At 45.2% G+C, this 57,671-nt stretch carries 46 protein-coding genes and 1 riboswitch (2 of these 47 only partly in view); of the genes, 32 read left to right on the top strand and 14 right to left on the bottom strand.

The annotated features are described in order from the left end of the window. From epmA to ACXAGK_RS01300, 6 genes are all read left to right on the top strand, one after another. Window positions 1–505 carry the 3' portion of an elongation factor P--(R)-beta-lysine ligase gene (gene epmA / locus ACXAGK_RS01275; protein WP_474853577.1) on the top strand. The gene continues 464 nt to the left of window position 1, outside the view, so the window shows 505 of its 969 coding nt (coding positions 465–969); its start codon lies beyond the left edge, outside the window; the stop codon is at window positions 503–505. A 179-nt stretch (window positions 506–684) separates the two neighbouring features. Beyond that, window positions 685–3,150, top strand: coding sequence for a TonB-dependent receptor (locus ACXAGK_RS01280; protein ID WP_474853579.1), 2,466 nt, complete (start codon window positions 685–687; stop codon window positions 3,148–3,150). A 189-nt stretch (window positions 3,151–3,339) separates the two neighbouring features. After that, window positions 3,340–3,963, top strand: coding sequence for a gamma-glutamylcyclotransferase (locus tag ACXAGK_RS01285; protein ID WP_474853581.1), 624 nt, complete (start codon window positions 3,340–3,342; stop codon window positions 3,961–3,963). Between the two features lie 39 nt (window positions 3,964–4,002). Beyond that, entirely contained in the window at window positions 4,003–4,515 is a 513-nt protein-coding gene (locus ACXAGK_RS01290; protein WP_474853583.1) for a GNAT family N-acetyltransferase, read from the top strand. Window positions 4,516–4,850: 335 nt separating this feature from the next. After that, window positions 4,851–7,196, top strand: coding sequence for a TonB-dependent receptor (locus ACXAGK_RS01295; protein WP_474853585.1), 2,346 nt, complete (start codon window positions 4,851–4,853; stop codon window positions 7,194–7,196). A 3-nt stretch (window positions 7,197–7,199) separates the two neighbouring features. Next, a complete protein-coding gene (locus ACXAGK_RS01300; RefSeq protein ID WP_474854457.1) occupies window positions 7,200–8,438 on the top strand; it encodes a dipeptidase in 1,239 nt (412 codons plus the stop codon). A 90-nt stretch (window positions 8,439–8,528) separates the two neighbouring features. Here the strand turns inward: ACXAGK_RS01300 and ACXAGK_RS01305 are convergent, their stop codons facing one another. Next, on the bottom strand, window positions 8,529–9,137 hold the full coding sequence (locus ACXAGK_RS01305) for a peptidylprolyl isomerase (RefSeq protein WP_474808777.1): 609 nt from the start codon (window positions 9,135–9,137) through the stop codon (window positions 8,529–8,531). A gap of 61 nt (window positions 9,138–9,198) precedes the next feature. Then, window positions 9,199–10,431, bottom strand: coding sequence for a methyltransferase (locus tag ACXAGK_RS01310; RefSeq protein ID WP_474853587.1), 1,233 nt, complete (start codon window positions 10,429–10,431; stop codon window positions 9,199–9,201). Between the two features lie 306 nt (window positions 10,432–10,737). On the opposite strand from ACXAGK_RS01310, the gene ACXAGK_RS01315 reads away from it, so the two are divergent. The 6 genes from ACXAGK_RS01315 to ACXAGK_RS01340 all read left to right on the top strand — a co-directional run bounded on the left by ACXAGK_RS01315 (window position 10,738) and on the right by ACXAGK_RS01340 (window position 14,140). Continuing rightward, window positions 10,738–11,391 (top strand): alpha-ketoglutarate-dependent dioxygenase AlkB family protein, encoded by a 654-nt coding sequence (locus tag ACXAGK_RS01315; protein WP_474854459.1) that lies wholly within the window; start codon window positions 10,738–10,740, stop codon window positions 11,389–11,391. Between the two features lie 5 nt (window positions 11,392–11,396). Continuing rightward, on the top strand, window positions 11,397–11,717 hold the full coding sequence (locus ACXAGK_RS01320; RefSeq protein ID WP_474808771.1) for a BolA family protein: 321 nt from the start codon (window positions 11,397–11,399) through the stop codon (window positions 11,715–11,717). A gap of 32 nt (window positions 11,718–11,749) precedes the next feature. Continuing rightward, complete coding sequence (locus ACXAGK_RS01325) at window positions 11,750–12,442, top strand: phosphatase PAP2 family protein (protein ID WP_474853589.1); 693 nt, start codon at window positions 11,750–11,752, stop codon at window positions 12,440–12,442. Between the two features lie 2 nt (window positions 12,443–12,444). Further along, a complete protein-coding gene (locus tag ACXAGK_RS01330) occupies window positions 12,445–13,086 on the top strand; it encodes a nucleotidyltransferase family protein (RefSeq protein WP_474853591.1) in 642 nt (213 codons plus the stop codon). A gap of 375 nt (window positions 13,087–13,461) precedes the next feature. Then, window positions 13,462–13,944 carry a hypothetical protein gene (locus ACXAGK_RS01335; RefSeq protein ID WP_474853593.1) on the top strand — a complete coding sequence of 161 codons (483 nt, stop codon included), beginning with the start codon at window positions 13,462–13,464 and terminating at the stop codon, window positions 13,942–13,944. After that, complete coding sequence (locus tag ACXAGK_RS01340; RefSeq protein ID WP_014948230.1) at window positions 13,937–14,140, top strand: helix-turn-helix transcriptional regulator; 204 nt, start codon at window positions 13,937–13,939, stop codon at window positions 14,138–14,140. Before ACXAGK_RS01335 ends, ACXAGK_RS01340 begins: the two co-directional genes overlap by 8 nt. Before the next feature lie 88 nt (window positions 14,141–14,228). Here the strand turns inward: ACXAGK_RS01340 and ACXAGK_RS01345 are convergent, their stop codons facing one another. Together ACXAGK_RS01345 and ACXAGK_RS01350 are read right to left on the bottom strand one after the other, a co-directional pair. Beyond that, window positions 14,229–15,569, bottom strand: a complete 1,341-nt coding sequence (locus ACXAGK_RS01345; RefSeq protein ID WP_474853595.1) for a nitrate- and nitrite sensing domain-containing protein — start codon at window positions 15,567–15,569, stop codon at window positions 14,229–14,231. A 307-nt stretch (window positions 15,570–15,876) separates the two neighbouring features. Then, on the bottom strand, window positions 15,877–16,164 hold the full coding sequence (locus ACXAGK_RS01350; RefSeq protein ID WP_014948232.1) for a hypothetical protein: 288 nt from the start codon (window positions 16,162–16,164) through the stop codon (window positions 15,877–15,879). Between the two features lie 445 nt (window positions 16,165–16,609). Here ACXAGK_RS01350 and ACXAGK_RS01355 point away from each other — a divergent pair, with 445 nt between their 5' ends. The 11 genes from ACXAGK_RS01355 to ACXAGK_RS01405 all read left to right on the top strand — a co-directional run bounded on the left by ACXAGK_RS01355 (window position 16,610) and on the right by ACXAGK_RS01405 (window position 33,493). Then, complete coding sequence (locus tag ACXAGK_RS01355) at window positions 16,610–18,175, top strand: SulP family inorganic anion transporter (protein WP_474853596.1); 1,566 nt, start codon at window positions 16,610–16,612, stop codon at window positions 18,173–18,175. A 311-nt stretch (window positions 18,176–18,486) separates the two neighbouring features. Then, window positions 18,487–21,036, top strand: coding sequence for a nitrite reductase large subunit NirB (nirB, locus tag ACXAGK_RS01360; RefSeq protein WP_474853598.1), 2,550 nt, complete (start codon window positions 18,487–18,489; stop codon window positions 21,034–21,036). Window positions 21,037–21,093: 57 nt separating this feature from the next. After that, window positions 21,094–21,462, top strand: a complete 369-nt coding sequence (gene nirD, locus ACXAGK_RS01365) for a nitrite reductase small subunit NirD (protein WP_474853600.1) — start codon at window positions 21,094–21,096, stop codon at window positions 21,460–21,462. A gap of 87 nt (window positions 21,463–21,549) precedes the next feature. Continuing rightward, on the top strand, window positions 21,550–24,459 hold the full coding sequence (locus ACXAGK_RS01370) for a nitrate reductase (protein ID WP_474853602.1): 2,910 nt from the start codon (window positions 21,550–21,552) through the stop codon (window positions 24,457–24,459). A gap of 12 nt (window positions 24,460–24,471) precedes the next feature. Beyond that, a complete protein-coding gene (gene cobA, locus ACXAGK_RS01375) occupies window positions 24,472–25,449 on the top strand; it encodes a uroporphyrinogen-III C-methyltransferase (protein WP_474853603.1) in 978 nt (325 codons plus the stop codon). Continuing rightward, entirely contained in the window at window positions 25,433–26,419 is a 987-nt protein-coding gene (locus ACXAGK_RS01380; protein ID WP_474853605.1) for a glycosyl transferase family protein, read from the top strand. Before cobA ends, ACXAGK_RS01380 begins: the two co-directional genes overlap by 17 nt. Window positions 26,420–26,857: 438 nt before the next feature. Further along, on the top strand, window positions 26,858–28,174 hold the full coding sequence (locus ACXAGK_RS01385) for a methyl-accepting chemotaxis protein (RefSeq protein WP_474853606.1): 1,317 nt from the start codon (window positions 26,858–26,860) through the stop codon (window positions 28,172–28,174). A 578-nt stretch (window positions 28,175–28,752) separates the two neighbouring features. After that, a complete protein-coding gene (locus ACXAGK_RS01390) occupies window positions 28,753–30,162 on the top strand; it encodes a CmpA/NrtA family ABC transporter substrate-binding protein (protein WP_474853608.1) in 1,410 nt (469 codons plus the stop codon). Window positions 30,163–30,248: 86 nt separating this feature from the next. Further along, complete coding sequence (locus ACXAGK_RS01395; protein ID WP_474853610.1) at window positions 30,249–31,244, top strand: ABC transporter permease; 996 nt, start codon at window positions 30,249–30,251, stop codon at window positions 31,242–31,244. Window positions 31,245–31,260: 16 nt separating this feature from the next. After that, window positions 31,261–32,136, top strand: coding sequence for an ABC transporter ATP-binding protein (locus tag ACXAGK_RS01400; protein ID WP_474808744.1), 876 nt, complete (start codon window positions 31,261–31,263; stop codon window positions 32,134–32,136). 136 nt (window positions 32,137–32,272) lie between these two features. Beyond that, entirely contained in the window at window positions 32,273–33,493 is a 1,221-nt protein-coding gene (locus ACXAGK_RS01405; RefSeq protein ID WP_474853612.1) for an alginate export family protein, read from the top strand. Between the two features lie 69 nt (window positions 33,494–33,562). Here the strand turns inward: ACXAGK_RS01405 and ACXAGK_RS01410 are convergent, their stop codons facing one another. The 5 genes from ACXAGK_RS01410 to ccoG all read right to left on the bottom strand — a co-directional run bounded on the left by ACXAGK_RS01410 (window position 33,563) and on the right by ccoG (window position 40,022). Next, entirely contained in the window at window positions 33,563–34,153 is a 591-nt protein-coding gene (locus ACXAGK_RS01410) for an HD domain-containing protein (protein WP_461852800.1), read from the bottom strand. 80 nt (window positions 34,154–34,233) lie between these two features. After that, window positions 34,234–34,866: a thiol:disulfide interchange protein DsbA/DsbL gene (locus ACXAGK_RS01415; RefSeq protein ID WP_474808742.1), complete on the bottom strand. Its 633-nt coding sequence runs from the start codon at window positions 34,864–34,866 to the stop codon at window positions 34,234–34,236. Window positions 34,867–35,229: 363 nt separating this feature from the next. Beyond that, on the bottom strand, window positions 35,230–37,152 hold the full coding sequence (locus ACXAGK_RS01420; protein WP_474853615.1) for a TonB-dependent receptor plug domain-containing protein: 1,923 nt from the start codon (window positions 37,150–37,152) through the stop codon (window positions 35,230–35,232). A 91-nt stretch (window positions 37,153–37,243) separates the two neighbouring features. Continuing rightward, window positions 37,244–37,507, bottom strand: a riboswitch (cobalamin riboswitch). Between the two features lie 104 nt (window positions 37,508–37,611). Beyond that, window positions 37,612–38,595 (bottom strand): serine/threonine protein kinase, encoded by a 984-nt coding sequence (locus ACXAGK_RS01425; protein ID WP_474853617.1) that lies wholly within the window; start codon window positions 38,593–38,595, stop codon window positions 37,612–37,614. Then, complete coding sequence (gene ccoG, locus ACXAGK_RS01430) at window positions 38,592–40,022, bottom strand: cytochrome c oxidase accessory protein CcoG (protein ID WP_474853618.1); 1,431 nt, start codon at window positions 40,020–40,022, stop codon at window positions 38,592–38,594. The genes ACXAGK_RS01425 and ccoG overlap by 4 nt, the downstream gene beginning before the upstream one ends. A gap of 481 nt (window positions 40,023–40,503) precedes the next feature. On the opposite strand from ccoG, the gene ACXAGK_RS01435 reads away from it, so the two are divergent. Then, a complete protein-coding gene (locus tag ACXAGK_RS01435; RefSeq protein ID WP_474808734.1) occupies window positions 40,504–40,869 on the top strand; it encodes a hypothetical protein in 366 nt (121 codons plus the stop codon). A 118-nt stretch (window positions 40,870–40,987) separates the two neighbouring features. After that, entirely contained in the window at window positions 40,988–41,533 is a 546-nt protein-coding gene (locus ACXAGK_RS01440; protein ID WP_179982362.1) for a DUF3016 domain-containing protein, read from the top strand. 95 nt (window positions 41,534–41,628) lie between these two features. Here ACXAGK_RS01440 and ACXAGK_RS01445 read toward each other — a convergent pair whose 3' ends face one another. Further along, complete coding sequence (locus ACXAGK_RS01445; protein ID WP_474853621.1) at window positions 41,629–43,389, bottom strand: acyl-CoA dehydrogenase family protein; 1,761 nt, start codon at window positions 43,387–43,389, stop codon at window positions 41,629–41,631. 276 nt (window positions 43,390–43,665) lie between these two features. Between ACXAGK_RS01445 and ACXAGK_RS01450 the strand changes: the two genes are divergently transcribed. Continuing rightward, on the top strand, window positions 43,666–44,457 hold the full coding sequence (locus ACXAGK_RS01450; RefSeq protein WP_474853623.1) for an SDR family NAD(P)-dependent oxidoreductase: 792 nt from the start codon (window positions 43,666–43,668) through the stop codon (window positions 44,455–44,457). Between the two features lie 152 nt (window positions 44,458–44,609). Continuing rightward, entirely contained in the window at window positions 44,610–45,485 is an 876-nt protein-coding gene (locus ACXAGK_RS01455) for an amidohydrolase family protein (RefSeq protein WP_474853624.1), read from the top strand. Between the two features lie 159 nt (window positions 45,486–45,644). On the opposite strand, the gene ACXAGK_RS01460 is transcribed toward ACXAGK_RS01455, so the two are convergent. The 3 genes from ACXAGK_RS01460 to ACXAGK_RS01470 all read right to left on the bottom strand — a co-directional run bounded on the left by ACXAGK_RS01460 (window position 45,645) and on the right by ACXAGK_RS01470 (window position 48,182). Beyond that, complete coding sequence (locus tag ACXAGK_RS01460; RefSeq protein ID WP_179982367.1) at window positions 45,645–46,829, bottom strand: mandelate racemase/muconate lactonizing enzyme family protein; 1,185 nt, start codon at window positions 46,827–46,829, stop codon at window positions 45,645–45,647. Window positions 46,830–46,884: 55 nt separating this feature from the next. Further along, window positions 46,885–47,652 carry a class II aldolase/adducin family protein gene (locus ACXAGK_RS01465; RefSeq protein ID WP_474853626.1) on the bottom strand — a complete coding sequence of 256 codons (768 nt, stop codon included), beginning with the start codon at window positions 47,650–47,652 and terminating at the stop codon, window positions 46,885–46,887. Window positions 47,653–47,717: 65 nt separating this feature from the next. After that, window positions 47,718–48,182 (bottom strand): NUDIX hydrolase, encoded by a 465-nt coding sequence (locus ACXAGK_RS01470; RefSeq protein ID WP_474853628.1) that lies wholly within the window; start codon window positions 48,180–48,182, stop codon window positions 47,718–47,720. Window positions 48,183–48,500: 318 nt separating this feature from the next. On the opposite strand from ACXAGK_RS01470, the gene ACXAGK_RS01475 reads away from it, so the two are divergent. The 5 genes from ACXAGK_RS01475 to ACXAGK_RS01495 all read left to right on the top strand — a co-directional run bounded on the left by ACXAGK_RS01475 (window position 48,501) and on the right by ACXAGK_RS01495 (window position 56,564). Then, window positions 48,501–49,550 (top strand): efflux RND transporter periplasmic adaptor subunit, encoded by a 1,050-nt coding sequence (locus ACXAGK_RS01475; RefSeq protein WP_474853629.1) that lies wholly within the window; start codon window positions 48,501–48,503, stop codon window positions 49,548–49,550. A gap of 13 nt (window positions 49,551–49,563) precedes the next feature. Further along, the gene (locus ACXAGK_RS01480) at window positions 49,564–52,671 is read left to right on the top strand and encodes an efflux RND transporter permease subunit (RefSeq protein ID WP_474853631.1); all 3,108 of its coding nucleotides are present in this window, start codon (window positions 49,564–49,566) and stop codon (window positions 52,669–52,671) included. A 495-nt stretch (window positions 52,672–53,166) separates the two neighbouring features. Next, window positions 53,167–53,571, top strand: coding sequence for a type 2 periplasmic-binding domain-containing protein (locus ACXAGK_RS01485; protein WP_474808720.1), 405 nt, complete (start codon window positions 53,167–53,169; stop codon window positions 53,569–53,571). A gap of 34 nt (window positions 53,572–53,605) precedes the next feature. Continuing rightward, window positions 53,606–54,787, top strand: a complete 1,182-nt coding sequence (locus ACXAGK_RS01490) for a topoisomerase IV (RefSeq protein ID WP_474853634.1) — start codon at window positions 53,606–53,608, stop codon at window positions 54,785–54,787. Window positions 54,788–54,944: 157 nt separating this feature from the next. Next, window positions 54,945–56,564 carry a methyl-accepting chemotaxis protein gene (locus ACXAGK_RS01495; RefSeq protein WP_474808717.1) on the top strand — a complete coding sequence of 540 codons (1,620 nt, stop codon included), beginning with the start codon at window positions 54,945–54,947 and terminating at the stop codon, window positions 56,562–56,564. A gap of 172 nt (window positions 56,565–56,736) precedes the next feature. Here ACXAGK_RS01495 and rpoD read toward each other — a convergent pair whose 3' ends face one another. Next, a protein-coding gene (gene rpoD / locus ACXAGK_RS01500; protein WP_474808715.1) for an RNA polymerase sigma factor RpoD crosses the window boundary here: on the bottom strand, window positions 56,737–57,671 show its 3' portion. Its footprint extends 901 nt past the window's final position; 935 of the gene's 1,836 nt are visible here — the last part of the coding sequence; the start codon falls outside the window, past its right edge; it ends in the stop codon at window positions 56,737–56,739.

A 57,671-nucleotide genomic window follows, 5' to 3' on the forward strand; every position in this document is an offset into this window, starting at 1 on the left:
TATTGACCCACTAAGCGCTGATGATGAAATTTTGCTAAGCGCAATGGCGCAGCACCATATAGATATTCATGCGCCACAAAGCCTTAGCTATGACAGCAAGTTACAACTGTTATTTAGCTATGTTATCGAACCTGAAATCGGTATTGAACGGCCTTGTTTTGTCTACAACTTTCCGGCCTCTCAGGCTGCGCTTGCACAGTTAAGTTCTGCTGATGAGCGGGTTGCTGAACGCTTTGAGGTGTATTACCAAGGTGCTGAACTGGCCAACGGTTTTCATGAGCTAAGTGCGGCGAAAGAGCAAAGGCTTCGCTTTGAGACGGACAACGAAAAGCGCAAAGAAAACGGGTTACCTACAAAGCCCATTGATGAGAATTTTTTAAGTGCCCTTGATGCTGGGTTGCCCGCATGTGCAGGCGTAGCCTTAGGTGTCGACAGGTTACTGATGTTGAAAACAGGCGCGTCACATATTAAAGAAGTCATTAACTTTAATGTAAGTAGAGCTTAAGCACTTTTTGCGTATGTTGGGGCGAAAAAAGTTAACTAAGCACCTAAATAGTCACAAAACATTAAATTACGTTAGAACAAAGGGAAGTTACGCTAGCCCGCGGTTGACATAAGCAGGTCAATGCTGAAAAATGTTATAACATCACTAGATAATGTTATAACATCCTTGAAGGAAACCTCATGAAAATGCGTTCGCTGCTAAGTTTGTCCATAGCAGGGCTTTTAAGTGCGCCTGTGTATGCCACTACAGTAACGGGAAAAGTAACCGATACTGCTGGCCAACCAGTTGCTGGTGCAGAAGTTAAAATTGAAGGTAGCCGTCGCGTGGCTTACACCGATGAAAATGGCGTTTACCGTTTTGACGATGTTAAGCAGCCACATATTCATTTACATGTTTATTCTTCTAACTACATTCATGGTGATAACGACCTAGGCGACGTAAACGCAGATCAAAACGTCGACTTTGTTTTGCAGCCAGCATCTGTTGAAAATATTGTTGTAACCGCTAATGCGCTTCAATCATCAGTACTTGAATCGGTTACACCTGTAACTGTTATCGGGGCTGATAAACTACGTAAAATAGAAGCGCCAACTCTAGGCGAGACCCTTAAAAACGCGCCGGGTGTACACAGCACGTATTTCGGTCCAGTATCAAGTAGCCCAGTTATTCGCGGCAACGATGGTCCTCGCGTAAAGATAGTTCAAAACGGCTTAGATGTTTCTGACGTATCGCGCGTTGGGCCAGACCATAACGTAGCGACTACGCTTTCAAGCGCAACCCAGGTAGAAGTGCTTCGCGGCCCAGCAACACTTCAATACGGCAGCGGTGCTATCGGTGGTGTGGTTAACGTAGTAGATAAACGCATTCCCCAGTACCAAATAGACGGCGTAGAAGGCGAAGCAGAAACTAGCTACAGCACGGTTAACAATGGTTCGTACACTCGCGCTGATGTGACTGGCGGTAGTGGCAATATTGTGTGGCATGTAGACGGTTTCTATCGCGACACAGATAATGCTGACATCCCAGGCTTCGCGTCTATCGAACCTGATGAAGATGAACCTTACGGTGAATTAGAAAGCAGCGCCATGGAGACCCGCAACGTGGTTGCAGGCCTATCTTATGTAGCAGAAGAAGGTTACTTTGGCTTCTCGGTTGAGCAGTTAGACAATGAGTATGGCGTACCGGGCCACAGCCATGAGCACGAAGAAGAACATGACGAAGACGAGCATGATGAGCTGGATGGTGACCACGACGAAGAAGATCACGATCATGAAGAAGAAGGCGTGCTACTTGATGTAGATATGACTCGCTACCAAGCAGCGGGTGAATGGCATTCTCCTTTCGAGGGACTAACTAACCTTAAATTTGCCGCGGCTTATACCGATTATGAGCACGCAGAAATTGAAGACGGCGAGCCGGGTACTGTATTCACAAACGAATCAAGCGATATTCGCCTGTCTGCTTACCATGAAGAAGTAAACGGATGGCACGGCGTATTCGGGTTACAGTTTAACCATAGCGATTATAATGCTGTCGGCGAAGAAGCTTTCACGCCAGCCAATACCACGTCAAGCTATGCACTTTATGTCGTTGAGCAGAAAAAAGTAGGTGACGTTACCTTTGAGTTAGGTGGCCGACTTGAACGCACAACCTTGGATGCTGAAGCAAGCGAAGTAGAGCTTGACGTATTACATGAAGATGAGGAGCACGAAGGCGAAGAGCATGAGGGTGAAGAGCATGAAGAGCACGCTGTTGCCTTCAACTTCCCTGATTATGACTTCACCAGCCTGTCGCTTTCAGCGGGCGCTAACTGGGAATACCAGGAAGGCCACTCAATTGCAGTGACTTTATCACGCAGCGAACGCGCGCCTAGCCAGCAAGAACTTTTCTCTGCAGGTCAGCACTTAGCAACTCAAAGCTACGAAGTGGGTCTGGTGTTCGATATGGACGAAGAGGGCCATATTGAAGAAGACTTAAGAAGCGTTAACGAAGAAGTTAGCACCAACCTAGATATTACTTTCCGTAAATTTACCGGAAGCTGGGGTTACAGCGCATCTTTCTTCTACAATCAGGCTGATGACTATATTTTCCAGTCGAGTACGGGTTTGCTTGCCCTAAGCGAACACGAACATGAGGAAGAGCACGACGAGCTTGAAGAAGAGCATGAAGACCATGAAGAGCACAGCGATGAAGAGGGCACGCCGGTTTATTATTTCCAACAAGCTGACGCTGACATCTGGGGCTTTGAAGCAGAAACTTACGTAGACTTAACAGACACGCTACGCTTGACTGTATTTGGTGACTACATTCGCGCTGAAGTAGAAGATGACAACCTTCCACGCACGCCTCCTATGCGCTTTGGTAGTGAATTAAGCTATGTGAACGATGGTTTAAGTGCTGACGTGGGCTTTACATGGTATGACGACCAAGATGAAGTGGCGTCGTTTGAAACCTCAACCGATGGCTACACACTAGTTAATGCTAGCGTTCAATACGAATTTGGTTCGCAAGGTATCGACTGGGTATTGTTTGCCCGTGGTGAGAACCTTACTGATGAAGAAGCACGCGTTCATACATCTTTCTTAAAAGACCAAGCACCGCTTCCAGGTAGAAACTTTACTATGGGTGTGCGAGCCTTGTTTTAATTAACAGCTTTACTGTAGTAAGCAAAGGCGGTGTAACGTGTTACACCGCCTTTATCATTTATGAAGCGTGAAAAAATATTTATGAAGTGTGAAAAAATGCGTAACGCCATTTTTTCTTGGGGCTATACAAAGTAAAGATAAACAGCCCTAAAATTGTGATGATGAGACAGCTATGAAGTAGAGGTGAAAATGAATGAGATAGCGAACTGGTTAAGTACGCAAACCGAAAAACACATGGTTTTAGGTTACGGAAGCTTACTCAGCAAAGATAGTCGAGAGCGCTACTCGAACATTTTCACAAAAGGGATCCCTGTAACCGTATCAGGGTTCGAACGAGCTTGGGTGACGCGCAGTCTTCACGAAGAGCAAACCTATGTAGGCGCCGTAGCCAACGCTCATAGCCAGCTGAACGCTCAGCTTATCCCCACGCAAATTAACCCCGCATTACAGGCGCGCGAGAAGGACTATCGATTTGTACAAGTAAGCCCTAAAGCGCTTAGTTTTCAACTTCACCAAGGTGAGGTAACAGATGCGTTAAATGAGCGATTGGCGCAGTTCACTTTCTGGATTTGTGAAACACTCGCGTGCGAGCCAGCAAGCGAAGCTTTTCCTGTTAGCCAAACCTATGTTGATACTTGTATGGCCGGTTGCTTAGAACACGGTGGCATTGAAGAAGCGGAGCGATTTGTAACACACACGTCGCTATGGGAACACCCAAGGATAAACGATAGAGCACAACCCAAATACCCACGTGCGGCAAAAGTAAATAATGAAACTATTGAGCATATAGACAGAATTCTAGCGAAGCGCTAGTTTTAGCAGTAACAAACGCCCTTAAGCAGAGAGTTTAGTGTGAATACTGAAGCATCAATTTTAACCTCCGAAAGAATTACCTTAAGACCGCTTACGTTTGATGATCAACACTGGGTACTAGCATTACAGCAAGATGAGCTGTGGCTTAAATACATTGGAAGTAAGAATGTTAATACACTCGATGACGCCTGCGACTACATTGGGAAAACCAATGCGCAACGAGAAGAGTGGGGTTACGGTTTACTTGCTGTTGAGTTAAATGACACTAAACAGCCGTTAGGAGTTTGCGGGTTATTTAATCGCTTTGCCTTTGAATGCCCAGACTTGGGCTTCGCCATGTTGCCTGAAGCACGAGGTAGCGGCTTATGCCACGAGGCATGCAAGAAGGTTATAGCTTGGGCTACTTCACAAGGGTATGGTTTTTTAACCGCTATGACGCACCCAGACAATAAGGCATCGCAAAAGCTATTGCAGCGACTAGGGTTTAAAAAGCAGGGCCTCTACTTCGATAAAACCTTTCCAAAACAGCATTTGTTTAGAGTTGAGCTGTAAAACTTGGCGGCGATCTAACAGAATCGGGCAGTCCACCTAAAGAGTCTTATACTTTTGTCTAATTTGGTGCATTGCCTTTTTGAAGTGCCCTTTTTGTAAATATCCCTTTTCATCTTTTTGTTATGAAAACGTTATTAATCCTCCATTGTTTCCATCTAGCTTTTCTTAAAACGTCACTTATCTCCGTTTAATGTTACTTCGTCCAATCTTTATCTTCCTAACTTCGTCTTGGTACAGCTGTTGAAAACACCTTAGTCATCACCGCACAAGGAAGCGCGTAGAATAAAAATAGGGTTGCTAATCAGACAATAAAACAGATAAAGAAGAGCGCAACTATGAACACAAGACGTACACAAAAAAGCTTTAAATACTCACTTCTAGCTGGCGTCATCGGCCAAGTATTAGTCTCACCGCACGTGCACGCGCAGCAAGCGCCAACTGCTCAGCAAACCGAAACTGAAGAGAAAATCGTCGTAACTGGGCGTCGCGTTTCACAAACCGATATCGCTATTGGTACTGATGAAGCAACTAATACACTTGCGGTAAGCCGCGAAGAATTGCTTTCAGCACCATCGGGTATATCAGGCTTGAAAATGCTAGAAAGCTTACCAGGCTTTAACGTGCAAACTGATGGTGCACTGGGCCTTTATGAGTTCGGTAACTCAGTGCAGGTAAGGGCTTTTCAACTCAGTCAGATGGGTTTTGTTCTTGATGGTGTTCCTATGGGACGTTCTGATGCCTTCGGTGGTAGTCCTATCTTTCGTTATGTTGATAACGAAAATTTAGGGGCTGTAATTGCCTCTCCAGGGGCGGGGGATGTATCTGCTCCAACCTACGCATCACTTGGACCTATTGCGCAATACAATACGGTAAGACCTTCAGATGAAATGGGCGGCATGGTAGCCGTGACCGCAGGAGACTTCGATTTACAGCGAACTTTCGTGAAACTAGAAACGGGTGACATTGACGGGTTTAAAGCTTACGTAAGCCGCTCAAAAACCGATTCAGAGTTATGGCGCGGCCCTGGCACAATTGATCGTGAACACATTGAAGCTAAAGCGCTCTACGAGTTTGGCAGCAGCTATATACAAGCTACCTATGTTGCCAATGATTTCTTTGATTACGACTCTCCTTCTGCGCCTGCGTCAGTCTTCGAAGATAACTATTACTATAGTTACTTAGACAGCATCCCTGAAGGGTGTATCGACGCGCAGCCGGAAGTATATGACTTCAATAGTGACGGGACGATAGACGATACTGATTTTACGCCTGTATTCACGGGCTCAAACTGTACAAGCTATTACGAAGACAGAATTAATATACGCGACGACAAGCTTTATTCATTAGGCTTTGGTACTTACTTAACTGACGAAGTACAGCTTGAAGTTACCGCTTACTATGAAGATAAAAATGGCTATGGAGTTTCGCCTGATAGCTACACCAACACACTAAGTATTTATACTGACCAAGCTGCCGCAGGTCTAGATGTAGTTCACCCTAGAGGAGTCCAGTACGGCCTATCGACAGTTGGTGGCGAGCGTGAAGGTCTTGTTGGAAGTGTGACCTGGTTCATGGGAGATCATAAATTAGAAGCAGGTGGTTGGATTGAAGAGGATACTTATAACCGAACACAAGCCCGCCTTAACAAAACCGGGGGGAGTGCTGATGGTGAAGTTATTTACGACGAGGTAGCGTACTATCGTCGCGACTACACTGCAGTTCGAGATACTACGCAACTCTTTATAAAAGATAACTTTAGCATGATGGATGACGACCTTTTGTTGGAGGTTGGCTTTAAGTCACTGTCTATAGATTATTCATTAGATGGCTATCGCGATTATGACGACTATGAAATTGATGGAGAGCCTGGCTATGGGCCACAGTCAGTAGACGCTGAATACACCGATAATTTCTTGCCAATGGTGGGGGCTGTATATCGTCTTAACGATACTGATCAGCTTTTTGCATCATATGCACAAAATTTCGCATTGCCTGCGGGAACCGACGACATCTTTGATAACGCGGTAGGCTTTGATGTGGAGGCACCACAAGGTGAGGAAGCAGACAACTATGAACTGGGTTTTAGAACTAATCGCGAGCATTACAACGGGGCTGTTGCGCTGTTTTACACACGTTTCGATAATCGTTTGATTGCAAGTAGCGTCATCAATCCTGCTACAGGTCAGCCAGAAACCTTTTATGTGAATGCTGGTGCATCGAAAGCTTATGGTATTGAGTTTAGTGGTGTTTTTCAGCCAGAAATGTTCGATAGAAAACTCTATTTCAATGCAAATGTTTCGTATAAAAAAGCAGAGTTAGTGGATGGTTTTGCAGGCAATCCTGCTGGTAGTCAATTACCCGATAGCCCTAAATGGCTAATGACAGGTGGCGTAACTTATGAACCTACTGAGTGGTTGGTTGCTAACTTCTCAGCGAAGTATACAGATATCCGCTATACCGACTTCAGTGAAACGTATGAGCTAGAAAGCTATTTGGTGGCGCAAGCTTACGTTGATATTGGAGGCCCGAATAATTTTGGGATGCCAGAAAATGTTCGACTGCGTTTTAATGTAGATAACGTGTTTGATAAAGAAGTGATGTCTTTCGGTTTTACGGGCTCTTCGTTTGGACGACCTTTAAGCCCCCGTACATTCCAAGCAACAGTAACGGTGGATTTTTAAATGATGAGTGTTAAAAGTATGAAGTTGAGTGCGATTGCTTTCTCTTTATCCATATCTTCAATGTGTGTTTATGCACAGTCGCCTGGTAATGAGTCTAAAACTCAAGCGTTTCATGAATCCATGGTTGTAATGGACACCCATTTAGACACGCCAGCGTTACTCGTGCAGCCGGGCTTTGACATTATGCATGCCCATACGGTGGATGGAGACTTCTCTCAGGTCGATGTGCCAAGAATGGATGCCGGAGGTCTAGATGGTGGTTTTTGGGTTATATATACGCCACAAGGGCCGGTAACTGATGAAGGATTCAAGTCTGCTCGAGATACGGCGCTGCTGCGAGCGATGGCAATTCATAAGATGGTCGAGGCCAACCCTGACACTTTTGCTCTTGCTACTAACCCGAGCGATGCAAAAGCGATTACTGATGAAGGAAAGAAAATTGTTTATATCAGTATGGAAAACGCCTACCCACTAGGAGAAGACCTAAGTCTTTTAGAAACCTTCTACAAAATGGGTTTAAGGATGGTTGGGCCGGTGCACTTTAAGAATAATCAATTTGGCGATAGCTCAACCGACCCCAATGGCCAACAATACGGAGGCTTGTCTCCCTTGGGAGAGAAGTTGGTAAAAAAGGCAAATGAGCTAGGAATTATCCTAGATGGTTCGCACGCTCATGATGAACTCTTAGAAGACATGATTCGATTGTCCGAAACACCAGTGATTCTTTCTCATTCTGGCACTAAGTCAGTCTATGACCATCCGCGTAATATTGACGACGAGCTGCTTAAAAAGTTAGTTGAAAGCGGCGGTGTTATTCATGTAAACGCTTATGGGTCTTACCTAACAGAGCTACCTAGCGACCCAGAACGCAAAAAAGCATATGGAGAGTTGTTTAAGCAAATGGGTAATATTGCCGACATGACTGCTGAAGAAGTCACGGCATTAAAGCTTAAGCGAAAACAAATTGATATGGAGCACCCAGCGGTTCGTGCCACCTTCGAAGATTATATGGCGCATTTCCTTCACATTCTGAAAATTGCGGGCCCTAAGCATACTGGTGTAGGTGCAGACTGGGATGGAGGCGGAGGTGTTGAGCGCATGATGGACGTTGCTGCACTGCCTCTTATAACAGAAAGGCTTTTGGCCGAAGGATATACCGAAGAAGACTTAGCGGATATTTGGGGAAACAACGTTCTACGCTTGCTTTCTCAAGCACAAGACTACGCCGAGTCTTTAAAATGAACCTTTCCTAAATCGTAAAAAGTGTCCTTATCTTTACAAGATAAGGACACTAATGTCTTCAAGGTTAACGCTAATTTTAGTCGGGGAGCTTTACAACGGTGGTAAAACGGTCACCTTTTTAATAATGATTGGCTCAATCGGGACGTTATTCGCGTTAAGGCGAATTGAGTATTCAGTTTCTACTTCCGACATAGCATCAACAATATCTTCGCCTTCCACAATAACGCCGAACACTGCATAGCCCCAGTCTCTGCCTGGGTTTAAGCTGCTGTTATCGTTCACATTAAAGAAAAACTGTCGGTTCGCCGTATGTGGGTCATTTTGTCTTGCCATTGCAATGGTGTGTAGGTCGTTGGTTAAACCGTTACCTGACTCATTAAAAATATCGGGGAAGTTTGATTTGCCATTGAAGTCGGCCGTATAGCCTCCACCTTGCACAACAAAGCCGGGCACGATGCGATGGAAAATCGTGTCTTCATAAGCTCGCTTGTCCACATAACGAAGAAAGTTATTCACCGTAATTGGCGCGCGTCTTCTGTCTAGTTCAACCACGATATCGCCCATGGTCGTTTCTATTTTCACCCGCGGGTAATAGTTATCGGGCTGAACCTGAGACCCATCGTCTTTCTTGGCCATAACCGACGAACTGCTGCCAATCAGCATAACAACGGTGATGAGTGATAAAAGTATTTTCTTCATAAAAATGCCTTTAAATGTATTCCTTAATTTGCGTACTTTCTTTATGCACTTTTCTTTGCGCTTAGCGTTTTGCAGTGCCTAAGATAACGAACTTTTTATCACTCGCAAGTACCTTGGTGCCACCAAACAGCTTTTTAAGTTTAATGTGGTAGTCGAGGTGTCGGTTGCCAACCACTACCAAGTGACCACTTTTAATAAGCAATTCACGAGAGTCAGTAAACATTTGCCATGCAATATGGTCTGTGATCGCGTTTTGCTGATGAAACGGAGGGTTACACAAAATCTTAGTAACAGCAGGTTTATTTTCGCGATTTAAGAGTGTTTCTAAGCAGTTACTTGCCACAAACTCGCACTGGTCGATTTTATCCGGAAAGTTGTTTAGCACGTTGAGTCGGGCACTTTCCAACGCCATGTAAGACTCATCCACGAATATTACTTTGGCGTCAGGAGCAAGAGACAGCGCGTTTACACCCAGCACACCGTTACCACAGCCCAAATCTACCACAACGTCATTGGCGCTTACCGTCATGTGCTCAAGCATAATACGCGCGCCAATATCCAGCGACTGTCGAGCAAATGTGTTGGCAAGGTTATCGATAGTAAGCTCTGCGCCCATGGTGCTTTTACACTGCCAGCGCGAAGGAAAGGGAGAGTCAGCGAGTTTTAGAGACTCACGAGGCGTTGCAAAAACAAGCCGAGATTTCTTTTTAGCAAGGGAGGTGGTGGTAGGGCCAATATATCGCTCAAACAAGTTAAGCACCGACTTCGTAATGGCTTTCACTTTGCCCGTTGCGACGATGCGAGTGCTAGGCGTAATATATTTTTGCAAATCGATAAGCTGTTGTTCTAGCAAAGCGAGGGCGCGAGGGACCTTTATGACGATAAGGCTAGGTGCAGTTTCTGGTTTAAACGTTAAGCTTTGCACACTGGTTAACGTTTTAAGCGGTGCGGTCGCTAGCTCACTTGTACTGTCATCTACTGATGCATTGAGTAACTGATTGGCTTTCAAGTTCTCAGACAGTGAACGCAATGAAATATAGGAATCGGACACCCAGTAAGGCGCTAAATGGGAAAACCAGCAACCTAACGCACCAAAGTCATCATTGAAGATCATCATTGACCCATCATTTTCACCGCTGCCAATTGAAAGCGATGTTTCACTTAATAGAGTTTCGATGTGCTCAATAACAAGCTCATCTGCGCTATCCCATGCTTGAAGGCTTACATGCTGGTGCTTTTCAGGGTAGCGAATCAGCGAGAACTGGCGGTCGGCAAATATAAATTCTGTATTCATTGGGGTCTGTTTTTAGAGAAGGCTTAAAGCATTATCTACTAGTGAATGCTCATTCAGTTTACGTGCTAATGTCTATCTTATCATATCAACCACTTGGCTCTAGCGAATAACCCGTTATTCTTCGGTATTGGATGCACCTTGTATGAAGTACGATATTTAACGATGACAGAGCAATCCGCACTGGAAAAGCATGCGTACTCATTGAAAATAAGGTGTAATTACACAAGCTCTAAAGGGGGCATTGGCACCGTCAACCGCTATCTAGATAGCGAGTATTTAATACCAAAGGAAGTCTCTCACTTACACATGCAATTTTCTCTGTTCGACACGCCTGAAGACAAGCGCACGTCTTATAAGCTCCCGTTAGTTGAAGGTGATGTCACTTACTTTTCTAACGCGCTATCGCAGGCTACTGCAGATACCTTTTTTGCAAAACTGCAAGAAGAGTTACCCTGGCGTCAGGATACGATTAGGCTGTTTGGCAAGCCGGTAAAAATTCCTCGGCTTCAAAGCTGGCACGGCGATCCCGAATGTACTTACACCTATTCAAATTTAACCATGTCACCGAACCCTTGGACGGAAAGTCTTGCAGACATTAAAGCGCGCTGTGAGCAACTGTGTGAAAAATCGTGCGCGTCACAGTACAAAGCAAGGTTCAACAGCGTGCTAGCCAACTGGTATCGCGATGGGCAAGACAGTATGAGCTTTCATTCAGATGATGAACCCGAGTTAGGAATCAACCCCGTGATTGCATCAGTTACCCTAGGTGAGGCAAGACCCTTTGTTTTTAAGCATAAAGAAACAAAGGAAAAGCATACGCAGGTACTTGAACACGGTAGCGTATTGATTATGGCAGGCGCGACACAAAGCCATTATGTGCACGGTATTGCAAAGACGGCTAAGCCTATCGGTGGTAGAATTAATCTTACATTTCGACATCTTATTCAAAGAGCAAGGTAAGCCAAATGCAAGTAAAAGCGTTTCTAGAAACTACGATTGAAGCGGCACTTAGCCCTAGTTATCTCGAGGTGGTAGATGAAAGCTTCATGCACAATGTGCCAGACGGTGCGCAGAGTCACTTTAAAGTTACCGTTGTGAGCGACGCCTTTGAAGGTAAACGTTTAATAGCAAGGCACAGGGAAATTAACGGGCTTGCGGCAGAAGCGCTTCAAGGGCCTGTTCACGCTTTGGCGCTTCACACGTATACACCGGCCGAGTGGGAAGCGAGAGGTGGAGAGGCGCTAGCATCGCCTAACTGTTTAGGCGGCAGCAAGCACGATAAGTAGTACCCTCAATCGTACTAAATGGAAGTAGAAACATGACAAGCAGTAAAAAGACAAAAAATGGCGCCATCGCCGATTATCTAAGCATGATAAAAACACCCGCTATTCAGGTTTTACTACTTGGAACAGGCTTTTTGTTAATGATGCTGTTTGTCTACATGGGCGTTTTAACGTCATTTGATAAAGCATTGTTTAACACAATTAGCGAGCTAGGCAATGTGTCGGGGTGGGAGCGTGACGTGCTTAGGGATGCCACAGCGCTAGGTAGTAATACGGTGCTAGTTTTTGTTGTGGCAGCAGTCGCTGGTGCTTTGGGTATGGCGGGAGAGAAGAAAAAGGCTGTTACCTTTATCATTGCCGTTGCGGCGGGAATTGCGATGACTTTTCTACTTAAAGCGGGGATCGACAGGCCGCGTCCATCGCTGAACATGCAACATGTTGATGTGTATACCCAAAGTTTTCCTTCGGCTCACGCCACGCTATCAACCTTGGTTTACTTTTATGTAGCTCATTTGCTTACACATTTAACGCAAAGTACGCGGGTACGAGTATGGATATACCTTGCGACTACTCTGCTGGTATTTTGCATTGGCCTTAGCCGTGTCTTACTGGGTGTACACTGGCCTAGTGATATTATCGCAGGCTGGTTTGCTGGCGGAAGCATGGCTGCATTTTGCTTTTACGTGATTAAGTGGAAGCGAAAGCTGCGTATTAAAGACAAAGGTTAAGCGTGCAAGAACCTAAACGGCTTGGTGATATTATCAAGCGTGATCCTTTCAGAATGGATTGCCTTCATGCCTTGCGGTCGCTCGATTTACCACAAGGCCACATAGGTGCAGGATTTGTGCGAAATGCTATATGGGATGATTTGCACGAAAGGGTTAAACCAACGCCGCTTAACGATATTGATGTGATTTACTTTAGTAATGAAGTCACAGCGTCTAAGAATGTTGTAATAGCCCAGACTTCAACAGAACCAGCATTTCAACAACAAGAACACTCATTAATAACTGCAGACGCTAAATCAGAAATAAAAACCCAAGAAAAGGCCATTGAACGCCAGTTAACCCAAATAATGCCCCAAGCTAATTGGCAGGTGAAAAACCAAGCACGTATGCATTTGTCTCACGGACATGCTCCCTATCAAAATTGCCACGACGCTATTTCTTATTGGATAGAACGAGAAACCTGTGTTGCGGTTCGTCTTTTAGCCAACGATGATTTAGACATACTCGCGCCATTTGGTTTGGAAGCAAACTTCGTCGGCATCATAAGTATTAACCCAAAATATCCAAGACCTGATGTTTTTAAACAGCGACTTGCTTCTAAGAATTGGCTTACTGTTTGGCCTTCGCTGACAGTTCAGAAATAACTGGAAAACAGTACGTACTTGTAAGAATCGGCACGCAATGTTTGAGACTATATTTTAGTTAATCAAAGCCATAATAAACATTCTTCTTCACAACAATTCGTTGTTCTTCTGCTTTTATACCAGCAGCAAAGCATTACTCAATAACCATTTTATCTCGGTATTTCCTTTGTACCTATCATCCATAAAGTTACGAAAGAGCGCTGTCACAGTAAACGCGTAACACTTGAGTTGCACAAAAAACTTGCACTTGTGTAACCTTTGGTTATTATTGATACCTATGGGTTACATATGATCCGTTTAGGTATCAAACGAGACACTAAAACGCAGTGAGCTTTATACGGCATCAATGCGCCGTTAATAATAAGGAATTTAAAAATGGCAACATCAATTTTAGTAACACCAGAGACGGAGCAAGAGTATTTAACAATAACTGGAAAAGTTAGTATTTGCCTTGCTCTTATTGTACTAAGTAAGGCTGCGTTGGCTGTGGTCAACGACACTGGCTCAGTGGTTAACTTACTACTAGATCTGATAGCAGCGGCAAGTGCGATTTACTGCGTTGTTTTATCAGTTAAAACGATGAAATTCACAAAAAATATATCGCGTTTGGGTTATTGGACACTGAAATTTAACGATGAGTATGTGGACTATGTCAGTTCGTTTAGCTTGCGCATTACCTGTCACATCATGTTATTTGGTGCGTTGGTTCTTGCTTTTTGGGGCGACAGCAGATGGTTTGTAGATCTCATGGCCCCCTTTGAGATCACCAATGCTCTTCAAGTCTTGCTCGGTGTAGCCGCGGCTGCGCATGGAACATCCATTTTATGGAAGCTGCGTGAGGAAGACCTAGATGAATGAAGATTTAGATAACCACATTCACAAGCTACGATTGCAACACAAAATATCTCAGCAAGAATTAGCTGACGCTATTGGTGTTTCCAGGAAGACTATTAGCACAGTAGAAACCGGACGCTTTACACCATCGGTAGTTATTGCTCTAAAAATTGCCGAATATTTTGCCATTCCAGTTGAGCAAGTATTCGCACTTAAGTAAATAGGTAGCGTTATGCTGGAATTATAGTGTAATGATTGTCATATTAGATAGCGCTGCATTATACGGTTGAATTAGTACGAGCCGGAATTTATCTTCTGGCCGAGTTTTTCGATGCAATATCAACGATTTTAGCGGAAATAGACGCTATGGTCGTATTTTCGCTCATAGCTTGTTTTTGTAGTCGGCGATACGCGTTGTTTTCGCTTAGTCCAAATTGTTCCATGACTACCAGCTTTGCTCGGCTTATCAGCTTCTGATCTTGAATTGCACGTTTAGCCTCTTCAAGCTCTCGCCCCATGTCTTCTATATGCTGGGCTTGTGAACGCAGTAAGTCGTAAAAAGAGCGGTGGGCCGATAAGGTTTTAGTCTGCTCATCGAGTGACAGCGTTTTAATCTCGTCGTCTTTTGTATCTTCTGCTAAGCCGGGCATGCTGGGGTCAAACAGTAAGGTGAGCGGCGAGCCATCATTGGCGTGCTCATCGTTAAAGCGCGTGAGCAACTGTTGATGATTGGCCATTTCATTTTTTGCATTGGCAACTTTACTGTTAGCTTGCTGTGTTAAGGCTTCGGTCAGTGCCACTTCGATATCCTGCATTGCATCTATACGACGGGTCGCAACATCAAACCAAACTTCTGATATTTCACCGGCAATAGGGCTGCCGTCACTTAGTTGTGCAATCATATTTCTAAGCTGGGTAATATCTATTGCCGCTGGGCTTTTATTTAAAGCATCCAATGCGTCCTTATGCGGCTTACAGGTAAATTCACAGAATATATTGAAGTGATGTTCTTGGGCTTGCTGAAGCGCAGCAAGCTTTTCACATAGACGCGCGTCGAAATGGGTTTCTGCAAAACCAATTGCACCCCACGCACGTTCTTGCCCAGCATACTCTTTGGCCTGCATGAAGTTGAACAAAGCAACCAGCAAACGGGTAATGGTTGGGTCGCTTGCTATGTCTGCTGCTTCAAAAATGACAGTAAGTAAACTTGCCACTAAGCGGCTGTAGGCTCGTGTTGATTCCAGTGGCGTTAACTGTTGTTTACTGACTTGTTCTCTTAAGCGAGGTAGGTAGTCAGTAGCCTGCATGGCAAGCGTGATACTGCTCAATAAACGTGGGTTGCCTGAAGTAATCTCATCAGTTAAGTAAAGAGATTTCAAATGACTCTTTAGCATTGACTCTGCTTGTTCACTAGCACTGACATACTGCATTCGCTCAGCTTTGTAGCGCTCGGCTTTAGACGCAAGAAAGATATTGCTGGCTCCGCGCTCTTTTTGCAGTTCATGTATAAGCTCACGAACCGCAATAACAATACGACAGTTACTAGAAAGCTGTTCTAACACAGTGATTTCTGCGTGTTTTGCGGCCAGCAAAAAACGTTTGGTCGCATCGCTACAAAGTGCAATGGTTTGTTCAAGTTCGTGTAGCATAAGAGGCCCTGCTAAATGTTGGTTTACGCAATTCGCTTTTTTATTGATAGTTTTTTTGCGAAGTATTGCATTAAAGCACGTTGAATTAAGCAACACTTATGCCCTGTTTATCAGAATGGAGTTAGGCAAAGCCTGGATGGGGAAGTAATGCGCCGAATGCTTAACAGGCGTGACTTTTACAGGTGTTAAGCAGAGTTAATTGCAATTTAAAGAGTTAAGAATGACAGGCAGCTTAAGGGAAATTGTAAGCGGCATTGCACATTAGTGGTGCAACCCGCCTGTAGATAGTTGTATTTAATTTTATAAGCTAGTTTCGAACCACGCGGAGAAACCAACCGACAAAGAGAGAAATCAAGAAGCCGAAGAAGGCAATCATAGTAGTAATGGTAAGCATCTGTCCTGAGAAGTCTGCATTTTCCCCGGTATGTTCGCTTACCAGCATTCCAGAAGCCTTGAAGATAAACAGAGCCGCAACAGAAAATAGTAAGATAACGGCGGTAGACATAATGGTGGCTTTCCAATAAGCCTTTGGCGACATCCAATGAATAGCGCCTGCAACTAGCACGCACAAAATGGTAAGAATATAAGGTACCACGTAAACTCCTCGTTAAATAAGACCTATGCCTTACATCATTGCCACATCATTAAGTGCAACTTAGCGCGAAGTAGCGGGCCAATAATACGAGCTAATGCTACGGGCTCCTGCTAAGAGCTAAGCGCAACGATGGGCTAGGTTAATAAAATACTGCAATACGATGCCACGTAAGATGCCTTTTGTCAGCAAAGGCCCCAAAATTTAGCGCATCTGAAACTAAACCAAGAAGCGGCGTTAACAAGAAACTAAATGGCTTTTGCTTTTGTTGTCTTGCCGCTGCCCCCTCTGAACTGTGTTCGTGCGTCAGTAACAATCTATTAAAAGATTTTAAGCTACAATGGTGGTAGAATCGCCGAAAAATCATCCTGCCTACTTGGTGTACTGCTATCACGCGGTTTACGCCACGGTGGGTTGTTGTGTTTAACATCTTAGCTTCTGAGAGAACATGTTCGATTTAATTACCAGTAAAGACAGCAACGTTAAGAACGACGTGCTATCAGGTATTACAGTGGCACTAGCCCTGGTCCCTGAAGCCGTCGCATTTGCATTTGTAGCCGGCGTAGAACCAATGATTGGTCTATACGCGGCCTTCATGATGGGCTTGATCACTTCGGCTATTGGTGGCCGTCCAGGAATGATTTCTGGTGCTACTGGCGCTATGGCCGTTGTAATGGTGGCGCTGGTTGCCCAGCACGGCGTGCAATATCTATTCGCCGCGGTTATTTTAGCCGGCTTACTGCAAATTATGTGCGGTATATTCAAGCTAGGAAAGTTTATTCGTCTAGTGCCATACCCGGTAATGCTTGGCTTTGTAAACGGTCTTGCAATCGTTATTTTCTTGGCGCAATTAGGCCAGTTTAAAGTTACTAACGCTGCTGGAGAATTGCAGTGGATGGAAGGTACGCTGCTGTACTGGATGCTAGGGCTCGTGGCGTTAACCATGGCCATTATCTATTTACTGCCTAAGCTAACCAAAGCTGTTCCTGCGTCGCTAGTAGCGATTGTTACGGTAACAGCATTAGTACACGGCCTCGACTTAGAAGCACGTACGGTAATCGACTTTGTTCGTGACCTGTTACCGGCTGACCAGCGTGATACTGCAACGCTAGCGGGTGAGCTTCCTAGCTTTGCTATTCCTATGGTGCCGTTCACCTGGGAAACCTTCATGATAGTACTACCAACCTCAGTGATTCTTTGCTTGGTCGGTCTTATTGAATCGCTTCTTACTCTTTCATTAATTGATGAAATGACCGATACCCGTGGTCGCGGTAATAAAGAGTGTGTTGGCCAAGGCGTTGCAAATACCGTTAACGGTTTCTTTGGCGGTATGGGTGGTTGTGCCATGATTGGTCAAAGTATGATCAATATAAACTCTGGCGGCCGTGGTCGCTTATCCGGTATTACTGCCGCACTTGTACTATTGGGCTTCATTCTATTTGCAGCACCGCTTATTGAAATGATCCCGCTTGCTGCTCTTGTTGGCGTAATGTTCGTCGTAGTTATCGCTACCTTCGAGTGGGCCTCATTCAGAATTATTCGCGGCGTAAACAAAGAAGATGCCTTTGTACTATTTTTAGTGACAGGCGTTACCGTTATTGCTGACCTTGCCATTGCGGTGGTTGTCGGTGTTATCGTTTCTGCCCTTGTGTTTGCATGGAAACACGCTCGTCATATTGAAGCGAAATCGCATATCGATAACGACGGTTGGAAAGTCTATGAGCTAGACGGCCCGCTTTTCTTTGGCTCGGTATCGCATTTCAAAGACCTGTTTGATATCGCTAACGACCCTAATGATGTAGTTATCGATTTTAAAGACTCTCGCATTTGGGATTCATCAGGTATCGATGCGCTAGATACCCTTGCTGACAAATACGAAGAGCAGGGTAAAAAGCTACACATTCGCCATATCAGTGATGAGTGTCGCTCACTGCTTCGCAAGGCCGATAAGTTTGTTGAAATTAATGTAGTTGAAGACCCTCGCTACCGCGTAGCGACGGATAAGCTGGCCTAAGTTATTTGAAAGCCTTAATGCACCAAGTAAACACAGTTTTGCGTTTGTTTGGTGCAGTTGTGAAGTCTGAATAATGCTTATTTTTTAGTAAATCAAATAAAAACAATTGTTTACGGTTTTGGCACTGAACTTGGATAGCTATAAACGTAAAGTGTGTTTTGGTGATTTGTGTCAATCGCTGAAAATTGTGTGATTTATAACACTCCGTAAAATGTGTTAGCCGACCTAAACCGTTGGCAAAATAGGCAACGAAGCCCGCATCAACGAAAGTTGAAGCGGGCTTTTTTTTGTCCCGAAAAAAGGGGAATACCATGACTTCATTGGACTCAAAAACGCAAATTGTCGTCGTAGGCAACGGCATGGTGGGGCATCATTTTGTTGAGCAGCTTCACCAAAGCGATGCCAATGTAGAAATAACCGTTTTATGCGGCGAGTCTCGCCTCGCATACGACCGCGTTTATCTGTCATCATTTTTTAGTGGCGCTAGTGCTGATGACCTAGCGCTTACTACACCCGCTCAGTACGCCGAATGGGGCGTAAACGTAGTCACCAATGCCTTGGTGACGGATATAGACCGTGACCATAATAAAGTGACGACTTCTGAAGGGCAGGTGTTTAGCTACGATAAGCTGGTTCTTGCCACTGGTTCTTATCCATTCGTGCCTCCCATTCCCGGGAACGACCAAGAACATTGCTTAGTGTACCGAACCATAGACGATCTACTCGCTATTGAAGCGTCAGCAGCGGTGAGCAAGGTAGGCGTTGTCGTTGGCGGCGGTCTTCTAGGTTTAGAAGCGGCGAATGCCTTAAAGCAAGCTGGGCTAGATACTCACGTGGTTGAATTCGCACCACAGCTAATGGCAGTGCAGCTAGACCAAGCCGGTGGGACAGTGCTTAAAGACAAAATTGAAGATTTAGGCGTAACCGTTCATACCCAAAAAGCAACCCAAACTATCGAAGCTGGTGATACCTGCCGCTATAAAATGGTATTTGCAGACGGCACTGCGCTAGAAACTGACATGATTTTATTTTCTGCTGGTATTCGACCTTCCGATCAGCTCGGTAGAAAATCAGCGCTAACACTAGGTGAGCGCGGCGGTATCGTCATTGATAATCACTGCGTGACCTCTGACCCTAATATTTACGCGGTGGGCGAATGTGCACTGTGGGATAACAAAATCTTTGGCCTGGTAGCACCTGGCTATACCATGGCGCGCACGGCTGTAAGTCATATCACCGGCGGCGATGCCGAGTTCGCTGGCGCAGATATGAGTACCAAACTCAAGCTAATGGGTGTGGAAGTGGGCTCAATTGGCGATGCTCATGAACGCACAGCCGGTGCGCTTAGCTACACTTATTTAAATCAGCCAGAAGGCGTGTACAAAAAGCTGGTGGTAGATAGCGAGCAAAAGTACGTGCTTGGTGCTGTACTCGTTGGCGATACCAGCGACTACGACACGCTATTACAATATGCGCTTAACAGCATCGAATTACCTGAACACCCAGAAAGCCTGATTTTGCCATCTTCTGATGCTGCACCAGCATTAGGTGCCGATGCACTTCCAGACACAGCCTCTATTTGTTCATGCCTAAACGTGACTAAGGGCGACATTGTTTCAGCTATTGAAGGTGGCTGTTGCAGCGTTGGCGATGTAAAAGGTGAAACTAAAGCCAGTACTGGTTGTGGAGGCTGTGCCGCACTACTTAAAAACGTAGTAGATAGCGAGCTTGAAAAGCGCGGTGTTGAAGTATCAAAAGCGATTTGTGAGCACTTTAATTACACCCGACAAGAACTGTTTCACATTGTTAAAGTTAACGGCATTCGCACCTTCGACGAACTACTTGAACAGCATGGTGAAGGTTTAGGTTGTGAAATTTGTAAGCCCGCTGTGGGCTCAATTTTAGCCTCGGTGTATAACGATTACATTCTTAAGGCTTCACATCTTCCTCTGCAAGACACCAACGATATCTACCTTGGCAACATGCAAAAAGATGGCACGTATTCCGTTGTACCGCGTGTACCTGGTGGCGAAATAACGCCTGAGAAGTTGATTCTGTTAGGTGAAGTGGCAAAAGAATACAACCTGTACACCAAGATCACGGGTGGTCAGCGCATTGATTTATTTGGAGCGCGCGTAGAGCACTTACCTGATATCTGGGAAAAACTCGTCGCTGGCGGTTTTGAAACCGGCCACGCTTACGCCAAGGCACTGCGTACTGTGAAATCGTGTGTGGGCAGCACCTGGTGCCGCTACGGTGTACAGGACTCTGTGGGCACTGCCATTGACTTAGAGAATCGTTACAAAGGCTTACGTGCGCCGCACAAAATTAAATTTGCCGTCTCGGGGTGTACCCGTGAGTGCGCAGAAGCCCAAAGCAAAGACATTGGTGTTATTGCTACCGAGCAAGGCTGGAACCTGTATGTTTGCGGGAATGGCGGCATGAAGCCTCGACATGCAGACCTGTTTGCCACCGACCTAGATACCGAAACCCTTATTAAGTACATCGACCGCGTGCTGATGTTTTACGTGAAAACGGCTGATCGCCTACAGCGCACATCGGTGTGGATGGACAACTTAGAAGGTGGGTTAGCTTACTTGCAAGACGTTGTGATAAACGATGCTCTTGGCATTAATGGTGAGCTTGAAGCACAGATGGATGCTGTGGTTGATGCTTATCAGTGCGAATGGAAAACCACCATTGAAAACCCTGAGTCGCGTAAGCGTTTCCGTCAATTTGTAAACAGTAGTGCCAGCGACACCAATATTCAGTTTGTTTCAGAGCGGGGGCAGGTTCGTCCAGCTACTGAAGCTGAAAAAGTAGCAGGGAAAGATCAGTTTATTCCCGTCTCTATGGTGTAGTTCACAAAATTAATGGTGTAGCCACTGGCTTATCAACCTTGTTAGGAGATACAAATTATGACAGCTGCGCAAAACGTAATAGCGTCGGAACAGGCAGTGCAATGGCACCTTGTTTGTGAGACGAAGGACCTAGTGACAAACAGCGGCGTTTGCGCCCTTGTTGACTCACAGCAAGTAGCGCTTTTCTGCTTGAAAATAAAGGGCGAAACAAAGGTTTTCGCCATTAGTAACTACGACCCTATTGGTAAAGCAAACGTACTTTATCGCGGGCTTTTGGGGTCGATAGGCGGTGCGCCAGTTGTCGCTTCGCCGTTGTACAAAGAGCATTACTTTTTGAAAACCGGGCTGTGTAAAGAACGCGATGATGTATTCGTCACGGCTTATCCTGTGAAGGTAGAGGGCGAAAAGGTTTTTGTCGGCGTTTAACAAACTGTCTTTATTTGAACGCCCACATGAATAGAGTCTTCTTGCAAAAACGCATTCAATTACTTCGAAATCGAAAAAGGTAATGAAATGAATATGGCTACACGACAACCCGAAATGATGTCTGAACAATTAAGACAAACAACATGCCCATACTGCGGCGTAGGGTGTGGTGTAGATATCAGTTGCAACGTAAGCAAGCGTGCCACAACCCTGGACACTGTTAAAGGCACGCCAGAGCATCCCGCCAATTATGGAAGATTGTGTGTTAAAGGAACAAACCTGCTTGAAACAAACGACCTAAATGGGCGTTTGCTTCACCCAGCCATAGCAGGTCAATCGGTGGATTGGGACACGGCCACCGATGTGATTGCGGATAAGATCACCTCTACCATTGCGCAGTATGGCGCGGATGCCGTTGCTTTTTATGTATCAGGCCAGCTTCTTACTGAAGACTACTACATTGCCAATAAGCTTATGAAAGGTTATATCGGCAGTGCCAATATCGATACCAACTCTCGACTTTGCATGTCATCAGCGGTAGCTGCTTATAAGCGCGCCTTTGGTGAAGACGTGGTGCCTTGCGATTACACCGACTTAGAGTGTACAGATTTATTGGTAATTACGGGAAGTAATACGGCGTGGGCCCATCCTGTGCTTTTTCAGCGCATTCAGCGAGCAAAGCTTAAAAATCCAAATATGAAGGTCATCGTTGTCGACCCGCGCAAAACCGAAACCTGTACGATAGCCGACTTACATCTTCCTATAAAACCAGGTAGCGACGTTGCGCTGTTTAATGGCTTACTTAGCTATGCAAACGCACAAGGTAGAATAGATAGAACCACCGTCGAAACCTATGCCGAGGGGCTTGATGAAGCGCTTGAAAGTGCAAGTGGCTTAACGCTGGATGACGTGGCTAGCGTATGCGATATAGAAAAAACCAAGGTTAAGGCTTTTTTCGACGCATTCTGTGAAGCATCTAGCGCCATTACTTTTTATTCTATGGGCGTTAATCAGTCTTCCGCTGGCGTAGATAAAGCCCAAGCCATTATTAACTGCCACCTAGCTACAGACTTGATTGCCAAAGACGGTTGTGGTCCGTTTTCCATCACAGGTCAGCCTAATGCCATGGGGGGGCGTGAAGTAGGCGGGCTAGCTAACATGCTAGCTGCCCACATGGATTTAGAAAACCCAGAGCATATCGAAGCAGTAAAAACCTACTGGGACGCACCCGTTATGCCCAAAGGGCAGGGGCTTAAAGCTGTAGACCTCTTTAACGCAATAGAAAGTGGAAAGGTTAAATTCGTTTGGATAATGGGGACTAACCCTGTTGTCAGTATGCCCAACCGAGGCCAAGTTGAGCGCGCACTTTCAAAGTGCGAGATGGTCGTAGTGTCTGATATTGTTGAATCGAATGATACGCTTAACTACGCCCACATTGCCCTTCCTGCCTCGGGATGGTCAGAAAAAGACGGCACAGTGACGAATTCAGAGCGCCGTATATCACGTCAGCGGGGCATATTGCACCCGCCTGGAAATTCAAAACACGATTGGCAAATTATGTGCGACGTGGCGGCTAAAATGGGTTTTGGCGAGGCATTTAGCTTTACTCATCCGTCGCAAATATTCTGCGAATACGCTGGCTTAACTGGCTATCACAATAATGGCAAACGCCAGTTAGACTTAACACCTTTGCAAATGCTAAGTGAAGCGCAGTACAACGCTCTATCACCTATCCAGTGGCCTTTTCAGAGCGCGGTTTTGAATACTCCCTCATCCGGTACCAAGCTTAACGCAAACACTAAGCCCAACCTTATCAGTAAGCGTCCTTTTGAAGATAAGCAGTTTTCGACGCCTAGCGGTAAGGCTAAACTGATTCCCGTAACCTATAAAGCTCCACTGCAGGTTACTTCAGATGCATACCCTTTTGTCGTTAACAGCGGTCGAGCTCGAGATCAATGGCATACCATGACGCGCACGGGTAAAGCCGCAAAGTTACTCGCCCATATGCCGAGCGCCTCTGTCTACATAAACCCAAAAGACGCTGCTGAGTTAGGTGTTGCAAATAATGACCTCGTTTCTTTGACAAGTGCGGTGTGTCAAGACGCCCCAGCTATCTATCCGGTAAAAACAGATGCGGACATGCGCAAAAAAGAAGTGTTTATACCCATACACTGGTCGGCGCAATGGGGTTCTCACAGTAAGCTAGGTGCACTTTACGCGAGCGCGGTAGACCCGATTTCAGGGCAGCCCGAACTAAAACACGCTGCAGTGGCTATTGCACCTGTACGTTACGCTACGTATGGGAAACTTTTTTTATCATCAAAGATACAGTCGTCACACGACTCCAAAACAAACATCGATAATCCCAGCATCGATAATCCCAGTATTGATAATCACGATACGCTAAAGAAAGAATGTGATTACTGGAATAAAACACCGCTTGAGGCCGAAGGCGCTACATCAAGCGGAAGTAGTTCTGAAGATGCACTATCGGTGTTAAACGTAGCTTCGAACAAAAGCCGTCGTGAATTTACACAAAGCTTGATACCACGGCTACCGCAAAACGCGGTGCTATTACAGTTTCACCATCACACTTTTTCAGTATGCCTTGCGCTTGTCGATGACCTACTGTGCTTCGCCGCATTTCTGGGCGATGAGCCAGAAAAAACAGGCTCGGCTCATGTGGCGGCACAGACAAAAAGCACTTGGTCAGTTCCGAATGCGTGGCTTGCCAGCCTATTAAATACGGCGATTTCCACTGAGTCACAACGCAATTTATTACGAGGCCAAGTGGATGAAGCGTTTTTAAATGGCGATGTAGTTTGCAGCTGTTTTGAAGTGCGTGAAAAGACGATTACAGATGCGATCACCATAGGCTGTTCATCGGTAAGCGAACTTGGTAAGCAGTTAAAATGCGGCACTAACTGTGGTTCTTGCAAGCCCGCCTTGTCTGAGCTTATAGACAAGCATTTAGTTATAGAAACCCAATCTGTTTAGGAGCGTTAAATTATGTCAATTGCATCTAGTTGGTCTTTACCGTTTTTGCGCACCTTATTCAAACAGCAGAAACCTTTGTTTAATCTTTTTTATCGCGATGCCAATGTGGCTAAGACTTCGACTACTCGCCAGCGTTCTGGCAATTTCAAACCCTTGACTAAGTATTCGTACCTAGACAGGTGGCTGAATACAACAAACCTTGGCGATGAGCGTCAGCAGCAGGGCCAAGTATTTATTGTAGGCGCAGGTCCTGGCGACGCCGAGTTACTTACCTTGAAAGCGCTTCGCCTTTTACAGCAAGCCGATGTGGTACTGTTTGATGCACTTGTAAGCGAAGATATTCTTTCGCTTATTCCATCTAGTGTAGCGAAAGAATACGTAGGCAAGCGCTGTAAAAAACATAGTTTTACCCAGGACGCTATCTGCAAACGGGTGGTTGAACTTGCCAGTTTGGGTCATACCGTGGTGCGACTAAAAGGCGGTGACCCAGCCCTATTTGCAAGAACCTGCGAAGAAACCGATGCACTCACAAAAGCCAACATTCCTTTTGCTATTGTTCCTGGTATTACGGCAGCATCGGGTGTGTCAGCCTATACGGGGATCCCTTTAACCGACAGGCGTTGTGCTCAGTCGGTGAGCTTTATGACCGCACATTTTAAGGACGTGGATCAATGGCCAGAAATGGCACCCATGGCGCAAAATGTATTGAAGCAAACCATGGTGGTTTATATGGGGCTAAGCCGACTTGAAGGGCTATGCAAAGGCTTGATTCATCACAACGTGCCAACGACATGGCCAGTAGCGGCAATTGAAAATGCCACTTCGCCTCAACAGCGCGTAATCACTGGCGTGCTTGCCGATATTCATAGCAAGGTAGAAGCAGCAAATTTAACGGGGCCTACGTTACTTATATTTGGAAAGGTGGTAGAGTCTCGTCAACAGGTAAATACACTTCTACTACATTCATCCGAGCATGCAGCAACCATTTAGCGAATACATAAAAATTATTGGTAAGGGTCAAAAAGGGGGGCGTAGCCTCACCCGTGATGAAGCTTATCATGCCATGAAAATGGTATTGGCCAATGAAGTGACCGGCGATCAACGGGGCGCATTTCTTATGTTACTTCGCACCCGTGAAGAAACACCAGAAGAAGTAATTGGTTTTGTTGATGCATGTCGAGAATTGATTGAGCCAGAGGTTAAGACACTTAGCCCAACGTTAGATATTGGGTGTTATGCAGGAAAACGTCGTCAGCTTCCTTGGTACTTACTGGCCGTAGCCGTACTAGCCAAAAACGGTTATTCCATTATGCTTCACGGTGCCCATGAACCCGGTTCGGGTCGTCTTTATGCAAGTATAGCATTGCCAAAGTTGGGACTACCTGAAGTCACCAGTATCGCTGAGGCAAACCAGCAGCTTGCTGATAAAAGCGTAACCTATCTCGATTTATCTTACTTATTACCTTCGCTGGATACCATCATCAAGCTACGCGAAGTGTTTGGGCTACGCTCTTGTGCCAACACCCTAGCCAGGCTATTGAACCCCACCAGCGCAGAATTTTGTGTGCAGGGGGTTTACCACATGCACCTTGACCATAAGCATTGTCGCGTTAATGAAAATTACCCGTCAATAAACGCCCTTTGTTTTCGCGGCGATGGTGGCGACCCCGAGGTTAACGGAGAACGAGAAACCGAACTTTTCATTACCCGTAATGGTAAAACTGACGAAGTAATAATGCCGGTGGTTGCTGACAAGTGGGCGCTAAAAGACAAAGATATGAACGTAGACGATATGCTCGACGTGTGGAAGGGTGAAGCGAACAGCCTTTACGGTGAACAGGCTATTTTAAGCACACTTGCCAGCTATCTAGTGCTTCTACAAAGTTGTGATGTTGCAGATGCCTTATCGCAAGCACGACAGCTTTGGGCGCAGCGAGATAAGAACGCATCGCCATTCTAATGACTTGGTTGTGTTGACCATTTTCTTTACTAGAGACCACGCTTATTTGATCGCGAACTACCAGCTTAAACATGGAATTTATCAGAGCATAAAAAGCTTTTAGATTGACGAAAAATTGCCAATCGTCGTATTGTCTTAATCGCTGCGTATATACATCACTTCCGTAAAGAGAGGCTGAGCAATCCCAGAGTTTGCTTGTTCTGGTTCACAGGGTAAGATCTTTCATTGACCAACAAATATTAATGCTTTTATTTTTGTTGATCCCTAATAATCTCGATTTCCTCTGCTATCTTTAATCAAAACCGAAAAAAATTAGCTTATCGTTCCTGATACTAACCGTAATTGCGAGTGACGGAGCACGTACTATTTCAAATGTGCTGCATCGCCGAAGGGTTACAGGCTGACGAATAAGCGCGCTTAGTTCATCAGGAGCAGAGGATGTTTTTCAAAAATAAAGAGGTAATAGCTGAAAACTCACGTTTGAAAAAGGAGATTGAGGCATATCAAACAGTTCAGGAGGAGCTGCGCGAAGAGATGCTTTATATAGAATTAAACCCTGACGGTAGGGTTAATGCTATCAACGACTTGTGTTCTCAGGCAACTGGTTACTCAATAGGTGAATTAGAGGGAAAGTCTCTAGAGAGATTGATGAGCCAAAGTGCGCTTAGAAAACCTGCTGGACAGGATATGCTCGGTGCGATTAAAACGCATCGTCATTGGCATGGAGCAGTCAGTTTTTTAGATGCGAAAGGTCAAGAAATGTGGGTACGCGGTATTGTGCAGCCCGTTGATGACGCGAACGGTAACGTAAAATATATCGCCTTCTACATGGCAGAACAAACGCGAAACATCACTTTTAGCAACGAACTGCGCGATATGATTGCTGCGCTCCACCGCTCATCTGCTGTGATTGAGTTCAATTTAGATGGAACGATAATAACAGCGAATGACAACTTTCTTAAAGGTATGGGGTACTCCCTAGAGCAGATAGAAGGTAAGCATCACAGAATGTTTTGTACCGAACAAGAAGCTAATTCAGAAGAATATAAACATTTCTGGCGGGACTTAGCTGAAGGGAAATTAGAATCAGGTAGGTTTAAGCGAATAGATAGCCGGGGCAACGAAGTTTGGTTAGAAGCGTCGTATAACCCAATTAGAAATGAAGACGGAAACCTTTATAAAGTCGTTAAGTTTGCCACCGTCATTACTGAGCAAATGCAGCGTGAGTTTGCAATTTCTGAAGCGGCTAATGTGGCATTTAATATCTCGCAAGAGACAGGAGAGCAAGCCCGCAAAGGTAATGAAGTGCTTAATGCCACAGTGAAAGCAATGAATGAGCTCACCACTCAAATGGGCAATGCGAGCGAAGGCATCAAAGACCTCGATGAGCAATCACAAAAAGTTGCCGATTTGGTACAAAGTATCAGTGGAATTGCTGATCAAACCAATTTGCTCGCGCTTAACGCCGCTATCGAAGCCGCTCGCGCAGGTGACCAAGGTCGAGGGTTTGCTGTTGTTGCCGATGAAGTAAGGCAATTGGCTTCACGAACAAGTAGCGCTACGGAAGAGATAGTCAACGTTGTTGTAGAGAACAGAAAACTTACTGAAAATGCCGTTCAGCTTATTGAAGCAGGACAGGAAAAAGCCCGAGATGCACTTGAATATTCAACACAATCAGGTAACGCGATGGGTGAAATTCAAAGTGGAGCAAATGAAGTAGTGAACGCTATCGGACAGTTCACTAAACGTCTATAGATCAAAGCGTCTATCATTCGTGTTGGGCGTGTTTATACGTTTAAATATACTCAATCGTGGTGCTTGTTTGCTCGCACCATGGTTGAACACCTCCCCCGTTTTGGTGCACAAAACCTTTCTTTAGTTTGTAAGTGCCTAGCTATATTTTTCAGTATTTCTTTAAGAATCATATGGTTAAATTCTTGGCACGTTGGCTGCAAATACATACGTGCAAAACAACGTTGCCGTACAAGGCTGCGAATGCGACACGACTGCTTAGGCATCGTGTAATGCACAACATTTTCCATAGTGTGAATAAGAAAAACTAATAGGAATCAGTGGAGAACGGTAAGGAAGCTCCAACTTCTCCAGCAATTATGGCAAATGATAATAATAAGAAAAGATGGTTTTATTAAGCTAAAGCTTTTTTATAACCTCCCTTTAAGATGAGGTGTGTGAGCGGGAATTCCTGACTTACCAATAACAACTTGATGCGTTAGTAATTACTCCGATGTTACTAACACGGCAACGAAGCCCACCGTGCTAGACATGTAAATGTCTATAGCTGGTGGGTTTTTTTTTGGCTACGAGGAACACGTATGACTGGGTTAAAGACAACATCATTACTAAAACGCTTTAGAACGGTGGGCGCGAGCGTTTGTGCTGCACTTGTCGTTTCTGTAGCAACATTTTCAACATCTGTTTCAGCACAAGCGCCCGCAGTAGGTTGGCCAGAGAAAGAAGAACTGAAGTTTGGTTTTATTAAACTAACAGATATGGCGCCGCTTGCTGTGGCGTATGAAAAAGGCTTTTTCGAAGATGAAGGGCTATACGTCACATTAGAAGCGCAAGCAAACTGGAAAGTGCTGCTAGACCGGGTTATTGATGGCCAGCTAGATGGCGCTCACATGCTTGCAGGTCAACCACTTGGCGCGACTATTGGCTTTGGTACGGAATCCCATGTAGTTACTGCGTTTAGCATGGACCTAAACGGAAATGGCATTACCGTATCAAACGAGATCTGGGAGAAAATGAAGGCGCACATTCCACAGGAAGATGGCAAGCCTGTACACCCAATCAAAGCTGATTATCTTAAACCGGTTGTTGATGAATACCGCAACGCCGGTAAACCTTTCAATATGGGCATGGTATTTCCTGTTTCTACCCACAACTACGAGCTGCGTTATTGGCTAGCAGCAGGTGGCATTCACCCAGGTTATTACGCTCCTCATAAAGGTGATACCGCAGGCCAAATCGATGCACAAGCACTATTGTCTGTAACGCCACCACCACAAATGCCAGCGACTATGGAAGCAGGCACTATTTATGGCTACTGCGTAGGTGAGCCATGGAACCAGCAAGCGGTGTTTAAAGGTATCGGTGTACCTGTAATTACCGATTATGAGATCTGGAAAAACAACCCTGAAAAAGTGTTTGGTGTAAGCCAAGGTTGGGCTGACAAGTATCCAAATACTCACATACGCGTGGTAAAAGCCTTAATTCGTGCAGCAATGTGGTTGGATGAAAACGACAATGCTAATCGTCCTGAAGCAGTAAAAATTCTTGCTAAAAGCAACTACGTTGGCGCAGACGAAGACGTACTGGCTAACAGCATGACGGGCACCTTTGAATACGAAAAAGGCGACAAGCGTGACGTGCCAGACTTCAATGTGTTCTTCCGCTACAACGCTACTTACCCGTACTACAGTGATGCAATTTGGTATCTCACACAAATGCGCCGCTGGGGACAAATTTCAGAAGCTAAGTCTGACGATTGGTACAAGGAAACGGCCAAAAAGGTCTACAAGCCAGAAGTTTATGCCCAAGCTGCTAAAGCGCTTATCGCTGAGGGTAAAGCAAAGGCATCTGATTTCCCTGAGTTTGGAACGGAAACAGGTTATAAGCCGCCTCAGAGCGAGTTTATTGATGGCGTAACGTTTGATGGAAGCAAGCCTAACGCTTACTTAGAGCAATTTGATATTGGTCTTAAAGGCGACACTGTTCTGTAAGTGTCTCGTAAAGTTGCCTCGTCGACCCTCAGGTGAGACGGGGCATTCAAAGCGCAATAGCGCACATTAAATATCAGGAGCAAGCAATGAGCAAGATGACAACCATTCTTCGCCTTCCATCATCGCCGTCAAACGCAAACTCTTTATTGAGTCGTTTATATCAATCCACGCCTGCGTTGTTGCTGCCTGTAATCGGCTTGCTGATGTTTCTGGCTATTTGGAATGGCGTTGCAAAAAGTATCGATACATCGTTAGGCCAATTTCCAGGCCCTGCACAAGTTTTTGAACAAGCGGGTGCTTTAATAGACGAGCATGTCGCCCAGCGTGAAAAGGCAGATGCTTTCTATCAACGTCAGGAAGAACGAAATGCAGCGCGTGTGGCGCAAGACCCTACTTATAAGCCTAAGATACGAGACTTTACCGGTGCGCCCACGTTCTTCGATCAAATTTGGACCAGCCTCTACACCGTTATGGTTGGGTTTTTTATTGCATCAGTAGTTGCAGTTCCATTGGGTATTTTGTGTGGTTTAAGCAAATCAGCCTACACGGCAATAAACCCGCTTATTCAATTATTCAAACCCGTTTCGCCACTAGCATGGTTACCACTAGTCACTATGGTAGTAAGTGCGCTTTATGTCAGTGATGACCCAGCGTTTTCAAAGTCGTTTGTTACTTCTGCCTTCACGGTCTCGCTTTGCTGCCTATGGCCAACCCTTATTAACACTGCGGTAGGGGTGTCAAACATTGAAAAAGATCTTATCAACGTAAGCAAAGTGCTGCGTCTTACGCCTTTTGCCCACCTTACGAAAATAGTACTGCCATCTTCAATCCCTATGATCTTCACAGGCCTTCGTTTGTCTTTGGGCATTGGTTGGATGGTACTTATTGCCGCAGAAATGCTTGCTCAAAACCCTGGCTTAGGAAAGTTTGTCTGGGATGAGTTTCAAAACGGTAGTTCAGAATCCTTAGCCCGAATCATGGTGGCAGTATTAACTATCGGTGTAATCGGCTTCGTACTGGACCGTTTAATGTTATCAATTCAGCGCGCGGTAAGCTGGGATAAGTCGAGCGTATTACGCTAATTTTGAGGAGAAATTTATGCATACTAAACATTTAGAATTAGAGCAGGTAGGTATCGACTTCCCAACTCCAAAGGGCCCCTTTACTGCGCTTCAAGATGTAAATCTTAAAATTAGCAAAGGTGAATTTGTTTCATTGATTGGCCACTCAGGCTGCGGAAAGTCGACAGTGCTAAATATTATCGCGGGTTTACACCAAGCGACTTCAGGAGGCGTAATATTAGATGGCGCTGAAGTGAAGCAGCCTGGACCAGAGCGCGCCGTAGTATTTCAAAACCATTCGCTATTGCCTTGGCTTACGGTATATAAGAACGTTGAGTTGGCCGTTAAATCCACCATGCGAGGTAAGAGTAAAGGCGAGATGCGAGAATGGATCATGCACAACTTAGAGCTTGTACACATGACTCACGCACTCGACAAATTGCCAAGTGAGATCTCCGGGGGTATGAAACAACGAGTAGGTATTGCCCGTGCATTGGCAATGGAACCTAAAGTGTTATTGATGGACGAACCGTTTGGCGCGCTTGACGCATTAACCCGTGCACACCTTCAAGACTCTTTAATGGAAATTCATGCTGATTTGGGTAACACCGTCATCATGATTACCCATGACGTGGATGAAGCAGTATTGCTATCTGATCGCATCGTAATGATGAACAATGGGCCTGCCGCCACCATTGGTGAAATTCTAGATATTGAGTTGCCTCGCCCGCGCGACCGATTAGCGCTTGCCGACAACAAACAATATAACCACTACAGACATGAGGTATTAACCTTCCTTTACGACAAACAGAAGAAGGTTGAAACCGTTACTTCACGTACTAACAACGCATCATCAAAACCCAGCGGGGTGACATCTGAAAAAAAAGACACTAAAAAATCAGATGCTGCCTAGCACTATCGGCATCTGATAAGAGCGGTAGCTTTACCGCCTACAACGTATAACTTTCACTTTTTAACCGGCATTTTCATGCTGGCTGGGTAAGTGTTGGCTAATAAAAAATTAAAATCAAAACCGATAGGGAACACGCATGAACACGTTTAAAAAACTAAGCATTAATATGTTAGCTGCCTCTGTTATGGCAGTTTTAGGTGGCAGCGCAATGGCAGCTGATATTCATACCGCGCTAAGCGACTCAAAAGCATGGGCAGATCTAAACTTGCGTTATGAGGCCGTAGATCAAGACAACGCGCTAGAAGATGCAAGCGCACTGACCTTACGTACCCGTTTAGGCTTTAGCTCGGGGAGTGTTAATGGTTTCTCGTTTACCGCCGAAGTTGAAGATAGCCGCATTGTAATGGGGCAAGATGAGTTCACCGTAGGGCCTACTGGCTTCAATGTGGGTGAATACTCGGTAATTGCCGACCCTGAAACAACGGAAGTTGACCAAGCCTTTATTCAATACAAAACAGATGACTTTACCGCCAAGGTTGGTCGCCAGGTTATTACGCTAGATGACCACAGATTTGTTGGTCACGTTGGTTGGAGACAAGACCGTCAGACCTTTGATGCCGTAAGCGCAAAATATGCGGCAACTGACAATCTAGAGCTTTTCTATAGCTACTTATATAAGCGTAACCGTATTTTTGCCGAAGCTGCTGATTTAGATTCAAAAGATCATATCCTTCACGCTACTTATAAGTCGAAAATAGGTAAGTTTGTGGCCTACGCGTATTTATTAGAAGTAGATAATGATACAGACAATGCACTGGATACGTATGGCGTAAGCTACGATGGTAAAATGAAAGGTGACAGCATAAATTGGGCTTATGGCGCTGAGTTTGCTACGCAATCGAGCGAAGCTGGCGCAGGAGAGACAGCCACTGATTTCGACACGTCTTACCTAAACGCCTATCTAGCCGCAACCTTCTCTGGTGTAACCGCTAAAGTCGATTATGAAGTACTCGGTTCAGATGATGGACTGTACGGGTTTGCTACACCTCTTGCTACTCTACACAAGTTCAACGGTTGGACCGATCAGTTTTTGGGGACACCAGCACAAGGCTTACAAGACCTTAAGTTTTCACTTTCTGGCGGCCTAGCCGGTGGTAAGTGGCTTTTGGCTTATCATGATTTTAGCGCTGACGACAGCAGCAATGGCGTTGATGATTTAGGTAGTGAATTCAATGTTCAATACACCAAGAAATTTGCGGGTAAGTACAATTTCGGCATCAAGTACGGTACTTACGACGCGGGCGATATAAAAGTAGACGCTAATCGCTTTTGGATGTGGGTTGGTACGCGTTTTTAATTGCTATGCGAATTAACGCTCAGATCTAACCTAGCGTTATAGCTTCACGAAACTAGATTGGCTAAGTCGTTATTGACTTAGCCAGCCTTTTTCAACGGCTATATCTAGCTGCTGCATAACATAGTCCCACAGTGCTGGCGCACACGATTTCAAGTGTGCATTTCGCGCCTCAATTTTCTCTCTTGCAATACCGTGACGCTTCCAGCTTCCTCCATTGTCTTTCATATTTTGAAATACAGGAAGTACTCGGTCCATGGCTTTAGCAAATTCTGCATCGGCGGTTTCTGCGGCTTCAAACTCAAGCCATAAATTGAGCAGTTCGCTATCAAGTGGGCTTGGCAATAAACCAAAAATGCGCTTTGCGGCCGCGAGTTCCTTCTCAGCTTGTGCGTCATGGTCGGCTTGCTGGTTAAACGCGAACATATCACCAGCGTCAATTTCCACGATATCGTGAATAAGGATCATGCGAATAACTCGCGTGATATCAATTGGCTTGGCTGCATATTCACTCAACATATTTGCCATTAACGCAACATGCCAGCTGTGCTCTGCGGAGTTTTCTTGGCGATAGTTATCACTTGGAAGTGTAATCTGACGCTTAACCGCTTTAAGTTGATCCAGTTCACAAATGAATTCGGCAAAATCACTAACAGCATGCATGTCAAAAGACTCCTAGGCGTAAAAATGGGCGCAAGAGCGCCCATTTCATAATTAAAGGTGTTATTGGTTGTTAAACCAAATTACTTCTGCTCTGACAACCACACGATAAGGTCAGCGATGTCATCGTATGACATATCAGCGGTAAACGTTGGCTGATATTTACCGTTAATAATAAAGCTAGGTACACCTGTTAGGTGCTCACGGTACTCATCAATTTGCTGTTGGTTTTTGCGCACCATGCTATTAACGCCGAAGCTCTTAGCCATTTTATCGAATTCTGCACCGTCTATGCCATTAACCACGAAGATGTTGCGAAGGTCTTTCAGCCCTGTGATAGACGCGCGCTGTTTATGAATGTAGTTAAAGATAGCACCGTTCATTGCATCTTCTTGCTTCATTGCGCGGGCAATTAGCATAGCTTTAGTCGCATCGTCCTGAACTTCTGGGCCGGTGAAGCGCATAAAGTTTACGTGTACTTTATTGAACTTAGTACCGTCGCTTTTCTTTTCTTTAATTTGTGCAACGATTGGCTCGAACTGGAAGCAGTGAGGGCACCAAAACGAGAAGTACTCAGTAATTACGGGTTTATCTGTGGCTTCTTTATCAAGCACTTTAAAGTGCGTGCCTTCTTTCCATTTAGACGCTGGCTCTTGAGCGCAAGCTGTTAATGGCAAAAGCATTGCCATGACAAACATTACTGCAAACTTTTTCATGGATTATGATCCTGTATTAAAAAAACGATTATCGATGTTGAGATTATCACAGGCTTGTTTGCTTAACTAGGACCTGTTTCGCAACAAAGTCTTAGTACGCGATGGGGTTAACATTACCTGCGATGGGATAAGCGATTGTCGCAGAATAAACCTCTTACCATGAATAGAATATGAATAGCATTTACTGATACGGCTAGAGTAGGGGGAGATAAAAAAATGTGCCGAAGTTTAAGCCTGCGGCAAAGAAGGGCGATGATAAGTAGAAGTAAAAGCTACAATAATAAAATAGACGCCAAACTATTGAACGAAAAACGGCTACACCACTGTGTAGCCGATTGAATTGCTAGGCTTGGCCTAAATTAACTACATAGTATAGTTAACAGAAAGCAGTGCTCTTCGCTCCTGCCCCGCATAACCTACAATATCTTCATAGTCGGTATCGAATGCATTGTCGACTTTCAACGATACCTGCCACTGACTGTCGATTTGATAACCTACGTTAACGGTAGCAAGGGTATAAGCTGAAAGCGCTAACCTTTGAGACGACTCAGGGAATGGTGGGAAGAAAGTGTCGTAACGGCTTCCGGTGTAGGCCAGCTTGGTGTAAAAGCTGAACTTTTCTGTACCAAAGTCAGTGGTATAAGTTATCGAGCCTTGATGGCGAGCACGACGTAACTCTGTGCTTGTGATACCACTGTCAGTTTGCTCAGCGTCTAGGTAGCTGTAGGCGGCGGTAAGGTCCCCATAGCCACTGTCCCAGTTTAGCTCTACATCAATCCCTTCCCGAGAACTTTCACCATCGATATTATCCGCACTGAACGCACCTAAGTCAGAAACATAAACAAAGCCGTTAATTTCGTCTTCAAGATCGGTGGTATAGGTACTGATTTGACCAGAAAGCGATTGCCAGTTGGCTTTAACACCTACTTCCCACTCTTCACTGGTTTCAGGCTCTAGGTTAGGGTTTCCGATGAAGCTTGCAGGGAAATAACCAAAGCGTTCAGTAAAGGTTGGTGTTTTAACAGCTCTACCATAGCTTGTGAAAACAGCGTAGTGGTCGTTAAGTTGCCATGTCAAACCGCCGCGATAACTTACGGCATTGTCGAACTCACTATTATTGTCGAACCTTGCGCTTAATGTTGCCGTTAGCGACTCGGTAAACTGACTGTTTGTTTCTGCAAATACGCTGTAGGTGTTGTCGTGTTGTTTTTGGTTAGGATCGCCAAATACAATAGGGCCGCGCTGGTCAAAAAGGCGCTGTAGATATTCAACGCCGCCTGCAAAATCCCAATTGTCGATGGTGTAAAAACCGGTCCAGTTTAACTCAATACGTTCACCCGTGGTGCCGCCTGTATCAGTACCCGATTCAGTATTATCGTTTTCATCTTTACGATAGTGTGCACTTAATGCCGAACGGTAGCCTGTGTTTTCAGGGGCAAATTCCCATCTTAATTTCGCACTAACTTGTGTGCCATCTGTTACGTTATCTGTATCAGCGGGAAGGCCGGTTATTACAAAGTCAGTACCGTCATAGTCATTTTCATATTGAACAGTACGTAAATTCGCGATGAAGGTGTGCTCGGTGGTGGCGGCATAATTGAGGTTTATGCCAGCAGTCATATTGTCATAGCCATCGTCTTCGTTACCAACGCGAGATACGTTATCGCCGTCAGTTCGAATATAGCTCGCGTAGGCAGACACTCCCACGTCATCGCTCTGTGAGCGCGCATTCATGCTGCCCTGAAGGGTACCTTGAGAGCCAATGCCAGCTGAAAAATCTACGTGAGAAACATTGTCGGCAAACTGGCCAGATTTAGTGGTAATGCTCAGTACACCACCAATTGCACCGCTACCCCACCTCGCACTTTGCGGGCCGCGAAGTAGCTCAATGCGCACTACGTTGGCGCTAGTAAGATGAGCAAGGTCAACAAGACTCCCTTGGCCTACATCGTTGGCAACAACACCATCAATTAAAACAAGTAGATGGTTGGTTTCACCGCCGCGCACGCGCAGCTCTGTTAAGCCACCAGGACTGCCTGACTGAGACAAGCTAACGCCCGGTAGGCCGCGAATTAGTTCGGTAAGTTGAAGTGCGCCCGAAGCTTTAATGTCGCTTTCAGTCAGCACCGATACTGAGCCAGGCAGTTTAGTTAGCGAAATAGGTAAACGGGTGCCGGTGACGGTTAGCGTTTCAATATCTTGGTTTGAAGTTTGCGCGAAGGCAGATGTGCTTAAGCACGAAATAACTGCAGCGCTAAGGGCTGCTTTAGTAAAATGTGTACGCATGGTTTTTATATTATCTTTGATGCGCTCCACCCGAGCACATGATGAGTGAAAGTGCACGTTGTTACTTATTCTTTTGAATAGGAGCAAAAAACGACACCATGAAGTACAGGCCGGTATCCGGGCTTACTCGCCAATACCGATAAGGTAATGGCTCTTTTGCCTTCCCATCTAGTGGCGTCTGATTGCGCTGAAGCGCGTTGACGTATAAAAGACAGTGGCGAATGAAAAGAAAACGACAATGCGTTGAGTTTACCGTTGCGGGGGCAGCATCAGCTTTTCACTGATTTCCCGTTTAACTATTGTCACAGTAGTAGTTATGGAGCGCGACAAAAGCACCTACACAGCGCGATTATATAGAACTTAAAAAGTGATAGCGAATACGGTTTCTTATAAGTTACGCTTTTTCGATTTGTATAAAAATATCGAAAAAGCGCTTTGATAAGTGATGTAAAAGTTGAATCAGTAACCTAGTTTCAACGGGGGCTCTTGGAGTGCAGATAGCTGTTCTTTAAGGGCAAGTATTTGGCCTTCCCAATATTTGTCTTCAGCAAACCATGGGAACGCACGAGGAAACGCAGGGTCTTCCCACCGACGAGAAAGCCACGCCATGTAATGCACCATGCGCATTGCTCTAAGCGGTTCGATAAGCGCTAACTGAGCCGTATCGAATTCGTGAAATTCTTCGTAGGCCTCTACTAGGGTATCTAGCTGCAAAAGCTGCTGTTGGCGGTCGCCACTTAACATCATCCATAAGTCTTGAATAGCGGGTCCCATACGGCAGTCATCTAAGTCAACGAAGGTTGGACCGTCGCGCCATAGTATATTGCCTGGGTGGCAGTCACCGTGTAAACGAATATTCGATGTTGGCTTATACGCTTGTTGGGTGGCCTCAATAACTGGATTGAGTATGGCAAAAAAGGCCGTCTTCAAATGCTCGGGTAGCAGTGTGCTTTGTAACAGAACCTGTTTGGGCTCATCAAGGTAACTTTCAATGTCAATTGAGGGGCGATCTGCAAACTCTTTAGCTGACGCAACGCGATGGATACGACCAATAAAACGCCCCATCCATTCGAGCTGATCAAGGTTGTCGTTTTCAAATTGTCTACCGCCTACCGAAGGGAATAGCGTAAATCGATAGTCAGTCTCTGCCACCGTATGATGATGGAGTGTTTTACCGTTTAAAGCTAAAGGTGCAGCCAATGGGATTTCGTTATCCATGAGTTCTGCGGCGAACTCATGCTCTTCAAGAATTTGCGCATCTGTCCATCGACCTGGGCGATAGAATTTTGCCACATAGCGCTGACCGTCTTCAGCCAAAAATTGATAAACGCGGTTTTCATAGCTGTTGAGCGCTAGCAGGCCGCTTTGAAGAAAAATGCCCTGACTTTCCAGGGCATCTAATATGGTGTCTGGGCTAAGCCCAGAAAAAGAAAAATCTGTCATCGATAAAGGAACTTCGTTGGTTCATCAACCGTAACCGTTTCCCCATCAATAGTGGTGGTTACACTGATAAAAATATCGGTAACCGTATCTTCCAGATTATAAGCGTCCGTTGCAACAGAAATCGGCGTACTGTAAACCGCACCACCTTTAACTGTTACTTCTTGCTCGCCTATGTATTCGTAGTCAGGAAGACCTTTTACAGCAATAGTATACGTTTGCTCTTGCTGGGTTTTGTTGAGCACTTTTATGGTATATACGTTTTCAATAAGCCCTTCATTGGTCTCGCGGTACAGTGAGTTTCTGTCGCGGATGATGTCGACTTCAGTTGGGCTGCGTGTCCAAATATTGGCGAATAACAAACCCGTCATCACCAGAAGAACGACAAAGTAACCAATTAGCTTAGGACGAAAAACGTGAGTCTTGCCGCCCGCAAGTTCTTCCTCTGAGGTAAAGCTTATCAAGCCTTTGGGGTAGCCCATTTTATCCATTACGCCATTACAGGCATCAACACAGGCACCGCAGTTGATGCATTCGTATTGAAGGCCGTTGCGAATATCAATACCGGTAGGGCAGACTTGAACACATAAATTACAGTCAATGCAGTCACCTAAGCCTTTTTCCTGCACCTGTTCGTGACTGAGCTTTCGAGGGCGTGGGCCGCGCTGTTCGCCGCGTTTTGCATCGTAAGATACGGTAAATGTATCTTTGTCGAACATGGCAGATTGGAATCGTGCATAAGGGCAAATGTGGGTACACATGATTTCACGCATGTAGCCTGCATTCCCGTAGGTACAAACTGCAAAGAAAATAACAGAAAACCCTGCCCAGAAACTGGTATCGAATGTGACGAAATCAACAAACAGAGCATCAATTGGCGTGAAGTAGCCGACAAAGGTTAGCGCAGTTAATAGGGCTACCAATACCCAAGCGGTATGCTTCGCCGTTTTACGCAAAAATTTATCTGCATCCATTTTACGCGCATCTAGCGCTATACGCTTGTTACGCGGGCCTTCGAACTTCTCTTCAAACCATGTGTATATGTATACCCATGTCGTCTGCGGGCACATAAAGCCACACCACACTCTACCTGCGAAGGTGGTGACGAAAAATAATGCAAAAGCAGAAACAATGAATATATAGGCCAGTAAGGTAAGGTCTTGAGGCCACAAAGTAAGAGAAAAAATAGTAAAACGCTGTTCGCCAATATCAAGCAGTACGGCCTGATGGCCGTTGTACTGAATCCATGGAATGATGGCAAAAAGGGCTAAAAAGAAAAGACCGAAGAAACGTCTAAACGTTTCCAAGGGGCCCTGCACGGCGCGCACATAAATACGGCTACGGGAGTCGTGACGTTTACCCTCTGTGGCTCCTTTGGGTTTATGTACTTTTACCGGTGTTACGTTTTTGACCGGTATTTGTTCATTCATAGCTTAACCTTATGTGACGTAACAAACTGCTTGTGCAGTATAACCGCGTTCAACACGTCATATTTAATATAGATCAATAATGCGGCGTATGGTCTACCTTTTTAAACTTTCAGTCAATACTGAAAGTTCAGAAAATAATGCTGGTGGCTTGTTATTTTTCTTTTGCATTATGTCATTTTGTAAATTTCTACATACAGCGACATGGCTAATGAGCGTAAAATTGAATAAATGGTTAGCCCTAAAAAGTGTCGGTCGAAAAAGTATACAAGTTATACCTTAGTATAAACTATCGTGTTTACAGTAAGTTAGATAACACACTACCATGCAGCGCAATTATGTGGCCAATAAGTGTCCAAATCATGTACAGTGAACCTTGTTGTAATACAAATTAGCAAAGCATTTATTAAGTATATTGTTGGTGAAAAGCGCACAAAGTAGGCGCTATTTGTTGTAAACCCCTATCAAAGTTAGCTGAGAAGTTATGTTACGGTTCTTTATTATCGCTGCGGAAATTATTGTTTTGGTAATAGTGCTGCGCTCTCCTTTTGTCCAGTATTTATTTGAAGATATTCAAAACTCTGTCTCTGACTGGCTGGTGTCCATTGCCACCCTTCCAGAGCGAAAAGAGTTACGTAGTTTGCAAGATAAAATAAATATTGAACTAAGCCCTTTGAAACCTTACCAGCAAAGCTACGTTAAACTAATTACCGCCGATGCTGCAAGCGTAAAACGCTTTCACCACACCTATTGTGAAAACGATGATATAAACCCTAATTTTACGGGAACTAAACGCGCAAAACTGTGCCTAATCATTAAGCAGTCGCCGGTTATGCAAGTTTCAAAGTGACATTAGCTTTTTGAGTAAGAAAAAGTTAAATCTAAAACTTTTCTAAGGTTTTTTTGATTAATAACTTTCTCAACGCTTGCTAACTTAAGGTTAAACGACTGAATTTAGGAGCATGAAAGTGAATAAATTACGTACTTTTTCTTGTTTAAGTTGCGCCGCAGCCGTAGGGGCTCTAGTTGTTTTTGCGCCAACCCAAGCCGCTGAGGTAGAGATAACATGGGAAGAGCCAGAATCTTACAGCGATGTCAGGCCAGCCAATGAATCTCGTAAACGCTTTCGTGAGCGAACTTTAAAAGACTTAGAAGAACACATTACAGAATTAGCTAGCGACCTGCCCGAATCACAGGTACTGTCGATGACGGTGACAAACGTTGATTTGGCTGGTCAAGTTTGGCCGAGCCAGTTTGTAGGTTTTGGCAGCGGGGCTGGCAGCGATGTGCGAATAATTAAACGCATAGATATTCCAAGAATGACGTTTAGTTACTCGCTATCTAATTCTGATGGTCAGGTCATTTTAAGTGGTGAGGATGTGAAGCTTAAAGACATGGACTTTATGGAGTCGAATATTCGTCACAACCGCACCGAGTCGTTATCGTACGAGAAAGCCATGCTCAACGACTGGTTTGCTGATACGTTCTCCACGCAAGTCGCGGCAAACGATTAATACACTTTTTTAAAAAGGTAATAAAAAAGGTCACGTGTAGTGACCTTTTTTGTGTTTTTAGTCCAAGTTTGTTGGGCTAAGAAAGCGTATGTTGCTTACAGGTAATCAAACTCATTGCCCGAAATAGCGAGTGTGCTTTCAGGGCCTGCTTTGTAAGCGGCTTTATGTGCGTCACGGCGTACTAAGATACGTTCCATATAGAAGTCACGTGTCTTCATCTTCGAAGCGGCAAGTACCATATTGCCCGATGCCTGAGCTTTATCAGCCATGCTGTACCAAAGTACACCAATCAATGAATAGGCGCTGTATGCCAAGTAATCGCAGGCAGCTGCTGCAGCGGTAGTTGCATCCATACCTAAACAATCGGCTGAAGATGCACGCCAATCATCAAGAATACCTTGAGCGAGACCTTTCGCTTCACTGTCTTGAATGTCGCTAACTAATGCACTAAACGCTTTATAAGTAGCTTCCATCATTTGTCCGCCATCGCGGGTAAGCTTACGGCCGATAAGGTCTAGGGCCTGTATACCGTTCGTTCCTTCGTACAGCATTGCAATGCGCACATCGCGCATAAGTTGTTCCATGCCCCACTCACGAATAAAACCGTGACCACCGAATACCTGTACACCTAGGCTAGTCGTTTCAAGGCCCATATCGGTCATAAAGGCTTTACAGATAGGCGTTAAAAACTGAAGTATTTTGTCGGCATCTTCTTTTTCTTGGCCCTCACCAAGCTTTTCTACGTCCATAAATTTAGCGTAGAAAAGTGAAAGTGCACGGCAACCTTCAATCAATGATTTTTGTGTAAGTAGCATACGCGCTACGTCAGGTTGAAATACGATTGGGTCTGCTTTGCCCTCTGGGTTTTGGATACCCTGTGGTGCGCGAGACTGCACACGTTCGCGTGCGTAGGTTAGCGCGCCCTGGTACGAGGCTTCTGCCGCACCTAAGCCTTGCAGGCCTACTTGGAACCGGGCGTCGTTCATCATAGTGAACATGCATGCTAAACCTTGGTTTTCTTCACCGACAAGGTAGCCTGTTGCGCCGTCGAAGTTCATGACACAGGTTGGGCTCGCTTTGATCCCCATTTTGTGTTCAATGCTTCCTACTGAAAGGCTGTTCGCCTCACCTGGCTCATTGCTAGCATCTGGAAGGAATTTAGGCACTAAAAACAGGCTTATACCTTTAACACCTTTTGGTGCGTCAGGAAGGCGAGCTAGCACAAGGTGAATAACGTTCGAGCTCCAGTCTTGATCACCAGCAGTAATAAATATCTTGTTACCGGTTACTTTGTAGCTACCGTCGCCTTGTGGCTCAGCTTTAGTGCTAAGCAAGCTCAAATCGGTTCCCGCGTGAGGCTCGGTCAGGTTCATGGTACCTGTCCACTCACCGCTGATTAGCTTAGCAAGGTAGATATCTTTCAATTCTTTACTGGCGTGCTTAGTAACCGCAAGCGTGGCGCTTTCGGTAAGCATAGTGGTTAAGCGCCAGCTTAAGTTCGCCGCGTTTAACATTTCGTGAACAGGCACCGCCATAGTGTACGGCAAGTCTTGCCCGTCGTACTCGGCAGTGCCTAGCATTGCGTTCCAGCCGTTAGCAACATATTCCTGATAAGCATCTGCAAAGCCTTTAGGTGTGGTAATTTTACCGTCTTCAAGCTTACAGCCTTCCTCATCGCCCTCACGGTTAAGAGGGGCAACCACATCCAAGGCAAACTTTGCGCCTTGCGCAATAATTTCATTGGCTAGTTCGCTATCAAAGTCGCTGATACCGAGCTTTTCGTAGTGAGCATCAAGTCCAAGCCAGTCTTTTAATAAGAACTGAAAATCAGTTGTAGGGGCGTGGTACAGAGGCATGGATGACTCCTTTTTCAAACAAGTGTTTTAATTTCGCCTATTATAGTCACAAAAAGCGTAGTCCGAATAGTCCGTTAAAGGAAAGTTAATAATAAATTTGGATGATGTGGTAATGAGAGCAGCTCATTAAAATGCTGGTGATGATGTCTCGTGTGTCACTGTTAATATAGAATGGTGAACACAAATGCTTAGCTTGCTTGCAATTCACATTCTCACTGGCATGCTTAGCCTACATTGAAATAATACATACGCACCAGCAACACGGTACATAAAGTCATGAATTCAGATAGCGCGAAGAAAAACCTTGAGCATAGTAGTAATGAAGCGCAGGCCCCGGTTTGTATAGTCACGGGGGGAAGCTTGGGTATCGGTTTTGCGGTATGCAAGTTGTTTAGCGAAAATGGCTATCAAGTGGTTAACTTAGATATAAGAGACTTTGAGCAAGCGGTGCCTAACGCTATTTGGAAGCCTTGTGATGTAAGCGTGGTAAGTAACATTAAGGCTGCAATCGATGAAGTTATGACGGCTTATCAACGCATAGACGCGTTAGTGTGTAATGCTGGTATCCACGTGTCTGCAACTATTGAGGGTACCGACGAAGCCTTACTTGATAGGGTACTTAGCCTGAACGTTAAAGGCGCCTATGGCGCAATTAAATCTTGCTTGCCGACGATGAAAAAGCAGGGTAGTGGAGCCATTGTGGTGATGGGATCTGATCAGTCGTTTGTAGGAAAGCGAAACTCCTTTGCCTACGGGGTAAGTAAAGGTGCGCTGGCGTCTATTGCAAAAACCACGGCACTTGATTATGCCCCATACAACATTCGCGTGAACGCGGTATGTCCAGGCACCATTGAAACACCTTTATTCCATAACGCGATTGACAATTATGTAGCTCGCTCAGGCGAAATTAAAAGTGAAGTGGTAGCCGAAGAAGCTGCAGCTCAGCCCATTGGGCGGTTAGGTCAGCCAGAGGATGTTGCGGAACTGACCTATTTTTTATGTAGCGATAAGGCGTCTTTCATCACGGGAAGTTTGTACGCTGTGGATGGAGGCTATACGGCACAATAGAAAGGGCGCGATAAATAGAGTTCAACACAAGCGGCGCAAAAAGAGGCACAGAAGGCGCAGCTCACTAGTGAGAGCGAAATAGGAACACAGCAAGTAGGTGATGTAAAAAACGCCACAGTTAACCGTACAAACTTTGGGTTAAAGAATAAAAAATGATTCAGCATTCACAAAGGTGGGTAGACCCTCATATTCATCTTTTTGCTTTAGATGAAGGGCAGTACGATTGGCTAAAACCCACTAATGCGCCTTTTTGGGCTGATAAGAAAAATATTGCCAAAAATACCACAGAGGCGATGCTTCATCGGGCTTCTCTAGGACAGCTTTATGGGTTTGTGCATATTGAAGCTGGCTACGATAACAGTAGACCGTGGAGAGAAATTGCCTTTCTAGAGCGTCATTGTACGCTGCCATTTCGCTCGGTTGGTTGCATAGATTTAGCTGGCTATAGTGTAGGCAGTCATATTGACAAGCTAGAACTTTACCCCTCTGTACGTGGACTTCGCCATATTTTAGATGACGACGCTGCAACGCTTTTGCGCGCCCCTAAAGTAAAATGGGCGATTAGTCACATGGCTTCTAAAGGCTTGTCTTTTGATGCTCAGTTAAATATTGCGGATACTAACGCCGTAGTTGCATTACTTAATGTGTTAGAACAAAACCCAGCTTTGAAAGTAGCAATCAACCACGCCGCTATTGCGCCACTTGATATAAATAGCTTTGCGTTTAGAACATGGCGGCAGAATATCCGCGACTTGAATGAAACCGGGCAGGTTGCGTTTAAGTTTTCAGGGTTAGAAATGCAAGAGCGGAGGTGGCACTGGCAGCGAGCCAACTATATTTTTGAAACCTTATTGAACACAGTTGGCACAAATCAGGTCATGTTTGCGAGCAACTTCCCGTTGTGCCAGTGGCGAATGCCTTATGCAGCGCTTTGGCGAGGGTTCTCGAATATGATAACGCCGCTTTCTGAAACTCAAAAAGCGGCGCTGTTATCTATAAACGCTAAGCAATGGTATGACATCGCTTAAGCGCTAACCTGAAACAAGCCTCGTGGCTTATTCCGGCGTTCTTAAACTGCACAGGTATCTTTTATAAATACCTAGCACAAACACCTTACGCAGATACCTTACACAGGTGCTTTGCGTAGGGACCGTGAAGGCTTACAAGCGTGCCTGTATGTCACGTTGCTATTTAAGTTCCGTTACTGTCATGTGTGGCGAGCGGTAAACCACCTCATCGTTTAGGTCGATACCAATTCCCGGTGTGTCGGGCGCTTCTATAAAGCCGTTAACTGGCTGAGGGTCCTGAATACAAAGCTCACGGTTCCAGTCTTTGATGGCATAGGTGTGATGCTCGTGAATTAAAAAGTTTGGAATAGCCGTTTCTAGATGCAGACTTGCCGCCGTAGCAACTGGGCCGCCGCAAACGTGAGCCTGAATGCGAACGTCGTAAATGTCGGCATAGTCGCATACCTTTTTCGCTTCTGTGAATCCACCGCAAAGGCCAACGTCAGGTTGAAGTACATCAAGAGACTGGTCTTCAAGGTACGGGCGTACGTCCCAGCGGTGATACAAGCGTTCACCGCCCGCAATCGGCACGTTGACGTTCTTCGCCACTTTGTCGTGAAGTTTAGAGTTAAGGTAATTAACCGGCTCTTCATAATACAAGCAGCCAATTTCTTCTACGATATCGCCGAGCTGAATGGCCGTTGATGCACCTAACAAGCTGTGACATTCAAAGATAATGTCGCCATCTTCGCCCATGGTGTCTCTAATTGCCTGAAGGCGAGCTTTGAAAAGTTTAAGCTCGGGCTTAGTAAACAGCTTAGTTCTGTCAAAGTGAGTGTTGCCATCTTTATCGTAAACGATGGGATCAACTTTCACGGCGTCGTAACCGTCTTTCAGGGCTTTTTCAGTAGCGCGAGCATAATCTGCTGGGTCATTAAGTTTGGTGACTTCTTTATCCCAGTCAAACTGTAGCTGGCTGGCATAGCTGCGGAGCTTGCCATTTGTTTTACCACCAAGTAGTTCGTAAACAGGTAAGCCAAGTGCTTTGCCTTTAATATCCCAAAGCGCGGTATCAATGGCGCTCATTGCGGCATAAATTACCGGGCCGCCGCCTAGTCCCCAAAAGCCTTCGCGCAGCATTCTCGACCAAAGAAGCTCAGTATGGAAAGGGTTAAAGCCAATTAGCATGGCTTCGGCAATTTCCTTAATCATATGCGCTGCGGCGCTGTGACCCCAGTCATAAGCAAGCCCTGCTTCACCTACGCCAGTAATGCCTTCATCGGTATAAACACGCACAAAAACAGGGTTCCACTGCGGGCGTTTAGGGCATTCGATATCAAAAATTTCTACTTTGGTGACTTTCATGTGTTAAAACAATTCCTGTTTAAAAATGAGTTGGCGTTTAGCTAAATAGGCTTAATTATTCGCAAAAACTTGGATCTAACTTATAGGCTTTGCGCAACATAGCAGGCCATGCTTTTTGACCGCCAGTCTCGCCGCTGTGAACAACATTTGCCTGCGCGTATATACCATCAATAATGCTTTGCGGTATTTCGATAACTGCTTCGTTAGATTGCATTAATGCAAGCTGAATTTCGCACGCACGCTGTAAATCGTAAAAGCGCATAAAGGCGTCGCCAACAGTTGGGCCAAGGGTTAGACCGCCATGGTTAGGCAAAAGCATGTGATTAGTATCGCCAAGGTCGTTTTGCAAACGCTTCTTTTCGCTATCGTCTACGGCTAAGCCTTCGTAGCTGTGATAAGAAAGCGAAGGAAGCGAAAACATTGAATACTGACTCCACGGCTTCAACCCGCCTTTCACCGAAGCCACGGAGATGGTAGCTAATGTGTGTAGGTGGATAACGCACTGGGCGTCGTGGCGCACTTCGTGAATTGCACTGTGTATAGTGAATCCGGCAGGGTTAATCCCATAGGGTGTGTCGTCAAGTATATTGCCGTCTAAGTCGACTTTTACCAAGTTAGAAGCCGTAACTTCATCGAAGGTAAGCCCAAAGGCATTAACAAGATAATGATCTGTGCCCGGTACCTTGGCGGAAATGTGGGTATAGATAAGATCGCCCCATCGCATATCGGCAACTAACCGATAGCACGCCGCTAAATCAACACGGGTTTGCCATTCTAGTTCAGATACTTTGCCTTTTAGGCTTAATGTTGGCAGTGAAAACAAGCCACTTCTCCTGTTTATTCAGTTGGGACAATTTACCAATCCCCGACACAATGAACAATGCTTTGTCAGTGCTGCTTTATAACGAATTGGGTGTAGCCATCGCGCAAGGGAATAAGATCATCAGCATAACGCAACGCATCATGGTCGAGCATAAATGGGTCTGCCTTAACGAGTTTGATAACTTCTAATTTTGCCCACGGTGGTGCATCGAAAGTGTTAGGAAGCTTTTCAATTCCTGCATCTGTATGACAGCCAAAGATGACTAAACCATTAGCTGTCGTCGATAGGTACTCTTTCACTTCAACGTTAAAACCTGTTTCTTCCCACGTTTCTCTATGGGCTGTGCAGGCAAGTGATTCACCTTCAACTAGCCCTCCGCCGGGGAAGTCTAATTTGCCAGACAGGCGGTGCTTGACCAGCAACACTTTCCCTTCAGTTTTTATTAAACAGGCCGCGCCAACGGGGGAAACGTGAGCGTTTATTTCAGTGTGAACATTTTCAGATGACAGTGCATCTGAAACACGGCACATTGGGGAACTAGGCGTTGACGGTGAACATGCGAAAAGCGTTAAAACAGCGAATATAGCTGATAAGCGAAATAAGATGACCATTGATTTGGGTAAAATACTCTTGCGGGTGTTTGCGATTGTTGTAAAAGCAATCAATATTATCAAGCAGACTCTACGCAAAAATAAAAATAACACAACTAACAATAATAATGCGGTACACAAAAACATGTTTGGGAAAGTTTGCGCTTAAATAAAGCGAAATTTGTGTACTGAAGCATTCGATGAGTTTTTAAAAAATTTCACGCTCAGCGCAATGCTATTTTACCAATAGGAAAGGTTATGTCTTCTCGATTCTCGTTATCGCCCTTAGTACTTGGCGTGCTGTTGCTTGCAGGTGTTGTTGCATATTTAAATATGCCACAGGAAGAAAGTAAAGCAAGCGCTGGCGCTAGAGCCACACCAGTAAAAACAGCAGTTGTTTCGTCACAGGCATTTCCTATCACTATCGAGTCGCTCGGCACAGCTACTGCTAACGAGTCTGTAAATATCACCGCTCAAGTTACCGATACGGTAAAAACGATAAATTTCGATGATGGCGATAAAGTCGTAGAAGGCGAGCTTTTGGTGCAGCTTAATAACACTGAAGAGCGCGCTAGGGTAGAAGAGCTAAAAGCTAATATTGACGAGGCTAAACGTCAGTTTACCCGCATAGCCGACTTACGTCAGTCAAATGCTACTTCTGAGCAGCTTCTTGATGAGCAGCAAGCTCGAGTGAAAGCATTACAAGCCCAGTTAGATGTCGCGTTAGCTCAGCTTAACGACCTTCAAATACGCGCTCCATTTAATGGGTTGCTAGGCAACCGAGAGATCAGTATCGGTTCACTAATTCAGCCAGGCGACTCTATCACCACGTTAGATGATATTAGCCAAATCAAAGTTGATTTTAGTATCGCTGAAAACCACCTGGCTAGCGTGGCTAAAGGGCAATTGGTAAGTGCGTCGTCAGTTGCTTATCCTGGAGAAGAGTTTACAGGAAAAATTACCAATATTGATACGCGCTTGGACCCCATTAGTCGCTCCATTCGCGTGCGCGCAACTATTAATAACCAAGATAGTCGTCTACGCCCGGGTATGCTGCTAACCGTTGTGGTTGAAAAACGTGTACTTAGCGCCTTAGTTTTGCCAGAAAAGGCACTGGTGCCAGTACAAGACAAACAGTTTGTTTATGTGGTTAAAGATAATGTTGCACATCAAACTGAGGTAGAAATTGGTGAGCGTCGACCCGGGCAAGTGCAGATTGTCGGCGGTTTAAGTGAAGGAGATGAAGTAATAACCGAAGGTACACTTCGCGTACGTGACCAATCTCCGGTTAATGTATTAAACCGCTAGGGAGCAGACAGTTATGCTATTGTCAGACGTTTCTGTAAAGCGCCCGGTTTTTGCAACCGTACTCAATTTACTGTTGATTATCTTTGGTATTGTCGCGTTCTCCATGTTGAGTTTACGGGAATACCCCGACATCGACCCACCCATTGTCTCGGTTAATACAAACTACACAGGGGCTTCGGCAAACATAGTCGAGACCCGAATTACCCAGCTTCTTGAAGACAGAATTTCGGGTATTGAAGGCATAAAGAATGTTACCTCTACATCTCGCAATGGTCGTTCAGACATCACAATCGAGTTTAAACTTTCTCGAGACATTGATGCGGCAGCTAACGATGTGCGCGAGCGCGTCAGTCGCGCGTTAAATAACTTGCCCGATCAAGCCGATCCCCCTGAAGTATCTAAAGCGAACTCAGATGAAAGTGCCGTGGTGTGGTACAACTTACGAAGCACCAACCTCAATACTATGGAGTTGACCGACTACGCAGAACGTGTGCTGGTTGACAGGCTATCCATTGTGGACGGTGTGGCTAGAATTCAAATTGGTGGTGGAAGACGTTACGCCATGAAAGTGTTTTTAGACCGCAATGCTATGGCGGCTAGAGGCATAACAGTTAGCGATGTAGAGCAAGTGATCCGCGCCGAAAACGTAGAGTTGCCTGCTGGTGAAGTAGAAAGTAATGATCGTGACTTTGAAGTACGGGTAGCGCGAACGTTTCTAACGCCGGATGATTTTGCAGCGCTAACCGTTGCAGTAGGGGATAACGGCTATCTGGTGCGTCTAGGCGAAATAGCCCACGTTGAGCTAACCGCCGAAGATGACGAGACAGAGTTTCGGGGTGATGGCGTCAATATGATAGGCCTAGGCATTATCAAGCAGTCTAAAGCCAATACTCTCGAAGTAGCCCGCGCAGCGAAAGCGCAGATTGAAAAAATAGAAGCGACCCTTCCAGATAACATTTTTATTGTGCCAAGTTACGACTCATCAGTTTTCATTGAGGCATCAATTGATGAGGTGTATGAGACCTTGGGGATCGCTATGCTCATGGTAGTGATCGTAATATACCTTTTCCTAGGTAATATTCGCGCCACGCTAATTCCTGCGGTTACCGTACCTGTTTCTATTATTGCTGCTTTTATTGTGATGTATGCGCTGGGCTTTTCAATAAACCTGCTAACTCTGCTTGCTATGGTATTAGCGATTGGCCTAGTGGTAGACGATGCTATTGTTGTACTTGAGAACATATATCGGCGCATTGAGATGGGAGAACCGCCTATTTTGGCTGCCTATCGCGGTGCCAAAGAGGTCGGATTCGCCGTAATTGCCACTACACTGGTACTTATTTCTGTGTTCGTTCCTTTGGTTTTCCTTGAAGGTAATATAGGCAGACTTTTCACCGAGTTTGCGTTGGCCATTGCTGCGGCAGTGGCATTTTCTAGCTTTACCGCGCTTACTTTGTCGCCCATGATGGCGTCAAAAATACTTAAAAAACGCCCACGTTCGTCAGGCTTCGGAAGCTGGATGGATAAGCGATTTTCAAAGCTTGAAAGCAGTTACTTTAATACGTTGAGTAAAACCTTACACCAACCTTTCCTTATGCTGATCATGCTTATTATTGCGGTTATTGCGTTAGTCCAACTTTCAGAGAAAGTACCTAGTGAGTTCGTTCCTAAAGAAGATAGAGGTAACTTTTTCATCTTAATGAACGCTCAAGAAGGGGCGAGCTTTGAAAGTAACGCAAGAAATTTAGAGCAAATAGAAAGCATATTAATGCCCTATCGCGAGAGCGGTAAAATTAATCGTCTTTTGGTGAGGACACCTGGTTTCGGCGGAAACGCGGGGATAGCAATCGTCGGTTCTGCAGATTGGGATGAGCGTGATTTCAGTACATTTTCACTAATGGATGAAATCAGCGGCAAGCTTAACAGCGTACCTGATGTTCGCGCGTTTGCGATCATGCGAAGCGGGATATCAGGAGGTGGGCTAGGGCGTCCTGTTCAGTTCGTCTTACAAGGTGATACCTATGAGAACCTTGTAGAGTGGCGCGACATAGTGTTACAAAAAGCAGCGCAAAATCCAGGATTAATTCGACTAGACTCTGACTACAAAGAGACATCACCCCAGTTATTGGTCAATATTAATCGCGACAGAGCGGCTGACCTTGGCGTATCAATTAGCGATATTGGCGGCACGTTAGAGGTCATGCTTGGTCAGCGTAGGGTGTCTACTTTCCTCGATAGAGGTGAAGAGTACGACGTTATCATGGAAGGCATAGAAGAAGACTTTAGAAGCCCTAACAGTATTGAAAATTTATACGTGAGGTCATCTCGTACCGGTGAGCTTATCCCTATGGACAACTTACTCACCTTTGAAGAGCAGGCTACCTCGGCAAGACTAAACCGCTATAACAGAATGCGGGCCGTTACTATATCGGCTAACTTAGCAGATGGTTATACACTAGGTGAGGCACTTTCCTACTTAGAAAATATTGTGGCTACTGAACTGCCCGATAACGTATCTATCGATTACAAAGGTGAGTCACAGCTTTATCAAGAAGCAGGCAACTCTTTTGTTTATGTCTTTATGCTAGCGCTTGCGGTCACTTACTTAATATTGGCCGCGCAGTTTGAAAGCTGGGTGCACCCTTTAGTTATAATGCTTACCGTGCCCTTAGCTCTCGTTGGGGCATACATCGGGCTGTTTTTTAGTGACATGACGATTAATATCTACAGCCAAATTGGTTTGGTTATGCTTATCGGGCTTGCCGCAAAAAATGGCATATTAATAGTAGAGTTCGCTAATCAACTTCGCGATGCGGGTATGGAGTTTGAACTCGCACTTAAGCGTGCTGCCGCACAGCGTTTGCGCCCTATCGTAATGACAGGGTTTACCACCGTGTTTAGCTCTTTACCTTTGGTACTTGCATCAGGACCTGGCGCTGAAAGCCGGATGGTAATTGGTATGGTTATCTTCTCAGGTGTGCTTGTTTCAGCATTTATGACCCTTTATGTTGTTCCTACAGCGTATAGCTGGCTTGCAAGGAAAACAGGCTCTCCAATGCAGCGAACCAACGAAATCGAAGCGCAGGAAAAAACGATTCCTTACAAGAAAGGTGAGTCATAGGTATTCGCTTATAGACTATTGTTTACTCTTGGGCCCGCGCCAATGCCAGTTGGGCGGGTTCAAAAGTTCAGGTATCTTCTTTCATACTCTAATATGAGTATCTATCACTTCTATTACAATGATTAACTTTCCTAAGTGGCTGATATATATAGACTAGTTAAGTTTTTCTGCTATGCATTTAGTTTTTTTATTAATGCTTATAAGCGCTAACGGTATGTATTAGACAATCGTATAGTTGTTTAACTTTCTACTTTCACTACACTGCGCGCCATTCCTAAGTACTTATATAAGCTATTAATTTATATAAGATAAATATTTAAAGCTCAAAGTGGCGAATATTGCGTTTGTGACCAATACTTATCTCGTTGTAAATGTTTGGACACACAAGCACCTGTTTGCTTCATATCGCTCTAACACGCAAATGTCGTTTTTAGCGCCTTCAAAGAAAGTGAAGAGCGATGGGCTAGCATCCAAAAAGACTCCAGAGGACATATGATGAAAAAATGGATACTTGCAGCCGGACTGTGCTGTAACGTGGCGATTGCTGATGTAGCAGTCATCGTGCATCCTAGCAATGGCGATTCACTAGATAAAGATAGTATAAGCCGTCTTTTCTTAAACAAGGCCAAAGCATTCCCTAGCGGTACAAAAGCAGAGCCTGTTGCGTTAGCTGAAGGTCAATCTGCTACAGACGAATTCAACGGCAAGGTCTTAAACAAAACTGCAGCTCAACTTACTGCGTTTTGGTCAAAACTTGTTTTTACGGGTAAAGGTCAACCTCCTGAAGCGTTAGGTAGTGACGCAGACGTTATATCTGCAGTTGCAAGTAACCCAGGCGCTATTGGCTATGTCGACGCTGGCGCGGTAAACGATAGCGTACGTGTTGTCGCTACCTTCTAACCTACCGTTAATACAAAGAATTTAAGGAACACGCATGAAAACCAAATTAGCTATCTTATCTATTGCTGGCCTTTTAGCTACTCCAGCACTTGCCGACATTCAAATTAACGGCTTTGCAAACCTTATTGGCGGAATGACGCTAGATGATGACGAGTCAGTATACGGCTACGACAGTGATTTTAACTTCGACCCAGCCAGCGTCTTTGGTCTACAGGTGCGCGGTGACGTTAGCGATAAACTTTCTGCAACTGCACAGCTAGTTGGCCGCGGAAGTGAAGACTACGACGCAGATTTCGAGTGGGCTTACATGACTTACATGTTGAACAACAACGTCAACATCAGTGCCGGTCGCCTACGTATGCCTCTTTTCAAATATTCTGCATCACTTGATATTGGTTATTCTTATCACTGGCTAACGCCACCTGACGCTGTTTACGGTATCGACTTTAACAACATCGATGGCGTACGTATTGACTATATGAATTACTCTGGTGATTGGGAGTATGGCGCTCAGCTTACCATGGGTCGTGTAGAGGCTGACACGACCATTTCAGGTACGCCTGCGGCGCTAGAATTAAAGAATGTAGTGGCTGTTTCTTTTGAAGCAACGCGTGACTGGTTCAGTGCTCGTACATTATTTGCACGTGGTTCGACTAGCGCTGCAAACGAAGATTTTGATACGTTTATAGATGGCATGTCTGCGTTTGGCGCGGTTATTCCAACTGCAGCCACTTCAGCTGAAGGTTTCAGCGTTAATGACGACACGGGAACCTTCTTTGAAGTAGCGGTTGATATCGACAAATATGATTGGTTTGTAGGTGCAGAATTTACTCAGACAGAAGTTGATGGTTCTGTTATCGCTGACAATAAAGCGTGGTACGTAACTGCAGGCATGCGCTTCGGTAAGTTTACGCCGCACATCACATATGAAGTAGAAGAAGCGGATAACGCTAATCAGCTTGGCCTTGTAGCAGCACTTCCATCAACTATCTCTACTGGAGACGCAGTTACTGATGCGACTTGGGCTTCTATCTATCAAGGTGCTGCTGGCATTGCAGCTCAACAAGAGCTAGATGTATCGGCAGTTACTGTGGGCCTACGCTACGACGTGGAGCCAGGCTTTGCACTTAAAACCGATGTAACTTGGTACTCAGACGATCTAAATGATCTGAATGATGCAACACTACTTAAAGTTGGCGTAAATTATACGTTCTAACTACCTATTTATGGCCTTGTACTTCTGCGAGGCCATAATTTCGTTAAAGTTTTTTACTAATAGGTAGATAAATTAGGTAGACCAAACAAAGTGCAGCGCTTTTTGAAAAGTTAAGTGAAAGGCAGTTGCACGATCATAAAAAATAGTGGGATAGTTGATGAACTTTCTAAAGAAAATGCCAATTGCGACTAAGATCTTCCTTATACCGGGGATCGCAGCGCTAAGTTTTATTATTTATTTGCTTATCACTATCTACACCGCGCTCAATAATGGCGCAACGCTAGAAAAAGTACAGAAAGTTCAGTTCCCAGCATTACAGCTATCGGCATCGACACTGGTCGACATGCAAAAAGTGCGTGACACCCTAGCAAGTGCAGTAACAACAGGTGATCAAGATACCCTTACTGTGGCGCAAGAATTGGCAGAAGAAGCGAAGAAAGGGCTTAATCAAATCGCGAATATCAGCCCGGAGTTTCGTTCAGATATCTCGCGTATATCCTCAGGTTTCGACGAATACTTTGACGTCGCCTACGAAGTTTCACAATCCATGGTAGACGGCACAGCTGACTTTAGTCGCCTAGGTGAACTGTCTGCTCAAATGAATCAGTCTTACGATGGGGCTATTGCCGCTATGTCACAATTTCGTGATGCACAGCAAGCTGCATTCGAGAAAGCCTTTGAAAACACAGATAGCGCAAATACATCGCTTATTAGTACGGGCGTTATTTTAGCTATTGTTGTAACCATTTTATTGTTTGCAACCGCAGTACCTATTGTTCGCGGTATAAAGCAGAGTATTGATGATGTTGTTCGCTCTCTTAAAGATATTGCGCAAGAAAATGGCGACCTAACGGTACGTATTGATACGAAAAGTGAAGACGAAATTGGTGAGCTGGTTTACTGGTTCAATCAATTTATGGATAAGCTACAAGGCGTAGTGCGTGATGTGGTTGAGGCGAGTTTACCGCTATCGAACTTAGCGCAAAACCTACGCGGCGTTACAGAAGAAACTCAGCGTACTATTGATGTACAGCAAAAGTCTGCAACTAATGCTAAGAGTGCAGTAGATACCATGAGCGGCTCTGTAGATGGTGTAGCACACAGTGCAGCGCAAGCGGCAAGCGATGCCAATGAAGCTACCACAGCGGCGAGCGAAGGTCGTCAAATTGTGCAGCAAACCGTAACTAGCATTCAGCAGCTTGCTGAAAACGTACGTGAGACAGCTGATGTTATTGGGCGCTTAGAATCTGACTCAAACAAAGTCGGTTCAGTGCTAGATGTAATCAAGGGCATAGCGGAACAAACCAACCTGCTTGCACTTAACGCGGCTATCGAGGCTGCAAGGGCCGGTGAGCAAGGGCGAGGCTTTGCAGTAGTCGCTGACGAAGTTAGAACGCTAGCGTCGCGCACGCAGCAATCTACAGAAGAGATTCAAAGCACAATAGAGCAGCTTCAAAGCGCAGCGCATTCAGCAGTTGAAGTAATGGCGCGTGGTACCGAACAAGCCACAAATAGCGTTGAAACCGCCAATAAAGCGGGCAGCAGCTTAGAGACCATTACCAGTACTATCGGTCGCATCAACCAAATGAATGAACAGATTGCTCACAATACGGAAGACCAGCGCACTGTTGCGGTCGATATTGTACGTCACGTGGATGAAATTCATGAGCGAACAGAGCAAACTGCAAGCCGTTCAGGCGAACTTGGGACTATGTGTAATGAGCTTGCTGACCTTGCGCAGCACCTTGAATCAATCGCTAAGCAGTTTAGAGTGTAAGCTCTAACTAACCTTTCTAAAGCGTATTGAAAGCCTCCTGACGGGGCTTTTTTATGTGTGCAGCAAAATATTGAAACAACGAGTTGCAGCTTTTTATGGAGAGAACTTCGGGAAGTTAAGACAAAAAAATCCCCAGCCAAGGCCGGGGATTTATAAACAAAGCAATGCTTTTCTATTCGTCTAAGAAGCTGCGTAGCTGCTCAGAACGACTAGGGTGGCGAAGTTTGCGAAGTGCTTTAGCTTCAATCTGACGAATACGCTCACGGGTAACGTCAAACTGCTTACCTACTTCTTCAAGCGTGTGGTCGGTATTCATGTCGATACCGAAACGCATACGTAGTACTTTCGCTTCTCGAGCCGTTAGGCCTGCTAGTACTTCTTGTGTTGCGCCTTTTAAGCTACCGCCAGTTGCTGAATCGAGGGGCTGAATAATAGTGCTGTCCTCGATAAAGTCGCCAAGATGTGAATCTTCATCATCGCCGATAGGTGTTTCCATCGAGATTGGCTCTTTAGCAATCTTAAGTACCTTACGAATCTTGTCTTCAGGCATTAGCATGCGCTCTGACAATTCTTCAGGCGTAGGTTCACGTCCCATCTCCTGAAGCATTTGACGAGAGATACGGTTTAGCTTGTTAATCGTCTCAATCATGTGCACAGGAATACGAATAGTACGCGCCTGGTCAGCAATTGAACGAGTAATCGCCTGACGAATCCACCATGTAGCGTAAGTTGAGAACTTATAACCACGACGGTATTCGAACTTATCTACCGCCTTCATTAGACCAATATTACCTTCTTGGATAAGGTCAAGGAACTGAAGACCGCGGTTGGTGTACTTCTTCGCAATTGAAATAACAAGACGAAGGTTAGCTTCAACCATCTCTTTTTTCGCACGACGCGCTTTCGCTTCACCAATCGACATGCGACGGTTAATATCTTTAATATCAGCGATAACCAAGCCAGTTTCTTGCTCAACTTGATTCATCTTGCTAATGCAGCGCTCAATCTCTTCTTGGTTAACTGCAAGTTCAGCTGCATAAGGCGCACCTGATTTAACTGCTTCGTGTAACCACGCAGTAGACGTTTCGTTACCCGCGAAAGCTTTAA

The sequence above is a fragment of the Alteromonas sp. ABM1_013 genome, assembly GCF_056160505.1.

Coding starts and splice junctions, on each gene's coding strand:
- ACXAGK_RS01280 (WP_474853579.1), top strand. CDS start 685: ATGAAAATGCGTTCGCTGCTAAGTTTGTCCATAGCAGGGCTTTTAAGT.
- ACXAGK_RS01285 (WP_474853581.1), top strand. CDS start 3,340: ATGAATGAGATAGCGAACTGGTTAAGTACGCAAACCGAAAAACACATG.
- ACXAGK_RS01295 (WP_474853585.1), top strand. CDS start 4,851: ATGAACACAAGACGTACACAAAAAAGCTTTAAATACTCACTTCTAGCT.
- ACXAGK_RS01300 (WP_474854457.1), top strand. CDS start 7,200: ATGAGTGTTAAAAGTATGAAGTTGAGTGCGATTGCTTTCTCTTTATCC.
- ACXAGK_RS01305 (WP_474808777.1), bottom strand. CDS start 9,137: ATGAAGAAAATACTTTTATCACTCATCACCGTTGTTATGCTGATTGGC.
- ACXAGK_RS01310 (WP_474853587.1), bottom strand. CDS start 10,431: ATGAATACAGAATTTATATTTGCCGACCGCCAGTTCTCGCTGATTCGC.
- ACXAGK_RS01315 (WP_474854459.1), top strand. CDS start 10,738: ATGCAATTTTCTCTGTTCGACACGCCTGAAGACAAGCGCACGTCTTAT.
- ACXAGK_RS01320 (WP_474808771.1), top strand. CDS start 11,397: ATGCAAGTAAAAGCGTTTCTAGAAACTACGATTGAAGCGGCACTTAGC.
- ACXAGK_RS01325 (WP_474853589.1), top strand. CDS start 11,750: ATGACAAGCAGTAAAAAGACAAAAAATGGCGCCATCGCCGATTATCTA.
- ACXAGK_RS01335 (WP_474853593.1), top strand. CDS start 13,462: ATGGCAACATCAATTTTAGTAACACCAGAGACGGAGCAAGAGTATTTA.
- ACXAGK_RS01340 (WP_014948230.1), top strand. CDS start 13,937: ATGAATGAAGATTTAGATAACCACATTCACAAGCTACGATTGCAACAC.
- ACXAGK_RS01345 (WP_474853595.1), bottom strand. CDS start 15,569: ATGCTACACGAACTTGAACAAACCATTGCACTTTGTAGCGATGCGACC.
- ACXAGK_RS01355 (WP_474853596.1), top strand. CDS start 16,610: ATGTTCGATTTAATTACCAGTAAAGACAGCAACGTTAAGAACGACGTG.
- nirB (WP_474853598.1), top strand. CDS start 18,487: ATGACTTCATTGGACTCAAAAACGCAAATTGTCGTCGTAGGCAACGGC.
- nirD (WP_474853600.1), top strand. CDS start 21,094: ATGACAGCTGCGCAAAACGTAATAGCGTCGGAACAGGCAGTGCAATGG.
- ACXAGK_RS01370 (WP_474853602.1), top strand. CDS start 21,550: ATGAATATGGCTACACGACAACCCGAAATGATGTCTGAACAATTAAGA.
- cobA (WP_474853603.1), top strand. CDS start 24,472: ATGTCAATTGCATCTAGTTGGTCTTTACCGTTTTTGCGCACCTTATTC.
- ACXAGK_RS01380 (WP_474853605.1), top strand. CDS start 25,433: ATGCAGCAACCATTTAGCGAATACATAAAAATTATTGGTAAGGGTCAA.
- ACXAGK_RS01385 (WP_474853606.1), top strand. CDS start 26,858: ATGTTTTTCAAAAATAAAGAGGTAATAGCTGAAAACTCACGTTTGAAA.
- ACXAGK_RS01390 (WP_474853608.1), top strand. CDS start 28,753: ATGACTGGGTTAAAGACAACATCATTACTAAAACGCTTTAGAACGGTG.
- ACXAGK_RS01395 (WP_474853610.1), top strand. CDS start 30,249: ATGAGCAAGATGACAACCATTCTTCGCCTTCCATCATCGCCGTCAAAC.
- ACXAGK_RS01400 (WP_474808744.1), top strand. CDS start 31,261: ATGCATACTAAACATTTAGAATTAGAGCAGGTAGGTATCGACTTCCCA.
- ACXAGK_RS01405 (WP_474853612.1), top strand. CDS start 32,273: ATGAACACGTTTAAAAAACTAAGCATTAATATGTTAGCTGCCTCTGTT.
- ACXAGK_RS01410 (WP_461852800.1), bottom strand. CDS start 34,153: ATGCATGCTGTTAGTGATTTTGCCGAATTCATTTGTGAACTGGATCAA.
- ACXAGK_RS01415 (WP_474808742.1), bottom strand. CDS start 34,866: ATGAAAAAGTTTGCAGTAATGTTTGTCATGGCAATGCTTTTGCCATTA.
- ACXAGK_RS01420 (WP_474853615.1), bottom strand. CDS start 37,152: ATGCGTACACATTTTACTAAAGCAGCCCTTAGCGCTGCAGTTATTTCG.
- ACXAGK_RS01425 (WP_474853617.1), bottom strand. CDS start 38,595: ATGACAGATTTTTCTTTTTCTGGGCTTAGCCCAGACACCATATTAGAT.
- ccoG (WP_474853618.1), bottom strand. CDS start 40,022: ATGAATGAACAAATACCGGTCAAAAACGTAACACCGGTAAAAGTACAT.
- ACXAGK_RS01435 (WP_474808734.1), top strand. CDS start 40,504: ATGTTACGGTTCTTTATTATCGCTGCGGAAATTATTGTTTTGGTAATA.
- ACXAGK_RS01445 (WP_474853621.1), bottom strand. CDS start 43,389: ATGCCTCTGTACCACGCCCCTACAACTGATTTTCAGTTCTTATTAAAA.
- ACXAGK_RS01450 (WP_474853623.1), top strand. CDS start 43,666: ATGAATTCAGATAGCGCGAAGAAAAACCTTGAGCATAGTAGTAATGAA.
- ACXAGK_RS01455 (WP_474853624.1), top strand. CDS start 44,610: ATGATTCAGCATTCACAAAGGTGGGTAGACCCTCATATTCATCTTTTT.
- ACXAGK_RS01460 (WP_179982367.1), bottom strand. CDS start 46,829: ATGAAAGTCACCAAAGTAGAAATTTTTGATATCGAATGCCCTAAACGC.
- ACXAGK_RS01470 (WP_474853628.1), bottom strand. CDS start 48,182: ATGTGCCGTGTTTCAGATGCACTGTCATCTGAAAATGTTCACACTGAA.
- ACXAGK_RS01475 (WP_474853629.1), top strand. CDS start 48,501: ATGTCTTCTCGATTCTCGTTATCGCCCTTAGTACTTGGCGTGCTGTTG.
- ACXAGK_RS01480 (WP_474853631.1), top strand. CDS start 49,564: ATGCTATTGTCAGACGTTTCTGTAAAGCGCCCGGTTTTTGCAACCGTA.
- ACXAGK_RS01485 (WP_474808720.1), top strand. CDS start 53,167: ATGAAAAAATGGATACTTGCAGCCGGACTGTGCTGTAACGTGGCGATT.
- ACXAGK_RS01490 (WP_474853634.1), top strand. CDS start 53,606: ATGAAAACCAAATTAGCTATCTTATCTATTGCTGGCCTTTTAGCTACT.
- ACXAGK_RS01495 (WP_474808717.1), top strand. CDS start 54,945: ATGAACTTTCTAAAGAAAATGCCAATTGCGACTAAGATCTTCCTTATA.